Annotated in this window: 55 protein-coding genes, 2 tRNA genes and 2 pseudogenes (1 of these 59 running past the window's edge); 37 read left to right on the top strand and 22 right to left on the bottom strand. The window is 59.1% G+C overall.

The genetic code is table 11. The features are described 5' to 3' along the window. Nucleotides 1-1,407, bottom strand: partial view of a glycogen/starch/alpha-glucan phosphorylase gene (locus HU742_RS25570; protein WP_186638807.1) — the 5' portion only. Its footprint begins 1,044 nt before the window's first position; 1,407 of the gene's 2,451 nt are visible here — the first part of the coding sequence; its start codon is at nt 1,405-1,407; the stop codon falls past the left edge of the window. A 252-nt stretch (nt 1,408-1,659) separates the two neighbouring features. On the opposite strand from HU742_RS25570, the gene HU742_RS25565 reads away from it, so the two are divergent. Then, nucleotides 1,660-2,097 carry a YkgJ family cysteine cluster protein gene (locus HU742_RS25565; protein ID WP_186638809.1) on the top strand — a complete coding sequence of 146 codons (438 nt, stop codon included), beginning with the start codon at nt 1,660-1,662 and terminating at the stop codon, nt 2,095-2,097. A gap of 128 nt (nt 2,098-2,225) precedes the next feature. On the opposite strand, the gene typA is transcribed toward HU742_RS25565, so the two are convergent. Continuing rightward, on the bottom strand, nt 2,226-4,046 hold the full coding sequence (typA, locus tag HU742_RS25560; protein ID WP_186638811.1) for a translational GTPase TypA: 1,821 nt from the start codon (nt 4,044-4,046) through the stop codon (nt 2,226-2,228). Between the two features lie 134 nt (nt 4,047-4,180). Further along, on the bottom strand, nt 4,181-5,635 hold the full coding sequence (gene thiI / locus HU742_RS25555) for a tRNA uracil 4-sulfurtransferase ThiI (RefSeq protein WP_186644526.1): 1,455 nt from the start codon (nt 5,633-5,635) through the stop codon (nt 4,181-4,183). Nucleotides 5,636-5,962: 327 nt separating this feature from the next. On the opposite strand from thiI, the gene glnA reads away from it, so the two are divergent. The 6 genes from glnA (at nt 5,963) to ntrC (ending at nt 12,098) form a co-directional block, all read left to right on the top strand. Beyond that, the gene (gene glnA / locus HU742_RS25550; RefSeq protein ID WP_186638815.1) at nt 5,963-7,369 is read left to right on the top strand and encodes a type I glutamate--ammonia ligase; all 1,407 of its coding nucleotides are present in this window, start codon (nt 5,963-5,965) and stop codon (nt 7,367-7,369) included. 123 nt (nt 7,370-7,492) lie between these two features. Then, nucleotides 7,493-8,056 carry a chorismate mutase gene (locus tag HU742_RS25545; RefSeq protein WP_186638816.1) on the top strand — a complete coding sequence of 188 codons (564 nt, stop codon included), beginning with the start codon at nt 7,493-7,495 and terminating at the stop codon, nt 8,054-8,056. 127 nt (nt 8,057-8,183) lie between these two features. Next, complete coding sequence (locus tag HU742_RS25540) at nt 8,184-8,702, top strand: DUF4124 domain-containing protein (RefSeq protein WP_186638818.1); 519 nt, start codon at nt 8,184-8,186, stop codon at nt 8,700-8,702. Next, complete coding sequence (locus HU742_RS25535; RefSeq protein ID WP_186644524.1) at nt 8,699-9,325, top strand: DUF4124 domain-containing protein; 627 nt, start codon at nt 8,699-8,701, stop codon at nt 9,323-9,325. Before HU742_RS25540 ends, HU742_RS25535 begins: the two co-directional genes overlap by 4 nt. 254 nt (nt 9,326-9,579) lie before the next feature. After that, complete coding sequence (gene glnL / locus HU742_RS25530) at nt 9,580-10,665, top strand: nitrogen regulation protein NR(II) (protein ID WP_186613252.1); 1,086 nt, start codon at nt 9,580-9,582, stop codon at nt 10,663-10,665. Then, on the top strand, nt 10,662-12,098 hold the full coding sequence (ntrC, locus tag HU742_RS25525; protein WP_186613250.1) for a nitrogen regulation protein NR(I): 1,437 nt from the start codon (nt 10,662-10,664) through the stop codon (nt 12,096-12,098). Before glnL ends, ntrC begins: the two co-directional genes overlap by 4 nt. A gap of 419 nt (nt 12,099-12,517) precedes the next feature. Here the strand turns inward: ntrC and HU742_RS25520 are convergent, their stop codons facing one another. Next, the gene (locus HU742_RS25520) at nt 12,518-12,958 is read right to left on the bottom strand and encodes a hypothetical protein (RefSeq protein WP_186638822.1); all 441 of its coding nucleotides are present in this window, start codon (nt 12,956-12,958) and stop codon (nt 12,518-12,520) included. Between HU742_RS25520 and trmL the strand changes: the two genes are divergently transcribed. Further along, entirely contained in the window at nt 12,957-13,412 is a 456-nt protein-coding gene (gene trmL, locus HU742_RS25515) for a tRNA (uridine(34)/cytosine(34)/5-carboxymethylaminomethyluridine(34)-2'-O)-methyltransferase TrmL (protein WP_186644522.1), read from the top strand. The genes HU742_RS25520 and trmL overlap by 2 nt on opposite strands. A 66-nt stretch (nt 13,413-13,478) precedes the next feature. Here trmL and secB read toward each other — a convergent pair whose 3' ends face one another. Genes secB through HU742_RS25500 form a run of 3 tightly spaced genes read right to left on the bottom strand, consistent with a single transcriptional unit; the run spans nt 13,479 to nt 14,670 of the window. After that, entirely contained in the window at nt 13,479-13,961 is a 483-nt protein-coding gene (gene secB / locus HU742_RS25510; protein WP_186644520.1) for a protein-export chaperone SecB, read from the bottom strand. A 39-nt stretch (nt 13,962-14,000) separates the two neighbouring features. Beyond that, nucleotides 14,001-14,255: a glutaredoxin 3 gene (grxC, locus tag HU742_RS25505; RefSeq protein ID WP_186638824.1), complete on the bottom strand. Its 255-nt coding sequence runs from the start codon at nt 14,253-14,255 to the stop codon at nt 14,001-14,003. A 1-nt stretch (nt 14,256) separates the two neighbouring features. Then, nucleotides 14,257-14,670, bottom strand: coding sequence for a rhodanese-like domain-containing protein (locus HU742_RS25500; RefSeq protein WP_186638826.1), 414 nt, complete (start codon nt 14,668-14,670; stop codon nt 14,257-14,259). Nucleotides 14,671-14,822: 152 nt separating this feature from the next. Here HU742_RS25500 and gpmI point away from each other — a divergent pair, with 152 nt between their 5' ends. The 4 genes from gpmI to HU742_RS25480 all read left to right on the top strand — a co-directional run bounded on the left by gpmI (nt 14,823) and on the right by HU742_RS25480 (nt 19,922). After that, nucleotides 14,823-16,352 (top strand): 2,3-bisphosphoglycerate-independent phosphoglycerate mutase, encoded by a 1,530-nt coding sequence (gpmI, locus tag HU742_RS25495; RefSeq protein WP_186644518.1) that lies wholly within the window; start codon nt 14,823-14,825, stop codon nt 16,350-16,352. Nucleotides 16,353-16,499: 147 nt separating this feature from the next. Then, a complete protein-coding gene (locus tag HU742_RS25490) occupies nt 16,500-17,792 on the top strand; it encodes a murein hydrolase activator EnvC family protein (protein WP_186638829.1) in 1,293 nt (430 codons plus the stop codon). Between the two features lie 32 nt (nt 17,793-17,824). Further along, nucleotides 17,825-19,141, top strand: coding sequence for a S41 family peptidase (locus tag HU742_RS25485; RefSeq protein ID WP_186644516.1), 1,317 nt, complete (start codon nt 17,825-17,827; stop codon nt 19,139-19,141). Between the two features lies 1 nt (nt 19,142). Continuing rightward, on the top strand, nt 19,143-19,922 hold the full coding sequence (locus HU742_RS25480; protein WP_186638833.1) for a divergent polysaccharide deacetylase family protein: 780 nt from the start codon (nt 19,143-19,145) through the stop codon (nt 19,920-19,922). A 21-nt stretch (nt 19,923-19,943) separates the two neighbouring features. On the opposite strand, the gene HU742_RS25475 is transcribed toward HU742_RS25480, so the two are convergent. From HU742_RS25475 to HU742_RS25445, 7 genes are all read right to left on the bottom strand, one after another. After that, complete coding sequence (locus tag HU742_RS25475) at nt 19,944-20,690, bottom strand: substrate-binding periplasmic protein (RefSeq protein WP_186644514.1); 747 nt, start codon at nt 20,688-20,690, stop codon at nt 19,944-19,946. 63 nt (nt 20,691-20,753) lie between these two features. Next, nucleotides 20,754-21,524, bottom strand: coding sequence for an imidazole glycerol phosphate synthase subunit HisF (gene hisF / locus HU742_RS25470; RefSeq protein WP_003196830.1), 771 nt, complete (start codon nt 21,522-21,524; stop codon nt 20,754-20,756). A gap of 9 nt (nt 21,525-21,533) precedes the next feature. Then, nucleotides 21,534-22,271: a 1-(5-phosphoribosyl)-5-[(5-phosphoribosylamino)methylideneamino]imidazole-4-carboxamide isomerase gene (gene hisA / locus HU742_RS25465; RefSeq protein WP_014336098.1), complete on the bottom strand. Its 738-nt coding sequence runs from the start codon at nt 22,269-22,271 to the stop codon at nt 21,534-21,536. Nucleotides 22,272-22,313: 42 nt separating this feature from the next. Continuing rightward, entirely contained in the window at nt 22,314-22,568 is a 255-nt protein-coding gene (locus HU742_RS25460) for a DUF2164 domain-containing protein (RefSeq protein WP_030141479.1), read from the bottom strand. After that, nucleotides 22,568-23,206, bottom strand: a complete 639-nt coding sequence (gene hisH / locus HU742_RS25455; RefSeq protein ID WP_186638837.1) for an imidazole glycerol phosphate synthase subunit HisH — start codon at nt 23,204-23,206, stop codon at nt 22,568-22,570. The genes HU742_RS25460 and hisH overlap by 1 nt, the downstream gene beginning before the upstream one ends. Next, on the bottom strand, nt 23,206-23,799 hold the full coding sequence (gene hisB, locus HU742_RS25450; RefSeq protein WP_003186751.1) for an imidazoleglycerol-phosphate dehydratase HisB: 594 nt from the start codon (nt 23,797-23,799) through the stop codon (nt 23,206-23,208). Before hisB ends, hisH begins: the two co-directional genes overlap by 1 nt. Nucleotides 23,800-24,075: 276 nt before the next feature. Then, the gene (locus HU742_RS25445; protein WP_186638839.1) at nt 24,076-25,737 is read right to left on the bottom strand and encodes an OFA family MFS transporter; all 1,662 of its coding nucleotides are present in this window, start codon (nt 25,735-25,737) and stop codon (nt 24,076-24,078) included. A 261-nt stretch (nt 25,738-25,998) separates the two neighbouring features. Here HU742_RS25445 and panM point away from each other — a divergent pair. The 11 genes and pseudogenes from panM to HU742_RS25390 all read left to right on the top strand — a co-directional run. After that, a pseudogene (gene panM, locus HU742_RS25440) lies at nt 25,999-26,391 on the top strand (aspartate 1-decarboxylase autocleavage activator PanM); the annotation flags it as partial. Between the two features lie 116 nt (nt 26,392-26,507). Further along, nucleotides 26,508-28,733 carry an AsmA family protein gene (locus tag HU742_RS25435; RefSeq protein ID WP_186644507.1) on the top strand — a complete coding sequence of 742 codons (2,226 nt, stop codon included), beginning with the start codon at nt 26,508-26,510 and terminating at the stop codon, nt 28,731-28,733. Then, nucleotides 28,730-29,797, top strand: coding sequence for an A/G-specific adenine glycosylase (mutY, locus tag HU742_RS25430; protein ID WP_186638852.1), 1,068 nt, complete (start codon nt 28,730-28,732; stop codon nt 29,795-29,797). Before HU742_RS25435 ends, mutY begins: the two co-directional genes overlap by 4 nt. After that, the gene (locus tag HU742_RS25425; RefSeq protein WP_030141485.1) at nt 29,794-30,066 is read left to right on the top strand and encodes an oxidative damage protection protein; all 273 of its coding nucleotides are present in this window, start codon (nt 29,794-29,796) and stop codon (nt 30,064-30,066) included. Before mutY ends, HU742_RS25425 begins: the two co-directional genes overlap by 4 nt. A 102-nt stretch (nt 30,067-30,168) precedes the next feature. Continuing rightward, nucleotides 30,169-30,244, top strand: a tRNA-Phe gene (locus tag HU742_RS25420). A 116-nt stretch (nt 30,245-30,360) separates the two neighbouring features. Then, complete coding sequence (locus HU742_RS25415) at nt 30,361-30,690, top strand: DHCW motif cupin fold protein (RefSeq protein WP_186638854.1); 330 nt, start codon at nt 30,361-30,363, stop codon at nt 30,688-30,690. 64 nt (nt 30,691-30,754) lie between these two features. Next, the gene (locus tag HU742_RS25410) at nt 30,755-31,156 is read left to right on the top strand and encodes a hypothetical protein (RefSeq protein ID WP_186638856.1); all 402 of its coding nucleotides are present in this window, start codon (nt 30,755-30,757) and stop codon (nt 31,154-31,156) included. Between the two features lie 204 nt (nt 31,157-31,360). Beyond that, nucleotides 31,361-32,458, top strand: a complete 1,098-nt coding sequence (locus HU742_RS25405; RefSeq protein ID WP_186644549.1) for a PDDEXK nuclease domain-containing protein — start codon at nt 31,361-31,363, stop codon at nt 32,456-32,458. A gap of 51 nt (nt 32,459-32,509) precedes the next feature. Beyond that, nucleotides 32,510-33,118 carry a biliverdin-producing heme oxygenase gene (locus HU742_RS25400; RefSeq protein WP_186644506.1) on the top strand — a complete coding sequence of 203 codons (609 nt, stop codon included), beginning with the start codon at nt 32,510-32,512 and terminating at the stop codon, nt 33,116-33,118. Beyond that, a complete protein-coding gene (locus HU742_RS25395) occupies nt 33,115-35,349 on the top strand; it encodes an ATP-binding protein (protein WP_186644505.1) in 2,235 nt (744 codons plus the stop codon). Before HU742_RS25400 ends, HU742_RS25395 begins: the two co-directional genes overlap by 4 nt. 40 nt (nt 35,350-35,389) lie before the next feature. Further along, nucleotides 35,390-35,836, top strand: a complete 447-nt coding sequence (locus HU742_RS25390) for a hypothetical protein (protein ID WP_186638862.1) — start codon at nt 35,390-35,392, stop codon at nt 35,834-35,836. A 9-nt stretch (nt 35,837-35,845) separates the two neighbouring features. On the opposite strand, the gene HU742_RS25385 is transcribed toward HU742_RS25390, so the two are convergent. Beyond that, complete coding sequence (locus HU742_RS25385) at nt 35,846-36,283, bottom strand: carboxypeptidase regulatory-like domain-containing protein (RefSeq protein ID WP_186638864.1); 438 nt, start codon at nt 36,281-36,283, stop codon at nt 35,846-35,848. A gap of 371 nt (nt 36,284-36,654) precedes the next feature. Here HU742_RS25385 and HU742_RS25380 point away from each other — a divergent pair, with 371 nt between their 5' ends. From HU742_RS25380 to HU742_RS25355, 6 genes are all read left to right on the top strand, one after another. Beyond that, the gene (locus HU742_RS25380; protein ID WP_186644498.1) at nt 36,655-37,428 is read left to right on the top strand and encodes an ABC transporter ATP-binding protein; all 774 of its coding nucleotides are present in this window, start codon (nt 36,655-36,657) and stop codon (nt 37,426-37,428) included. A 13-nt stretch (nt 37,429-37,441) separates the two neighbouring features. Next, on the top strand, nt 37,442-38,194 hold the full coding sequence (locus HU742_RS25375; protein WP_186638868.1) for an ABC transporter substrate-binding protein: 753 nt from the start codon (nt 37,442-37,444) through the stop codon (nt 38,192-38,194). A gap of 78 nt (nt 38,195-38,272) precedes the next feature. Further along, nucleotides 38,273-38,968: an ABC transporter permease gene (locus HU742_RS25370; RefSeq protein ID WP_186644496.1), complete on the top strand. Its 696-nt coding sequence runs from the start codon at nt 38,273-38,275 to the stop codon at nt 38,966-38,968. Next, entirely contained in the window at nt 38,965-39,654 is a 690-nt protein-coding gene (locus HU742_RS25365) for an ABC transporter permease (protein ID WP_186644494.1), read from the top strand. The genes HU742_RS25370 and HU742_RS25365 overlap by 4 nt, the downstream gene beginning before the upstream one ends. Further along, entirely contained in the window at nt 39,635-40,888 is a 1,254-nt protein-coding gene (locus tag HU742_RS25360; protein ID WP_186644492.1) for a methyltransferase, read from the top strand. The genes HU742_RS25365 and HU742_RS25360 overlap by 20 nt, the downstream gene beginning before the upstream one ends. A 384-nt stretch (nt 40,889-41,272) precedes the next feature. Then, nucleotides 41,273-41,348, top strand: a tRNA-Thr gene (locus tag HU742_RS25355). A 172-nt stretch (nt 41,349-41,520) separates the two neighbouring features. Here HU742_RS25355 and HU742_RS25350 read toward each other — a convergent pair. Next, on the bottom strand, nt 41,521-42,162 hold the full coding sequence (locus HU742_RS25350; protein ID WP_186644490.1) for a BRCT domain-containing protein: 642 nt from the start codon (nt 42,160-42,162) through the stop codon (nt 41,521-41,523). Nucleotides 42,163-42,614: 452 nt separating this feature from the next. Between HU742_RS25350 and HU742_RS25345 the strand changes: the two genes are divergently transcribed. From HU742_RS25345 to HU742_RS25325, 5 genes and pseudogenes are all read left to right on the top strand, one after another. After that, a complete protein-coding gene (locus HU742_RS25345; RefSeq protein ID WP_186638878.1) occupies nt 42,615-43,397 on the top strand; it encodes a hypothetical protein in 783 nt (260 codons plus the stop codon). Between the two features lie 235 nt (nt 43,398-43,632). Beyond that, complete coding sequence (locus tag HU742_RS25340) at nt 43,633-43,779, top strand: hypothetical protein (protein WP_186638880.1); 147 nt, start codon at nt 43,633-43,635, stop codon at nt 43,777-43,779. Between the two features lie 411 nt (nt 43,780-44,190). Further along, nucleotides 44,191-44,470: pseudogene (locus HU742_RS25335) on the top strand (DUF3077 domain-containing protein). A 255-nt stretch (nt 44,471-44,725) separates the two neighbouring features. Next, nucleotides 44,726-46,333, top strand: a complete 1,608-nt coding sequence (locus HU742_RS25330) for a methyl-accepting chemotaxis protein (RefSeq protein ID WP_186638884.1) — start codon at nt 44,726-44,728, stop codon at nt 46,331-46,333. A gap of 171 nt (nt 46,334-46,504) precedes the next feature. Next, the gene (locus HU742_RS25325; protein WP_186644488.1) at nt 46,505-47,662 is read left to right on the top strand and encodes an AAA family ATPase; all 1,158 of its coding nucleotides are present in this window, start codon (nt 46,505-46,507) and stop codon (nt 47,660-47,662) included. A gap of 39 nt (nt 47,663-47,701) precedes the next feature. Here HU742_RS25325 and HU742_RS25320 read toward each other — a convergent pair whose 3' ends face one another. Next, nucleotides 47,702-48,379, bottom strand: coding sequence for an RES family NAD+ phosphorylase (locus tag HU742_RS25320; protein ID WP_186638888.1), 678 nt, complete (start codon nt 48,377-48,379; stop codon nt 47,702-47,704). After that, entirely contained in the window at nt 48,379-48,789 is a 411-nt protein-coding gene (locus HU742_RS25315) for an MbcA/ParS/Xre antitoxin family protein (RefSeq protein ID WP_186613172.1), read from the bottom strand. Before HU742_RS25315 ends, HU742_RS25320 begins: the two co-directional genes overlap by 1 nt. A 339-nt stretch (nt 48,790-49,128) precedes the next feature. Here HU742_RS25315 and HU742_RS25310 point away from each other — a divergent pair, with 339 nt between their 5' ends. Continuing rightward, a complete protein-coding gene (locus tag HU742_RS25310) occupies nt 49,129-50,052 on the top strand; it encodes a LysR family transcriptional regulator (protein WP_186638890.1) in 924 nt (307 codons plus the stop codon). Here HU742_RS25310 and HU742_RS25305 read toward each other — a convergent pair. Genes HU742_RS25305 through HU742_RS25290 form a run of 4 tightly spaced genes read right to left on the bottom strand, consistent with a single transcriptional unit; the run spans nt 49,969 to nt 52,172 of the window. After that, nucleotides 49,969-50,286 carry an AzlD domain-containing protein gene (locus tag HU742_RS25305; RefSeq protein ID WP_186613168.1) on the bottom strand — a complete coding sequence of 106 codons (318 nt, stop codon included), beginning with the start codon at nt 50,284-50,286 and terminating at the stop codon, nt 49,969-49,971. The genes HU742_RS25310 and HU742_RS25305 overlap by 84 nt on opposite strands. Then, nucleotides 50,265-50,978, bottom strand: coding sequence for an AzlC family ABC transporter permease (locus HU742_RS25300; RefSeq protein WP_186613166.1), 714 nt, complete (start codon nt 50,976-50,978; stop codon nt 50,265-50,267). The genes HU742_RS25305 and HU742_RS25300 overlap by 22 nt, the downstream gene beginning before the upstream one ends. Next, nucleotides 50,975-51,412, bottom strand: coding sequence for a GNAT family N-acetyltransferase (locus tag HU742_RS25295; RefSeq protein ID WP_186644548.1), 438 nt, complete (start codon nt 51,410-51,412; stop codon nt 50,975-50,977). The genes HU742_RS25300 and HU742_RS25295 overlap by 4 nt, the downstream gene beginning before the upstream one ends. A 13-nt stretch (nt 51,413-51,425) precedes the next feature. Next, nucleotides 51,426-52,172 carry a 2OG-Fe dioxygenase family protein gene (locus tag HU742_RS25290; protein ID WP_186613164.1) on the bottom strand — a complete coding sequence of 249 codons (747 nt, stop codon included), beginning with the start codon at nt 52,170-52,172 and terminating at the stop codon, nt 51,426-51,428. A 399-nt stretch (nt 52,173-52,571) separates the two neighbouring features. Between HU742_RS25290 and HU742_RS25285 the strand changes: the two genes are divergently transcribed. After that, a complete protein-coding gene (locus tag HU742_RS25285) occupies nt 52,572-53,318 on the top strand; it encodes a DUF4123 domain-containing protein (protein ID WP_186638894.1) in 747 nt (248 codons plus the stop codon). Beyond that, the coding region (locus tag HU742_RS25280; protein WP_225923660.1) for a DUF6531 domain-containing protein at nt 53,318-56,069 on the top strand (2,752 nt) is incomplete at its 3' end. The genes HU742_RS25285 and HU742_RS25280, both read left to right, overlap by 1 nt.

Below are 56,069 nucleotides of genomic sequence, written 5' to 3'. Positions count from 1 at the left end.
GTTGGTCTTGTTGTTGATCCGGTCCGGGTAAAGCTTGTGCATCTCGGAGAACACAGTGCTGCGCATCAATTGCGTGTGCAGTGCGGATACGCCGTTGACGCTGTGGGAACCCAGGAACGCGAGGTTACCCATGCGCACCCGACGGCCGTTGTCTTCCTCGATCAGCGACACCGAACGCAGCACGTCGAAGTCGTGCACGCCCTTGGCCCGCAGCGAATCGATGTGCTGGGCGTTAATCAGGTAGATGATCTGCATGTGCCGCGGCAACATGCGCTCCATCAGACCCACGGGCCAGGTTTCCAGGGCTTCAGGCAGCAGTGTGTGGTTGGTGTAGGACAGCGTGTCCTGGGTGACCTGCCAGGCAGCGTCCCATGCCACGTCGTAGACGTCTACCAACTGGCGCATCAACTCGGCCACGGCAATCGATGGGTGGGTGTCGTTGAGTTGGATGGCGGCGTGATCGCCCAGGGTCAGTACCGAGGTGTGCATGTTGCGATGACGGCGCAGCAAATCCTGCAACGAAGCGGCGACGAAAAAATACTCCTGACGCAGGCGCAACTCCTGGCCAGCCTCGGTGCTATCAGCCGGGTACAGCACGCGGGAAATACTCTCGGCCCGGGCCACTTCGGCCACTGCGCCGAGGTGGTCGCCAGCGTTGAAGCGCTCCAGGTGCAGGTCTTCCACAGCGCGGGCGCGCCACAGGCGCAGGGTATTGACGCTGGCACCGCGCCAGCCCACTACCGGTGTGTCGTAGGCGATGGCCCGTACGGTTTCTGCCGGGGACCAGACCTGGCGGGTCTTGCCGGCGTCGTCGGTGACGGTCTCGACGCTGCCGCCAAAGCCGATCGGGTAGGCCACCTCCGGCCGCTCGAACTCCCAGGGGTTGCCGAAATCCAGCCAGTGCTCGGTCTGCTCCTGCTGCCAGCCATCGACAATCGCCTGGCGGAACAGGCCGTGCTCATAGCGGATGCCATAGCCATGGCCAGCAATGCCCAAGGTCGACATGCTTTCCATGAAGCACGCCGCCAAGCGACCGAGGCCACCGTTGCCCAAGGCCGCGTCGGGCTCCAGCAGGCGGATGCGCTCCAGGTCCACGCCCAGCTCGGTCAACGCCTCGCGGGCGGTGTCCAGAAGGCCGAGGTTGCTGAGGCTGTCATAGAGCAGGCGACCGATGAGAAATTCCAGGGAGAGGTAATAGACCCGCTTCTGGCCCTTGCGGTAGATCTGCCGCGTGTGGTCCATCCAGTGTTCGACCATGTGATCGCGGGCGGCAAGGGCTATGGCTTCGAACCAATCGTGATCAAACGCATGATCGGGATCCTTGCCGACGGCATAAGTGAGTTTGGTCAACACGGCGTCGCGAAACGCGGCAACCTCCGCTTCGCGAACAAGTGGTTCTTGAGTCATTGATGAGACCTCGAACGAGCATGGAATTGTCTGAGCCTAGTCGGTCTGACAGACGGTACTGGCTCTGGTTCGGTGTTTTTCCAAGGCGTCGGAGATTCGTCGCCAAAGAAATGCCAATTAAGGGCATCAATGCAGGGGCCGTGCCGGTCTCGGGGAGTTTTGTCGGACCAGAAAAAAAACCGGCGGATGGTCGTTCAAAATTTCACCAGTCCCGGTATGATCGCGCGCCCTGATGCATGCTGGTAAACCTTGATGATGAAGCCCAACCTGATCGCCGCCGCGGAGATCGACCGACTCGATACCTGGGCCAAGTACTCCGCCCCGATGTGCGGTTCCTGCGTGTCGAGCTGCTGCACGCTGCCGGTAGAGGTCAAGATCAAGGACCTGATCCGCATCGGCATCGTCGATGAGTTCGAGCTGGGCGACCCGCCGAAAAACATCGCCAAGCGCCTGCAAAAGGAGGGGATCGTCGAGCGCTACAACCAGAAGTCGGAAATCTTCACGCTCCAGCGCATGAGTAACAACGATTGCCTGTATCTGGACCGCAAGAGCCGGCTGTGCACCATTTACGAGAAACGCCCGGACACCTGCCGCAATCACCCGCGGGTCGGACCACGGCCGGGTTTCTGCGCCTACAAGCCCAAGGAAGTGGAACGCGAGCGTAATCCACGGACGCTGGACAAATTTTGATCGGACGCTAGCTTTCCTGGCATCCACTCGCGATTGCCGCTTTGCTACACCGTTAAACCCAGACATAAAAAAACGCCCCCTGTCTCGCGACCGGGGGCGTTTTTTTCAGCCGTCAACTAAGTCGAAACTCAGTTACCGCTTTTCTTGGCAGCGCGGGTACGCTCGCTTTCGCCAAGGATTTTCTTACGCAGGCGAATCGACTTCGGCGTCACTTCACAGAGTTCGTCTTCTTGTACGAACTCCAGAGCTTGCTCCAGGGTGAACTTGACCGGCGGAACCAGTGCGATGGTTTCGTCTTTGCCCGAAGCACGCATGTTGTCGAGCTTCTTGCCCTTGGTCGGGTTCACGCCCAGGTCGTTGTCGCGGCTGTTGAGGCCGACGATTTGACCTTCGTAGATATCCTGGCCGTGCTCGACGAACAGCTTGCCGCGCGCTTGCAGGGTTTCCAACGAATAGGTCAGTGCCTTGCCGGTCGCAACCGATACCAGCACGCCGTTCTGACGGCCGGACATGTCGCCGGACTTCATCACGTCGTAACGATCGAAGATCGAAGTCAGGATGCCGCCGCCGGAGGTCAGGGTCAGGAATTCGTTACGGAAACCGATCAGGCCACGGGCCGGGATGTTGTACTCAAGGCGCACACGGCCCTTGCCATCCGGAACCATGTTGGTCAGGTCGCCTTTACGCAGGCCCATTTGCTCCATGATCGCGCCCTGGGATTCTTCCGGCAGGTCGATGGTCACGTTTTCGTACGGTTCGTGCTTGACGCCATCAACCATGCGGATGATCACTTCAGGACGACCTACACCCATTTCGAAGCCTTCGCGACGCATGGTTTCGATCAGTACCGAGAGGTGCAGCTCACCACGGCCAGACACTTTGAACTTGTCGGCCGAGTCGCCTTCTTCAACGCGCAGGGCAACGTTGTAGAGCAGTTCCTTGTCCAGGCGTTCCTTGATGTTACGGCTGGTCACGAACTTGCCTTCGCGGCCGCAGAACGGCGAGTCGTTAACCTGAAAGGTCATCGAAACGGTAGGTTCGTCAACGGTCAGCGGCTTCATCGCTTCGACGTTCAGTGGGTCGCACAGGGTGTCGGAGATGAACAGCTGGTCGAAGCCGCTGATGCAGACGATGTCGCCGGCCGCTGCTTCTTCAACGTCGATGCGGTGCAGGCCGTGGTGACCCATCAGCTTGAGGATACGACCGTTGCGGCGCTTGCCGTCGGCGTCGATGGCGACCACCGGGGTGTTCGGCTTGATGCGACCACGGGCGATACGGCCAACACCGATAACACCCAGGAAGCTGTTGTAGTCCAGTGCCGAGATCTGCATCTGGAACGGACCGTCACGGTCGACTTTCGGCGCAGGTACGTCGTCGACGATCGACTGGTACAGCGGGGTCATGTCTTCAGCCATGGCGGTGTGGTCCAGACCGGCAATGCCGTTCAGGGCCGAGGCGTAGACGACTTTGAAGTCCAGCTGTTCTTCGGTGGCACCGAGGTTGTCGAACAGGTCGAAGATCTGGTCCAGAACCCAATCCGGACGCGCGCCTGGACGGTCAACCTTGTTGATGACCACGATCGGACGCAGGCCGGCTTCGAAAGCCTTCTTGGTCACGAAACGGGTTTGCGGCATAGGGCCGTCCTGGGCGTCGACCAGCAGCAGCACGGAGTCGACCATCGACATCACGCGCTCTACTTCACCGCCGAAGTCGGCGTGGCCCGGGGTATCCACGATGTTGATGTGGTAGCCGTTCCAGTTGATGGCGGTGTTTTTCGCCAGGATGGTAATACCGCGCTCTTTTTCCTGGTCGTTGGAGTCCATCACGCGCTCGTCGTTGAGCTCGTTGCGCTCCAGGGTGCCGGATTGACGCAAGAGTTTGTCTACCAGGGTGGTCTTACCATGGTCAACGTGAGCAATGATGGCGATGTTGCGTAGATTTTCGATCACTTGTGTATCTCGATCAGAGGATTCGGTGTGCTGACAGGTCGTGGCAGCGATTTACAGTAGAGTCCGACAATTACAGCGTGTCGGCGGCGTCGGGGGGCCGGTGACGCAGGCCACAGGCAAACAGCCCCGGGCACTTAGCTCGGTCGATAAACGCGCACATTGGCATGCCCCTCACTGAGCAAATGGTGGGCATGCAGGCGACTCATCACGCCTTTGTCGCAATACAGCAGGTACTGGCGAGTAGAGTCCAGTTCCTTGAAACGCGCGTTCACTGCATAGAACGGCATCGTTTGTACCTCGATGCCGGCGACATCCAGCGGGTCGTCCTCAGCTTCATCCGGGTGACGGATGTCGATGATGATCTGACCGGCCAATGCTTCGCCGACTTCCTCAATCTGTATGTCCTGGCCCAACTCATCGATGACCCGATCAATTGGCACCAGCCTGGCGTTCTCGATCGCACGCTCGAGGACCGCCATGTCGAATGCTTTCTCTTCGTGCTCCACGCGTCCGCGCTTGGCCGCCGTCTTCGGATTGACCGAGATGACCCCGCAGTACTCAGGCATGTGCCGGGCAAAATCGGCGGTGCCGATTTCATTGGCCTGGTCGATGATGTCCTGCTTGTGGCTGGCAATCAGTGGGCGCAGCACGAGTTTTTCAGTGACGCAGTCAATGACCGACAGGTTCGGCAACGTCTGGCTCGACACCTGGGAAATCGCCTCGCCAGTCACCAGCGCGTCGATCTGCAGGCGGTCGGCGATGTTCGACGCGGCCCGCAACATCATACGCTTCAAAATGACGCCCATATGACTGTTATCGACTTTGCCGAGAATCTCCCCCAGGACTTCCTCGAACGGCACGCTCACAAATAACACGCGTTGGGAGCTGCCGTACTTCTTCCAGATGAAGTGCGCCACTTCCATCACGCCCAATTCGTGGGCGCGCCCGCCGAGGTTGAAGAAGCAGAAATGGCTCATCAGCCCGCGACGCATGATCTGGTAGGCGGCGACAGTGGAGTCGAAGCCACCGGACATCAGTACCAGTGTCTGTTCCAGCGACCCCAGCGGATAGCCGCCGATGCTGTCGTGCTGGCTGTGGATCACGAACAACCGTTGGTCGCGAATTTCAATGCGTACTTCAATCTGTGGCTCTTTCAGCGAGATACCCGCGGCACCGCACTGCCGGCGCAACTGGCTGCCGACATAACTTTCCACGTCCATCGAACTGAACGGGTGCTTGCCGGCACGCTTGCAGCGCACCGAAAAGATCTTCCCGGCCAGCGCGTCACCATAATGAAGCATGCATTTGGCCAGGATGTCGTCGAAATCCCCCAGCGGGTATTCGTCGACTTGCAGGAAATGCGCGATGCCCGGCATGCAGCTCAGGCGCTCGGTCATTTCCTTCAGGAGCTTGGGATCGCTGACGCGAGTTTCCAATTCGAGATTGTCCCACACACCGTTCACCACCACGGCCGGGTCCAGATCTCGGAGCACGGCGCGGATGTTCTTGGCCAACTGGCGGATGAAACGCATCCGTACCGGGCGGCTCTTGATGGTGATCTCGGGGAAGACTTTTACGATTAGTTTCATGAAAACAGCGCGCGATCGGCCAGCCGAAAAAGGGGGGCGCGGATTATAGCGGAAATTGCTCAAGGTTTGACCAGTTAATGTGCGAGCGGTTTTGCATGCACCAAAACGGTTCATTAATGACGAAAAGCGCCACATTGCAGTGCGCAATTGTTCGACAATCCGCATTCCCGGCGTTTAAAAGCGTGTATTTGGTGCAAAAAACCCATGCTGGGGCACTGGCATGCAAATTGCTCCCTTGTGAGGCAGGTTGCCTTGGCAGAGTATTCGCGCCGGCATCACCCATATCTAAGGGCACACCATTACCGCCCGAAGCCACCCGGAGGACATATGTCGAAGTCGGTTCAACTCATCAAAGATCATGACGTCAAGTGGATTGATCTGCGCTTCACTGACACCAAGGGCACTCAACATCACGTGACCATGCCGGCCCGTGATGCGCTGGACGACGAATTCTTCGAAATCGGCAAGATGTTCGACGGTTCCTCCATCTCCGGCTGGAAAGGCATCGAAGCCTCCGACATGATCCTGATGCCGGACGACGAAACTGCCGTCCTGGACCCGTTCACCGAAGAGCCGACCCTGATCCTGGTTTGCGACATCATCGAACCTTCGACCATGCAAGGCTATGACCGCGACCCACGCGCCATCGCCCACCGTGCCGAGGAATACCTGAAGTCCACCGGCATCGGCGACACTGCATTCTTCGGTCCTGAGCCTGAGTTCTTCATCTTCGACTCGGTCAAATTCAAGTCCGACATCTCCGGTTCCATGTTCAAGATCTTCTCCGAACAGGGTTCGTGGATGTCCGACCAGGACGTGGAAGGCGGCAACAAAGGCCACCGTCCTGGCGTCAAGGGCGGCTACTTCCCGGTTCCTCCGTTCGACTTCGACCACGAAATCCGTACCTCCATGTGCAACGCACTGGAAGAAATGGGCCAGACCGTCGAAGTTCACCACCACGAAGTGGCGACTGCCGGCCAGAACGAAATCGGCGTGAAATTCAACACGCTGGTCAAGAAGGCTGACGAAGTCCAGACCCTGAAGTACTGCGTGCACAACGTTGCCGACGCCTACGGCCGCACCGCGACCTTCATGCCGAAGCCGCTGTACGGCGACAACGGTTCGGGCATGCACGTCCACATGTCGATCTCCAAGGACGGCAAGAACACTTTCGCAGGCGAAGGTTATGCCGGCCTGTCGGACACTGCCCTGTACTTCATCGGCGGTATCATCAAGCACGGTAAGGCCCTGAACGGCTTCACCAACCCGTCGACCAACTCCTACAAGCGTTTGGTGCCAGGCTTCGAAGCTCCGGTCATGCTGGCCTACTCGGCTCGCAACCGCTCCGCCTCGATCCGTATTCCTTACGTCAACAGCCCTAAGGCTCGTCGTATCGAAGCACGCTTCCCGGATCCGGCCGCCAACCCTTACCTGGCCTTCGCTGCTCTGATGATGGCTGGCCTGGACGGTATCCAGAACAAGATCCACCCTGGCGATGCCGCCGACAAGAACCTGTATGACCTGCCGCCTGAAGAGGCCAAGGAAATCCCACAGGTTTGTGGCAGCCTGAAAGAAGCCCTGGAAGAGCTGGACAAGGGCCGCGCGTTCCTGACCAAGGGCGGCGTGTTCTCCGACGACTTCATCGATGCCTACATCGCATTGAAGAGCGAAGAAGAAATCAAGGTTCGCACCTTCGTACACCCACTGGAATATGAGCTGTACTACAGCTGCTGATCCGGTAAGCGCCGCCCCGCACGGCGTGAAATAAAAAGAGGCCTCCTTTCGGGAGGCCTTTTTCATGGGCGCAGGTTAAGCGCATGATGCCTCGTCGCTCCCCCATAGAAGACGAGACTGCCCATGACTTTGCGCTTCAAGCTCTGCCTCGCCCTGTCTGCCGCGTTGCTGGCCTCTACCGCCCAAGCCACCTCAACCCCCGCCCCTGAGGCCCTTACGCCACTGCTAAACGCCATCGGCGAACGCCTGGCGCTTGCAGACCAAGTGGCGCTGAGCAAATGGGACAGCCATAAACCCGTGGAAGACCGTCAGCGCGAGCGTGAAGTCATCGCCGCTGCCGTCGCCCAGGCACCGGCCTACAAACTGACTGGCGAAACCGTGGAAGCGTTTTTCGCCGCCCAGATTGAAGCCAACAAACTGGTGCAATACATCAACCTGTCCGACTGGGCCCTGGATGGCAAAGCTCCGGACCTCCCACGTCCGGACCTGGTGGGACAGATTCGTCCACAACTCGACCGGCTGCAAAAACGCCTGTTGCAACAACTGGCCGACTTCGCCCCCTATCGCACCGATCCGCAATGCCCACAATGGCTGGCCCGAGCCACCCACCACAACAAGCAACACCCGGTACACCGACTGGCGTTGATCCGAGCAACGGCGGAACTGTGTATCTACCCGAAAACCTGAATCAAAATGGCCGACGAACCGCCGTCGCAAGCAAGCTCGCTCGCAGGTGACCGGGGGAACAAATTGGGCCAACCGCCTCCCCTGGCCTATGCTGGAACCCATCACTTTCGTTTTCGGTCGTTTTTCCATGGGTCGTTGTTTTTCAATCATCCTGCTGTTGCTGTTGGCGCTGCCCGCCGCCGCGCAGATCTACAAATACACCGATGCCGACGGCAACACCGCCTACAGCAACCAGCCGCCCGATGGCGTGCCGGCCCAGACCGTGGAATTGCCGCCGCTCAACAGCATTGAACGCCAATCTCCGGCCAGCCCCGAGACGACCCCCCATTCAGAAAGCAGCGACGAGCCACGCAATGCCTACGACATACTGGAGCTAACCGACATCCCCACCGAAGAAGCCCTGCGCGCCAATAACGGCACGTTCACCGTTGGCGTCCGGACCCAGCCGCGCCTGCGCAGCCCACATCTGTTCAGACTGTTGCTGGACGGCCAGCCCTACGGTCAGCCGACCAATGTGCCACGCTTGCAATTGGTGAACATCGACCGCGGTGAGCACAGCCTGGCGGTCCAGGTCATTGACGGAGAAAACCTGGTGCAGCAGAGCGAAACCGTGACCTTTACCGTCCAGCGAGTCCACCTTCCATGATCCGCTGGCTGGTCGCGCTGGGCCTGACGCTGGCAGCCTTGCCTGGGGCGGCACAGGTCTATACGTACATCGACGCCCAGGGCAACCGGGTCTTTACCGACCAGCCGCGCCCGGGCAATGCAACGAAGGTTGAAGTACCGCCCGGCAACCGGATGGCGACACCACCGTCCGCCACCACCTCGACGGCGACGTCCGAAAAACCGCCCGCCGAGCCCTTGTTCCGTTATGAGATGCTCCGGCTGTTGATTCCCGAACCGGACGCGACGATACGCAGTACCGCAGGGGAGATGATCGTCACCGCGACCAGCGAACCCGGCCTGCAGAAAGGCCACCGCTATCGCTTGCTGCTGGACGGCAAATCCACCGGCGAACCGAGGCCCAGCCCGGTGTTTGCCCTGGAGAACATTGATCGAGGCACCCACCATCTGGCGGTGGAGATCCTTGATGAGCAGGATCGCATCGTCGAACGCACCGCCAACCAGCCATTCCACATGCAACGCGTGTCCCTGGCACAGAAGCGCCGCGTCAAACCGTGCGCCAAGGCTGACTATGGCCAACGCCCGGAGTGCCCGCTTTCCGACAAGCCCAAGGAAGAAGAAAGCAGCATCCTCCCCTTCTTTTAATGCTCATCCGGATGACGCACCATATCAGTGCAAAAATCAGCACCTCACCCCAAACCCCAACCCATTCTGGTTCGAAACTACCCGATCAAGCTGGCGGAACGCCACGGAAACGGGCGTAAAAAGGCTATTTGAGGCTTTAAACGCTTCTTTTCGGAGCCTTGGTTTGGTTTTTGCATTTTCCTGGTATCAGCGCATTAATCGCGCGCGCAATTTGAGGGCTTGCCCCCGATTGCTACGCTTTAAAAGAGGTCCTGATGACCATTAGCGACGCACTACACCGCTTGCTGCTCGACAACCTCACCACCGCGACCATCCTGCTCGACGCCGAATTGCGTCTGGAGTACATGAACCCGGCGGCCGAAATGCTCTTGGCCGTCAGTGGCCAGCGCAGTCACGGGCAATTCATCAGCGAACTGTTCACCGAGTCCGCCGAGGCGCTCAACTCCCTGCGCCAGGCCGTTGAACAGGCCCACCCGTTCACCAAGCGCGAAGCGATGCTCACCGCCCTCGCCGGCCAGACCCTTACGGTTGATTACGCAGTTACGCCAATCCTGAACAACGGCACCACGCTCCTGTTGCTGGAGGTTCATCCTCGCGATCGCCTGCTGCGCATCACCAAGGAAGAAGCCCAACTATCCAAGCAGGAAACCAGCAAGATGCTGGTGCGCGGCCTGGCCCATGAGATCAAGAATCCACTCGGCGGTATTCGCGGCGCGGCGCAATTGCTTGCCCGGGAACTGCCGGAAGAGAGCCTCAAGGACTACACCAACGTCATCATCGAGGAAGCCGACCGCCTGCGAAACCTGGTGGACCGCATGCTCGGCTCGAACAAGCTGCCGTCCCTGGCGCTGTGCAACGTCCATGAAGTGCTGGAGCGGGTCAGCAGCCTGGTGGAAGCCGAGAGCCAAGGGTGCATCACTTTGGTGCGTGACTATGACCCAAGCATTCCCGACGTCCTGATCGACCGCGAGCAGATGATCCAGGCGGTGCTGAACATCGTGCGCAACGCCATGCAAGCCATCAGCAGCCAGAACGAGCTTCGCCTGGGCCGCATCAGCCTGCGCACCCGCGCCATGCGCCAGTTCACCATCGGCCATGTACGCCATCGCCTGGTGACCAAGATCGAAATCATCGACAACGGGCCGGGCATCCCTTCGGAATTGCAGGAAACCATTTTCTTTCCCATGGTCAGCGGCCGTCCGGACGGTACCGGGCTGGGCCTGTCCATCACCCAGAACATCATCAGTCAGCACCAGGGCTTGATCGAATGTGAAAGCCACCCCGGCCACACCACTTTCTCGATCTTCCTGCCACTGGAACAAGGAGCCACATCGACATGAGCCGTAGTGAAACCGTGTGGATCGTCGATGACGACCGTTCTATCCGCTGGGTCCTGGAAAAAGCCTTGCAGCAGGAAGGCATGACCACCCAGAGCTTCGACAGCGCCGACGGGGTGATGAGCCGCCTGGCCCGTCAGCAGCCGGACGTCATCATTTCCGACATTCGCATGCCCGGCGCCAGTGGCCTGGATTTGCTGGCGCGGATTCGCGAGCAGCACCCGCGTTTGCCGGTGATCATCATGACCGCTCATTCCGACCTGGACAGCGCCGTGGCGTCCTACCAGGGCGGTGCGTTCGAATACCTGCCCAAGCCGTTCGATGTCGACGAAGCCGTGTCGCTGGTCAAGCGCGCCAACCAACACGCCCAGGAACAACAAGGCCTGGAAGAAGTGCCCGCCCTGGCCCGCACGCCGGAAATCATCGGCGAAGCGCCGGCGATGCAGGAAGTGTTTCGCGCCATCGGGCGCCTGAGCCATTCCAACATCACCGTGCTGATCAACGGCGAATCTGGCACCGGTAAAGAGTTGGTGGCCCATGCCCTGCACCGCCACAGCCCACGGGCGGCGTCGCCGTTCATTGCGCTGAACATGGCGGCGATTCCCAAGGACTTGATGGAATCGGAGTTGTTCGGCCATGAAAAAGGCGCCTTCACCGGCGCGGCCAACCTGCGCCGCGGACGCTTCGAACAAGCCGATGGCGGTACGCTGTTCCTCGATGAAATCGGCGACATGCCGGCCGATACCCAGACTCGCTTGCTCCGTGTCTTGGCCGACGGCGAGTTCTACCGAGTCGGTGGACATACGCCGGTCAAGGTCGATGTTCGCATCATCGCCGCCACCCATCAGAACTTGGAAACACTGGTTCACGCCGGCAAATTCCGCGAAGACTTGTTCCACCGCCTGAACGTGATCCGCATCCACATCCCGCGCCTGGCGGACCGGCGTGAAGACATCCCGACCCTGGCGCGCCACTTCCTCGGCCGTGCAGCCCAGGAACTTGCGGTGGAGCCGAAGCTGCTCAAGAGTGAAACCGAGGAATACCTCAAGAACTTGCCGTGGCCGGGCAACGTGCGCCAACTGGAGAACACCTGCCGCTGGATCACCGTAATGGCGTCCGGTCGCGAAGTGCATATCAGCGACCTGCCGCCGGAACTGTTGAGCCTGCCACAAGATTCGGCACCGGTGACCAACTGGGAGCAGGCCCTGCGCCAATGGGCCGACCAGGCCCTGGCACGCGGCCAATCGAGCCTGCTCGACAGTGCCGTCCCGGCCTTCGAGCGCATCATGATCGAAACCGCCCTCAAGCACACCGCCGGTCGCCGTCGCGACGCCGCCGTGCTGCTGGGCTGGGGCCGCAACACCTTGACCCGCAAGATCAAGGAATTGGGCATGAAGGTCGACGGTGGCGATGATGATGAAGGGGATGAGGGCTGACAGTCCTTGGCTTTGCGCCAGCCCCCACCCGGGGGCGATGCACCGCATCAATGCACCATGAACTGCAATTGCGCATGTAATGCGAGCGCTGAACCCAGCGCTCCGTCTCGGAAAACCAAACCCGCACAACGCAAAAGCCCCGTTTTACGGGGCTTTTCGCTTCACGACCATCTTTTTGTGACAAATTATTCGAAACTGGCACGCCCTCTGCAATAACCCAGTCACTACCCAGTTTTGGGGACCTTGGTACAGGCAGGCCGGGGATTCCCCTCTTTTATACCGGGCTCATCGAGCCCACTGTTTTGGGGGCCTTGATACAGGCAGGTCAAGGTTTCCCTTCTTTACACCAGGGCTGGACCTTCGCGGCGAGCCCTCCCGTTTTGGGGACCTTGGTACAGGCAGGCCGGGGATTCCCTCTTTTATTGCTCCTGGAGACGGACCTCCAGCCGCCAGCGGTCATCGACTTCGCTGCCGGCCCACTCTCCCCGCAACGGACGCGCCGCCACCAGCGTCAGCAACAAGCCCTTGTCACTCAAGCGAACCCGCCAGTTCACATCCCTGCCGTTGAGCTTGAGCTGGCCCTTCTGCGCCTTGCCCTTTGCCTGGAACAACAACGCGACCGAGCCGTCGATGATTTCCCCGTGCAGCTTCGGCTCATTGTTGAACCACGCCACCAGCGCCCCGTCGAGGACTTCGACCTGCTGCAGCTCGCTCGGCTCGGGCGTGGTGATGCGACCGATCATCAGCCCGACCATCATCCCGAAAAGCGCCAAGGACCCCATCACCCGAGGTATTAGCTTCGAACGTCGATCGGTTTGCGGCGTAGAATGCCGCTCATCTTTATCTGCGGAGCCGTGCATGTTTCACGTCATCCTTTTTCAACCGGAAATACCGCCCAATACCGGCAACGTCATCAGACTGTGCGCCAACAGCGGCTGCCACCTGCATTTGATCGAACCGCTGGGCTTCGAGATGGACGACAAGCGCCTGCGCCGCGCCGGCCTCGACTACCACGAGTATGCCACCTTGCAGCGACACGCCGACTTGGCGAGTTGTCTTGAAAGCCTGGGGCAACCGCGTCTGTTTGCCTTCACCACGAAAGGCTCTCGGCCGTTTCATGACGCCAGCTTCGTCGCCGGTGATGCATTCCTGTTCGGACCGGAAAGCCGTGGCCTGCCGGCAGACGTGCTGGACGCACTACCGGCGGAGCAACGCTTGCGCTTGCCGATGCGCGAAGGCTGCCGGAGCCTGAACCTGTCCAACACCGTGGCGGTGGCGGTCTACGAGGCCTGGCGGCAGAACGGCTTCAGATAACCCGATTCGAATCAGCCTAAGAAAAAAAGCGCCTATCAGGGCGCTTTTCAACGTTTCATCGACCGCTTACTGAACGGTCGCTTCACCCGCTTCCTGCATGCGCTGCAGCTCTTGGGCGTACAAGGCATCGAAGTTCACCGGGGCCAGCATCAGGGCCGGGAACGAACCACGAGTCACCAGGCTGTCCAGGGTTTCGCGGGCGTAGGGGAACAGGATGTTCGGGCAGAACGCGCCCAGGGTGTGGCTCATCGAAGCGGCATCCAGATTCTTGATCAGGAAGATGCCGGCCTGCTGAACCTCGGCGATGAACGCCACTTCGTCACCGTTCTTCACGGTCACCGACAGGGTCAACACCACTTCGTGGAAGTCTTCTTCCAAGGCCTTCTGGCGGGTGTTCAGGTCCAAGGCCACGCTCGGCTCCCATTGCTGGCGAAAGATCGCCGGGCTTTTCGGGGCTTCGAAGGACAGGTCGCGAACATAAATGCGCTGCAAGGAGAATTGCGGTGCGGCTTTTTCTTCGCTGGCAGCTGTGTTCTGTTGGTCAGTCATCGCAGATCCTTCTTACTTTCAGGTTCTATTAATAGGAATTCAGGCCTTGAGCAGCGCGTCGAGCTTGCCGGCGCGCTCCAGGGCGAACAGATCATCGCAACCGCCCACGTGGGTGTCGCCGATCCAGATTTGCGGCACGGAGGTACGTCCGGCCTTCTTGGTCATTTCGGCGCGCAGTTGCGGCTTGCCGTCGACCTTGATCTCTTCGAACCCTACGCCTTTGTTCTTGAGCAGCATCTTGGCTCTGGAGCAATAGGGGCAGTAATCGCTGGAATAGACAACAACGTGGGGCATCTCACTTCACCAGGGGCAGATTGTCGGCTTTCCAGCTCGCAACGCCACCGGACAGCTTGGCGGCGGTGAAGCCGGACTTCATCAGTTCGCGGGCAAGGGTGCCGGCCTGCTGGCCTTGGGCGTCGACCAGGATCAGCGTCTTGGCCTTGTGCTTTTCCAGTTCGCCCACGCGTGCGATCAGTTTGTCCTGGGGAATGTTCAGCGCGCCGACAATGTGACCAGCGGCGAAATCCTTGCTCGGGCGGATATCGACCACCACGCCGGCATCCTTGTTGACCAGCGCGGTCAGCTCGCCTGTGCTCAGGCTGCGTCCGCCGCCCTGCATCGTATGGGCAACCAGCAACGCCAGCAGTACGACGAAGATACCGACGAGAATGTAGTGGTTAGTGGCAAATTCAATCAGGTGAGCAACCATCGAAGGAGGTTCCAGGGCGTTAAAATGTCGGCCAGTATACACAGCACGCAAGGCCGGCCAAACCCCGCCCGGCGGTGACGGCACCGGAACTTACCTTTAAACTGCCCGTCCCTTTTCCATCGTCTTCTTTTAATCAGCCACGAGTGGATTCCATGACTACCACGCCTAAACCTTTGGTCCTGATGATTCTGGACGGCTTCGGTCACAGTGACAGCCACGAATCCAACGCCGTGTACGCGGCGAAGAAGCCTGTCCTGGACCGCTTGTGGGCCAGCGTGCCGAACGGCCTGATCTCCGGCAGCGGCATGGACGTCGGCCTGCCAGACGGGCAGATGGGCAACTCCGAGGTCGGCCACATGAACCTCGGCGCGGGTCGCGTGGTGTATCAGGATTTCACCCGCGTGACCAAATCGATCCGCGACGGCGAGTTCTTCGAAAACTCGACCATCTGCGCAGCCGTGGACAAAGCCGTGGCTGCCGGCAAGGCCGTGCACTTCATGGGTCTGCTCTCGGACGGTGGCGTGCATAGCCATCAGGATCACCTGATCGCCATGGCCGAGCTCGCCGCCAAACGCGGCGCCACGCATATTTATCTGCACGCCTTTCTCGACGGCCGCGACACGCCGCCCAAGAGCGCCGAGTCGTCGATCAAGCTGCTGGACGAAACGTTCAAGGCGCTGGGCAAGGGCCGGATCGCCAGCCTGATCGGCCGCTACTTTGCCATGGACCGCGATAACCGCTGGGACCGCGTCGCCCAGGCCTACAACCTGATCGTCGACGGCAACGCCGAATTCAACGCCGCCTCCGCCCAGGAAGGCCTGCAAGCCGCCTACGAGCGCGGCGAAAGCGATGAATTCGTCAAGGCCACCACCATTGGCGAGCCGGTGAAGGTTGAAGACGGCGACGCCGTGGTGTTCATGAACTTCCGCGCCGACCGCGCCCGCGAGCTGACCCGCGTGTTTGTCGAGGACGACTTCAAGGAATTCGAGCGCGCCCGCCAGCCGAAACTGGCCGGCTTCGTGATGCTGACCCAATACGCCGCCAGCATCCCCGCGCCATCGGCCTTCGCCGCCGGCAGCCTGGAAAACGTGTTGGGCGATTACCTGGCAAAAAACGGCAAGACCCAGCTACGCATCGCCGAAACCGAAAAATACGCCCACGTGACCTTCTTTTTCTCCGGTGGTCGTGAAGAGCCCTTCCCGGGCGAAGAGCGCATCCTGATCCCATCGCCGAAAGTCGCCACCTACGACTTGCAACCGGAAATGAGTGCGCCGGAAGTGACCGACCGCATCGTCGACGCCATTGAACACCAGCGTTACGACGTGATTGTGGTCAACTATGCCAACGGCGACATGGTCGGCCACAGCGGCGTGTTCGACGCGGCAGTCAAGGCCGTGGAATGCCTCGACGTCTGCGTCGGCCGCATCGTTGACGCGCTGGCAAAAGTCGGCGGCGAAGCCCTGATCACCGCCGACCACGGTAACGTCGAGCAGATGTCCGACGCGTCCACCGGTCAGGCCCATACTGCCCACACCACCGAGCCGGTGCCGTTCATCTATGTCGGCAAGCGTGACTTCAAGGTCCGCGACGGCGGCGTGCTGGCTGACGTCGCCCCAACGATGCTGATGCTGCTGGGCATGGAAAAACCGGCGGAGATGACCGGCACTTCGATCCTGGTCTGACCAGCGCCCCAATGCGGGAGCAAGGTTGCTCCCGCATTGGTCCAGGTGTTTTTTCGGCCAGTTATCACACAGCCCCAAATGGGCGTTTTTTTTGCAGCGTGGGGCGGGCATACTAGGCCGTCCCTTTCCCTGGTGTCGCCCGCCTCTATGCTTCGCGTCCTGATAGCCCTTGCTCTGACCTGCCTGCTCCAACCGGCCTTCGCTGACGAGCGCGCGCAAACCCAACAACAGTTGGACGCCACGCGTCAGGACATTGCCGAGCTGAAAAAACTGCTGAACAAGCTGCAGGAAGAGAAATCCAGCGTACAGAAAGACCTGCGCGGCACCGAGACCGAGATGGGCAAGCTGGAGAAGCAGGTCGACGCCTTGCAGAAAGAGCTGAAGAAAAGCGAATCCGAGCTGCAACGGCTCGATGGAGAGAAAAAAAAACTCCAGAGCGCGCGCACTGAACAGCAAAAGCTGATCGCCATCCAGGCCCGGGCCGCCTACCAGAACGGTCGCCAGGAATATCTCAAGCTGCTGCTCAACCAGCAGAACCCCGAAAAATTCGCCCGTACCCTGACTTATTACGATTATCTGAGCCAGGCACGCCTGGAACAACTCAAGAGCTTCAACGAAACCCTGCGCCAACTGGCCAATGTCGAAAAAGACATCGAGTTGCAGCAAGCCCAGTTGTTGGTTCAGAAAAGCAGCCTCGACACCCAGCGTGAAGAACTCGAGAAGGTCCGCAAGGAGCGCCAGGTCGCCCTGGCCAAGCTCAACGACGACGTGAAGGCTCGCGACAGCAAGCTCAAGGCCCGCGAGCAGGACCAGGCCGAACTGGCAAAAGTCTTGAAGACCATTGAGGAAACCCTGGCCCGCCAGGCTCGTGAGGCGGAAGAGGCGCGCCAGAAAGCGCTGATCGCCCAGCAGGAAGCCGAAAAAAAGCGTTTACGTGAAGCCCAGGCCGACGCTGATGCCGGCGAAGCACCGCGCAAACCGGCAAAATCCAGCCCCGGCGCACTGGTTTCCAGTGATGGCGAAACCTTCGGCGGCGCTTTTGGTTCGGCTCGAGGCAAACTTCCATGGCCAGTCAATGGTCGATTACTTGCGCGCTTCGGTGAAACCCGCGGCGACGACACTCGCACCAAATGGGACGGCGTGATGATCAGCGCCTCCGCCGGTAGCCAGGTGCACGCCGTACATGGCGGGCGCGTGGTGTTTGCCGACTGGCTGCGCGGTGCCGGCCTGCTGGTGATCCTGGATCACGGCAACGGATACCTGAGCCTTTATGGCCATAATCAGACGCTGCTCAAGTCGGCGGGGGATGTGGTCAAGGCCGGCGAGTCCATCTCCACGGTCGGCAACAGTGGCGGGCAGGACACGCCAGCACTGTATTTTGCTATTCGCCAGCAGGGTCGCCCCAGTGATCCGGCCCAATGGTGTCGTGCGCAAGGATAAGCGCGCCCATCCAACTCAGGAGTTCGTTCGACATGCTGCATTTGTCCCGCCTCACCTCGCTGGCCCTGACGATCGCCCTCGTGATCGGTGCGCCCCTGGCTTTCGCCGCGCAACCCGCGCCGTCGCCAACAACCGCCACGACCGTTACCACCAAGGCGCCGCTGCCATTGGATGAGCTGCGCACCTTCGCCGAAGTCATGGATCGGATCAAAGCCGCGTATGTGGAACCGGTGGACGACAAGATGCTGCTGGAGAACGCCATCAAAGGCATGCTCAGCAACCTCGACCCGCACTCCGCCTACCTGGGGCCGGAAGATTTCGCCGAGCTGCAAGAAAGCACCAGCGGCGAGTTCGGCGGCCTTGGGATCGAAGTCGGCAGCGAAGACGGTTTCGTCAAGGTGGTCTCGCCAATCGACGACACGCCTGCCTCCAAGGCCGGCATCCAGGCTGGCGACTTCATCGTCAAGATCAACGGCCAGCCGACTCGCGGCCAGAGCATGACCGAAGCCGTGGACAAGATGCGCGGCAAGATCGGCGAAAAGATCACCCTGACCCTGGTGCGCGACGGTGGTACGCCATTCGACGTGACGTTGACCCGCGCCGTCATCCAGGTCAAAAGTGTAAAAAGCCAGTTGCTGGAATCGGGCTACGGCTACATCCGTATCACCCAGTTCCAGGTCAAGACCGGCGAAGAAGTCGCCAAGTCCCTGGCCAAGCTGCGCAAGGACAACGGCAAGAAACTCAACGGCCTGGTCCTGGACCTGCGCAACAACCCCGGCGGCGTCCTGCAATCGGCCGTGGAAGTGGTTGACCATTTCATCACCAAGGGCCTGATCGTCTACACCAAGGGTCGCATCGCCAATTCCGAGCTGCGCTTCTCGGCCACCGGCAACGACCTGAGCGAAGCCGTGCCACTGGTGGTGCTGATCAACGGCGGCAGCGCCTCGGCATCGGAAATCGTCGCCGGCGCCCTGCAGGACCAGAAACGCGGTGTCGTCATGGGTACCACCAGTTTCGGCAAGGGCTCGGTGCAGACCGTGTTGCCGCTGAACAACGACCGCGCCTTGAAGATCACCACCGCGCTGTACTTCACGCCTAACGGCCGCTCCATCCAGGCCCAGGGCATCGTCCCGGACATCGAAGTGCGCAAGGCCAAGATCACCAGCGAGGCGGACGGCGAATACTTCAAGGAAGCCGACCTGCAAGGTCACCTGGGCAATGGCAACGGCGGTGCGGACAGGCCGACCGGCTCCGGCGCCAAGGCCAAGCCAATGCCGCAGGATGACGATTACCAGTTGGCCCAGGCCTTGAGCTTGCTCAAGGGGTTGAACATCACGTCCGGCCGCTGAGATGGTCCTGCGATTTACCTTCGTCCTGCTGTGCCTGCTGGCGGGGGCCGTTAATGCGGCGCCCGCCACGCCTTCTTCGCCGCACAAGGCGTACCTGAGCCTGATCATCGACGACCTGGGGCAAAACCTGCCCCGGGATCGCCAGGTACTTGCCCTCCCCGGTCCGGTCACCGCCGCGATCATGCCCGACACGCCCCACGCCGCCGAAGTCGCCCGCGAAGCCCATCGCGCCGGCAAGCTGGTCATGTTGCACATGCCCATGGACCCGGCCACCGGGCCGTTCGCCTGGCATCCGGAATTGCCCATCGAAGAACTGGGCAGGCGCCTCGACGCCGCGTTCGCTGCCGTGCCCTACACCAGCGGCATCAACAACCACATGGGTAGCCGCATGACCGCCCAGCCCCAAGCCATGGCGTGGCTGATGGCGAACTTGCAGCAACGACACAAGTTCTTTGTCGACAGCCGCACCAGCGCCCGGACAGTCGCCGCCGCCGAAGCGCAAAAGATCGGCCTCGCCAGCGTGTCACGGGATGTATTCCTGGATGACGAGCGTACCGAAGCGGCCATTGCCGGCCAGCTTCAAGTCGCCATCGAATTGGCTCGGCGGCAGGGCTCGGCAGTGATGATCGGGCATCCCTATCCGCAGACCCTCGCCGTGCTCGAACGCGAACTGCCTCGGCTCAAGGCCCAGGGCATCGAGTGGATCGACATAAGGTCGATGATCAGCCTGCGCAGCAATCAGGCGATGGCCGGGCATGGGAAGGATGGGGTTTATCGGTAGCCAGCGGGGCTGGCGCGACCCTCAGAGATACCGCGCCATGATCGCATCCACTGCACCTTCCTTGCGCAATTCATCCAAGGCGTTCTGCAACCGGGCAACCACCTCGTCCGGTACGTCCTTGTTCAACGCCAAATACAGCTCGGCGCTGTTGAATCGCAATACAGTCCGCAGGTCGCTGACGCCTTCCTGGCGCGCCAGGTAACGGCCGGCAGGGTCGCCGGTAGCCCATAGGTCGATCTGGCCATTCATCAGCTTTCTGGCGTTGTCCTGGTCGCGTAACACAACGATCGGATTCAAACCCTGCTTGGCCAACGTCTCGGCAATCGCATCGCCCTTGTAGGCACCGATCTTGTATTGGCGCGCTTGATCCAGCGAGTCGAGGGTGATCTTGCTGTCAGTCTTGGCAAGCATGACCCAGTCGTCCGGGCCGATGGGACCGACCCATTTGAAGAGTTTCTCGCGCTCCGGCAACCGCGCCATGACGAACACTCCGTAGCCGGGGTTCTCCAAGGCAAGCTTGTAGATTCGCTCCCAGGGAAAGCGCAGCGTGAGGCTATAGGTGATGTCGGCGCGCTTGAAGATTTCGCGAACGATGTCCACGGCAATGCCATGGATATTCTCGTCCTGGGCGAAGTTCTTGCCGTTCTTTGCCATGTTGTATGGCGGAAAGTTTTCCGTCAGCAGCACCAGCGAGGTGTCTGTGGCGCGTGCGGTGCCGACGAGCAGCAACGTGGCACCGGCAAAGGCAAGAACAAGGCGTTTGAGCATGTCGGGCTACCGCAATCCATGGTGTGCCCAAGAGTGCCTTGGGCTCGCCATGGTGTCCAGCGGTCAGCGAATGCAGATACCGCGATGGGCCATATAGGCCTTGGCTTCCGGCACGGTGTATTCGCCAAAGTGGAAAATGCTCGCCGCCAGCACCGCACTGGCATGGCCTTCCAGGATGCCGTCGGCCAGGTGTTGCAGGTTGCCGACGCCGCCGGAAGCGATCACCGGGATGCCCAAGGCATCGCTGATGGCGCGGGTGACGCCAAGGTCGAAGCCGTTTTTCATGCCGTCCTGGTCCATGCTGGTCAGCAGGATTTCACCGGCACCCAGGCCTTCCATTTTCTTCGCCCACTCGACAGCATCCAGGCCTGTGGGTTTGCGCCCGCCGTGGGTGAAGATTTCCCAGCGCGGGGTTTCGCCCGGGCCGGAGACCTTCTTTGCATCAATGGCCACGACGATGCACTGCGAGCCGAAGTGCTGGGCCGCTTCGCCAACGAATTCCGGGTTGAACACCGCCGCCGTGTTGATCGACACCTTGTCCGCGCCGGCATTGAGCAGGTTGCGGATGTCCTGCACGGTGCGCACGCCACCGCCCACGGTCAGCGGGATGAATACCTGGCTGGCCATGCGCTCGACGGTATGCAGCGTGGTGTCGCGGCCATCGACGCTGGCCGTGATGTCCAGGAAGGTAATCTCGTCGGCACCCTGCTCGTCGTAGCGACGGGCGATTTCCACCGGGTCGCCGGCATCACGGATGTTCTCGAACTTGACGCCCTTGACCACCCGGCCGTTGTCCACGTCCAGGCAAGGGATGATGCGTTTGGCCAGCGCCATGGTCAGTCCTCAGCCTTTGTACGAATCGCAGAAAGCTTGCGCTTCAGCGACGTCGAGGGTGCCTTCATAAATCGCGCGACCGGTGATTGCGCCGATGATGCCCGGCGCCTTGGCGTCGAGCAGCGACTTGATGTCACCCAGGTTATGAATGCCACCGGAAGCGATCACCGGGATCTTGGTGGCAGCGGCCAACGCAGCGGTGAACGGCACGTTGCAGCCCTGCATCATGCCGTCTTTGGCGATGTCGGTATAAACGATCGAGGACACGCCGTCGGCTTCAAACTGCTTGGCCAGATCGATGACTTGCACGGTGCTGATTTCAGCCCAGCCATCGGTTGCGACGAAACCGTCTTTGGCATCCAGGCCGACGATGATTTTGCCAGGGAACGCGCGGCAGGCTTCGGCGACGAAAGCCGGGTCTTTCACGGCCTTGGTGCCAATGATCACGTAACTGACGCCGGCCTTGACGTAGTGCTCGATGGTTTCCAGCGAGCGAATGCCGCCGCCGATCTGGATCGGCAGGTTCGGGTAGCGCTTGGCAATGGCCGTGACCACTTCGCCATTGACCGGCTGGCCTTCGAAGGCGCCGTTCAGGTCGACCAGATGCAGGCGACGGCAGCCGCCCTCTACCCACTTGGCGGCCATGCTCACCGGGTCATCGGAAAACACCGTGGAGTCTTCCATGCGGCCCTGGCGCAGACGTACGCAAGCTCCGTCCTTGAGATCGATAGCGGGGATAATCAACATCTGGCAAACCCTTAAATACGAGTATTCAGCTTGGCTCGGGAATCAGTTTTTCTCGAGCGCCCACAAGTCGCTTTCAATGCTTTCGAACCTTTCTTTAAGGTGCGCCTGCACATCGAAAATCGCCCTGTTGTAATAGTGCGGAGCAATTTCGCGGGTAAACAGGTCAAGAATTTCCGCCGCTTCGAACGACCCCAGGTCCAGCTCGAAACGCTCCTCCATGAACCGCTGGATCTTGCGGTTCGCTTCACTCTCCTGCTCGGGCGTGAGGGTGAGGATCGGCGGTTTCTTGCGCGCCATTACCAGCGCCCGTCCCATGCCGCGAAGTTCTGCAACAGTTGCAGGCCATGGGTATGGCTCTTCTCCGGGTGGAACTGCACGGCGAAGCGCGAGCCGTCGGCCAGGGCCGCGGCGAAATCGACGCCATAGTGGCCACCACCCACCACCTGCCGGGCATTGCCGGCGGCGATGTAATAGCTGTGCACGAAGTAGAAGCGCGCCAGGTCCGGGATGTCGTGCCACAGCGGGTGATTCACCGTCTGCTTCACTTCGTTCCAGCCCATGTGCGGGACTTTCAAGTGCTCGCCGTCTTCATGCAGCCCCTTGCCAAAGAACTTTACCTGGCCTGGGAACAGGGAGATGCAATCGACACCGTCGTTCTCTTCGCTGCGCTCGAGCAAGGCTTGCATGCCGACACAGATGCCGAGGAACGGGCGGTCCTGACTGACTTCGTGCACCAGTTTGTCGAAACCCAAGCGACGAATCTCGGCCATGCAATCGCGAATCGCGCCGACGCCGGGGAACACCACCCGGTCGGCTTCACGAATCACGTCGGCATCGCTGGTGATCAGCACCTTGCCGGCGCCCACGTGCTCGAGGGCCTTGGCCACCGAGTGCAGGTTGCCCATGCCGTAGTCGATAACCGCGACCGTCTGCATTACAGGACGCCCTTGGTGGAAGGCATCTGGCCGGCCATGCGGTCATCGAGCTCGACGGCCATGCGCAGCGCGCGGCCGAACGCCTTGAACACGGTTTCGATCTGGTGGTGGGTGTTGTGCCCGCGCAGGTTGTCGATGTGCAGGGTCACGTTGGCGTGGTTGACGAAGCCCTGGAAGAATTCCTGGAACAGGTCAACGTCGAAGCCGCCAACGGTGGCACGGGTGTACGGCACGTGCATCTGCAGGCCAGGACGGCCGGAGAAGTCGATGACCACGCGCGACAGCGCCTCATCGAGCGGCACGTAGGCATGGCCATAGCGACGGATGCCCTTCTTGTCGCCGATGGCCTTGGTAAAGGCCTGGCCCAAAGTGATACCGACATCTTCCACCGTGTGGTGGTCGTCGATATGCAGGTCGCCCTTGCTGACGATGTCCAGGTCGATCAGCCCGTGACGGGCGATCTGGTCAAGCATGTGCTCAAGAAAAGGCACGCCGATATCAAATCGGGCCTTTCCGGTGCCATCCAGGTTGATCGAGGCTTTGATCTGGGTTTCCAGAGTGTCGCGCTCGACAGACGCCTTACGTTCGGCCATCACCAGCTCCGCAAAATCATTGGGCGAAAAAGGCAGCCATTATAGGGGCGCGAGCGGCAAACAGAAACAAAGAGGTGACATCGATGACGGGTTGAATTCGGTGCCGTCGGCGTTAGACATGTCCATACAACTCTTTGCCATCGCCCAAAACGACTGTGGGAGCGGAGCTCGCTCCCGATAGCGGAGGCCAGCAGACTGATGTCGACTGAACGCCATTATCGCGAGCAAGCCCGCCCCCACAAGGGTCGCCCTGACGCAATGGTCAGGGCAACTGTCTTAGCGGAACAACACCGCCGTCTTCTGCAAGGTTACCCACACACCCCACGCCAACGGAATGCCCACCACCAGCCAGGCGGCGATCGCCAGGGGCTTGGTGCCCGGTGCGGCTTTCCATTCCAGCGAAGTGGTGCTGTCGGCGCCCTTGTCATGGCCCAGCGCCTGTTCGGCGGCCAGTTCGGCGTCGGTCATGAAGTACTTGTCGGCGACCGGGCGAACCATCAGGTTGCACAGGAAGCCCAGTACCAGCAGGCCGGCGAGGATATACAGGGTGATGTCATAGGCCGCGGCACGTTCAACGCCGATGCTCAACTGATATTCACGCAGGTAGTTCACCAGTACCGGACCCAGCACGCCCGCCGCAGCCCACGCGGTCAGCAGGCGACCGTGGATCGCGCCGACCATTTGCGTACCGAACAGGTCCGCCAGGTAGGCCGGCACAGTGGCGAAACCGCCGCCGTACATCGACAGGATGATGCAGAACGCCGCCACGAACAGCGCGACGCTGCCCAGGTGACCGAGGTTCGGGATCAGCGCGTACAGGGCAAAGCCCAGGGCGAAGAACACGAAATAGGTGTTTTTACGGCCCAGGTAATCCGAGCAGGATGCCCAGAAGAACCGGCCGCCGATGTTGAACAGGCTCAGCAGGCCAGTGAAACCGGCCGCGATGGCCGCGATCTGGCCCAGTTGCGCAGCGTCCAGCTGACCGAAAGGTAGGTCATTGCCGAGCAATTTGCCGCCGAACACTTCCTGCAACAGTGGCGATGCCATGCCGATGATGCCGATACCGGCAGATACGTTCAGGCACAGCACCAGCCATACCAGACGGAACTGCGGGGTTTTCCAGGCAGTGTTCACGTGAACGTGGCGATGGGTGATCATTGCGTTCGCGGCTTTTTTCGGCGCCGGCGCCCAGCCTTCAGGCTTCCAGCCGGTCGGCGGAACGCGGTACGACAGGGCGCCACCGATCATGAACACGAAGTAGATCGCGGCCATGACCAGGAAGCTCTGCCATACGCCCACTTCAGTTGGCGAAGCGAAATGGCTCATCAGCGCCGCAGCCAGTGGAGCACCCACCATCGCGCCACCGCCAAAACCCATGATCGCCATGCCGGTCGCCATGCCGCGCTTGTCCGGGAACCACTTGATCAGGGTCGAGACCGGGGAAATGTAGCCCAGGCCCAGGCCGATACCGCCGATGACACCAGAGCCGACCCACATCAGCCAGATCTGGTGGGTATAGATACCCAACGCGGAAATCAGCAAGCCACCGCACCAGCACAAGGCCGATACAACGCCAGCCTTGCGTGGCCCGGCGTGTTCAAGCCAGCCACCCCAGATGGCTGCCGAGCAACCCAGGAAGATGAAGAACAGCGTGTAGATCCAGCCGAGCATCGAGATCGGCCAGTCGCATTGGGACGAGAAGATTTGCGCGATGAAGCTCATGTCCGGTGCACAGGCCACGGGCTTGGTGACACCCAAGGCCTTGGACAGTGGCAACCAGAACACCGAAAAGCCGTAGGCCATGCCGATGCAGAGGTGAATGGCCAATGCGGCCGGTGGAACCAGCCACCGGTTGAACCCGGGCTTGGCGATGATGCGTTCCTTGGAGAGGAACGCTGGCTGGTCGGCAATGCCGCCTGCCGTGATGCTCGTGCTCATTGTGTATCCCCCAGTTATTGGAATGGTTCGCCAGCCATGCATCACCCTCAGCCTCCATTGCACGCAGGCACGGCTGTATTTTGTGGTGAAGCTCCATTTTAGTGCGACATCACGTCACAGAAGGACGGGCGAACTGACAAAGGTTAACATTTGCTCGTGACAGAAAAACCAAAGTGATATCACCTTTTTCCTGTCACTCGTCTTATCGCGCCTCCGCCCGCTTTCTGTAGGGGTTAATTAGTTTATTTTTCAGGATTTTCCATGCCTATCGTTGTCGAGCACCTGAATGACGCCACTGGTCAGGATCAGCAGGACCTGCAGAAAATCTACCAGGACGCGCCAACCTGGCTGTTGGAGCCGTTCTGCGATGCAGCGCAATTGATCAGCGTTTGCCTGGCAGAAGGCTCGCTGATCACGGCCCGTTTCAATGATCGGCTGCTCGGTGCGGCACGCCTTCAACGGCACCAGGACGCCTGGCACTTGTCACAGATGTGCGTGCGAAAGATCACACGCCGCCGTGGCGTGGCCGAGCGGCTGGTGAGCGAAGCGCTGAGGATGGCCCGGCACGATCATGTCGAGCTTCGACTCTCTGCACCGGCCGGGCACCTGGAGGCCCAGGCATTGGCGGCGAAGCTCAAGTTGCCCTTGGATGTTGGCCAGCCAGGTCTATGCCCGGCAAGTCTGCGGCAAGACAGATCACCCAACGCTCCATCGACCCGGGACGTTATACTCCCGGGCAAAATTTGAACTCAACCTACAAGGATTCGCCCATGAAAGCGTTCGGCAAAATCCTGGGTCTGGTACTTCTCGGGCTGTTGCTGATCATTGTGGCCCTGGGCTTTGCCCTGACCCACCTCTTCGATCCCAACGACTATAAGGAAGAGATCCGCCAGATAGCCCGCGACAAGGCCCACATCGAGCTGACCCTCAATGGGGACATTGGCTGGAGCCTGTTTCCGTGGCTGGGTCTTGAACTGCACGAAGCCAGCGTCGCCACCCTGGCCAACCCCACGCAACCTTTCGCCGACCTGCAGATGCTTGGACTGTCAGTCCGGGTCATGCCGCTGCTGCGCCGCGAAGTGCAGATGAGCGATGTCCGCGTCGAAGGCTTGAATCTGCGGCTCAACCGCGACAAGAGCGGCCACGGCAATTGGGAAGACATCGGCAAGGCTCCAGCGGTCGCATCGACCACGGACACGCTGGCTCCCGTCGAGCAACCTTCCCCGCCTGCCAGCACACCGGCGGAAAAACCGGCCCAGCCAACTCGCCTGGACATCGACAGCCTGACCGTGAACAACGCGCGGGTGGAATACACCGACGAGCAGACCGGCAAGCAGTTCACCGCCGAAAGCATCCAGCTGAGCACCGGCCCGATCCACGACTCCACCAACATCCCGGTTACCCTCACGGCGTTCCTGTCCAGCAACCAGCCTGCCGTTCGCGTGCGCACCGAGGCCACTGGCGAGCTGCGCTTCGAACGTGCCTTGCAGCGCTATAGATTCGAAGACCTGAAGCTTTCCGGCGAAGCCACTGGCGATCCACTGCAGGGCAAGACCGTGAGCTTCGCGGCACAAGGGCAACTCTTCCTGGATAAAGCTGCAAACGTCGCCGAATGGACCGGCATCAAGCTGTCCGTCAATCAATTGCGTGCCTTGGGCGAGTTGAAAGTCAACGACCTCGACAAAACACCGCAACTGAACGGTGGAATTTCGATCGCCCAGTTCGACTTGGCGAAGTTCGTCGACAGCATCGGCCAGACACTTCCGGCCATGGCGGAAGGCAGCCTGAGCAAAGTCGAACTGGCAAGCCGCATTGCAGCCACGCCAGCAACCATCGAGCTCAACGACATCAACTTCAAAATCGACGACAGCAATTTCAGCGGTCGCGTTGCCGTAGAGGATATCGCCAAGCAATCCCTGCGTGTCCAGCTCAAGGCCGACACGTTCAATGTCGATCGCTACCTGCCGCCAAAATCCGCCGAAGCCGACAGCTCCAGGGCCGCCCGCGAGGCCGAGGTCAGCAACACCGAGGCCAGCGCCATGGCCGGCGCCGGCAGCACACCGTTGCCAAGCGCCCCGACCCAAGGCGCCTGGAGCAACGACCGGCTCTTTCCGGTGGAGCGCCTGAGCAAGCTGGACGTCGATGCCGACCTGACTTTCGGCCAGCTGACCCTCGACAAGCTGCCCATCCAGAATGCCTCCCTCAAGGCCAACGGCCAAGGCGGCCTGCTGACCTTGGAGAACCTGCGTGGCGATCTGTACAACGGCAACTTCGAAGCCAAGGGCACCCTGGATGTACGCCAGCCCACGCCGCAGCTGAGCCTGCAAACCCGCATCAATCGCGTGCCGGTAGAAAAAATCATCGAAAGCCAGGGTAAGAATCCTCCCGTCAAGGGCCTGGTGACGCTCAACAGCGCCGTGACCGCCAGCGGCAACAGCCAGAAAGCCCTGATCGACAGCCTGAATGGCAACGCCGGGTTCGTCATCAACGATGGCATGCTGCTCAACGCCAACCTTGAACAGCAATTGTGCAAAGGCATCGCCACGCTGAACCGCAAGTCCCTCAGTGGCGAACCGCGAGGCAAGGACACGCCATTCCAGCAGCTCAACGGCAATCTCACTTTCAACAACGGCGTTGCCAGCAACCCCGACCTGAAAGTGCGCATTCCCGGGATGACGGTCAATGGCAACGGCGACATCGACTTGCGCGTACTGGGTATGGATTACCGCGTCGGCGTCATCGTCGAAGGCGACAAGAGCGACATGCCCGATCCGGCCTGCCAGGTCAACGAACGCTACGTCGATGTCGAATGGCCGTTGCGCTGCCGAGGTCCGCTGGAATTGGGCGCGAAAGCCTGCCGCCTGGACAACGATGGCCTGGGCAAGGTCGCGGCGAAACTGGCCGGCGACCGCCTCGGCGACAAAATTGACGAGAAGCTGGGCGACAAGGTCAGCCCCGAGCTGAAAGACGCGCTCAAGGGGCTGTTCAAGCGATGACATCCGAGCAATTCTCCACCGCGGTACTGGACTGGTTCGACCGCCACGGACGCCACGACTTGCCCTGGCAACAGGGCATCAACCCTTATCGGGTGTGGGTTTCGGAAATCATGTTGCAACAGACCCAAGTGAGCACCGTGCTCAATTATTTCGACCGGTTCATGGCGTCCCTGCCCACCGTCCAGGCTCTCGCGGCCGCGCCGGAGGATGAAGTACTGCACCTGTGGACGGGACTGGGTTACTACACCCGCGCGCGCAATCTGCAGAAAACCGCGAAAATCGTCGTCGAGCAATATGGCGGCGAATTTCCCCGGGACGTTGAGAAGCTTACCGAACTGCCCGGGATCGGTCTTTCGACCGCAGGTGCAATTGCTAGCATCAGCATGGGCCTGCGGGCGCCGATCCTCGACGGCAATGTCAAACGGGTGCTGGCGCGCTTTACCGCTCAAGAGGGCTACCCGGGCGAACCCAAGGTGGCGAAACAGCTTTGGGCCACTGCCGAGCGCTTCACCCCCCAGGATAGAGTCAACGCCTACACCCAGGCGATGATGGACCTGGGCGCCACGCTCTGTACCCGCAGCAAACCCAGTTGCCTGGTCTGCCCGCTGGAAAAAGGCTGCGAGGCCCACATGCTGGGCCTGGAGACACGTTATCCGATTCCCAAGCCACGCAAGGAAGTGCCGAAGAAGCGCACCTTGATGCCCATGCTGGCCAATCGCGAAGGCGCCATCTTGCTTTACCGCCGCCCTTCCATCGGTTTGTGGGGCGGCTTGTGGAGCCTGCCGGAACTCGATGACCTCGATGATCTGCAACACCTGGCCCTGCAACATTCACTGGAGCTAGGCCAGCAACAGCAAATGCCAAGCCTGATACACACCTTCAGCCACTTCCAGTTGGCAATCGAACCCTGGCTGGTCCGGGTCCGGGATACCGGCCATCACGTGGCCGAGGCCGACTGGCTCTGGTATAACCTCGCCACCCCGCCGCGCCTGGGCCTTGCCGCCCCGGTTAAAACCTTGCTCGCACGCGCGGCCGCCGTATTGAACGCAGGAGAGTTGCAATGACCCGCACCATCATGTGCCGCAAGTACAAAGAACAACTGGAAGGCCTGGAACGTGCCCCATTTCCCGGCGCCAAAGGCCAGGACATCTACGACAATGTATCGGCCAAGGCCTGGGGCGACTGGCAAAAACACCAGACGCTGCTGATCAATGAAAAACGCTTGAACATGATGAACGCCGAGGACCGAAAGTATCTCCAGGGCGAAATGGAAAAGTTCTTTTCGGGCGAAGAATACGCCAAGGCCGAAGGCTACGTGCCGCCGTCCGAATAAGCTGTCCGGAGCGGGAGCGGATCGTAAGCGACGGTAATAGTTAAATATTTTTTGATAACTTGCTTGACGCCCCCCTGAAAAACCCGTTTAATGCGCCCCGTTGCCCAGATAGCTCAGTCGGTAGAGCAGGGGATTGAAAATCCCCGTGTCGGCGGTTCGATTCCGTCTCTGGGCACCAAATACCGAAAAACCCGATCAAGAAATTGATCGGGTTTTTTATTGCCTGGGATTTTCTTCCCGGGCCTCGTCGACTCAGCTACATTCGTTCGCTCCCTCTCCTGCAAGCGAGTCGCCATGGATATCACCGGCATCCCCTTCGGCACCACCGATTGGTCAAGCATCGAGCCCACCGAACACAAAGGCGTCACCGGAACCGCTTATTGGCGCACCCAGCGATTCGGCAACATTCGGGTGCGGATGGTGGAATATACGGCGGGTTATCTGGCTGACCATTGGTGCACCAAGGGCCACATCCTGTTTTGCCTCAAGGGTGAATTGAACACCGAACTCGAAGACGGCCGACAATTCTTGCTCAAGCCAGGCATGAGCTATCAGGTGGCTGACAAGGCCGAGCCCCATCGTTCTTCAACCTCTCTTGGCGCCACCTTGTTCGTGGTGGATTGAGATCGAAGCGATCACCTTGAAGCTGTAGGATAGATGGCCTTATTTTCCAGCAAGGAACCGACCCATGGCATCGGTCAACAAACAACAGAAGCGAAACCAGCGTGCCAAGGCGAAAGCCAAGCAGAACAGGATTCAACGCGCCGCTACGCCTGAGCACTTCCTCGACCCGAACGATGACCGCATCGATCTGGAAACCGTGGATTTATCGGACCTGTTCCAACTCATGAGCGCTGCGGAAAAAATCAGCCAGCAGGCCATGTGCACGGCCTTCCTGGGGCATCCGCTGCTGGAGTTGGTGCTGGAACAGGAAGGCGAGGAAGCCGCCACTGACTTCATCATTACGGCCCTGATCGAGTATCGCCAGATGACCAAGGGTGTCGACGAGCAGACCGCACTGGACTGGGTCGAGAGCAAGCAGTTCCAGGCTGACTATGTGGCTGCATCCCAGGCGCTGGCGCAAGGATAAGCCTGACGTCACGTCGGGCTTGCGATGGCTGACAGCTTGGGGGGAGAGTTCCTACAAGCCAAGGTCAACCAACATGCAACGGCGTCATACCCATCCTGCATAAACCAGGTATTTTTCCCTCCAACCTATCAGCGCCGTCCGGCATCATCGAAACTTCCTTTGCAGCATGCTCTGGTCCGCTCCCTTCCACGACCGGACATTTCGATGACGCCAACGCTGCCCCAAGATGATCCACAGCTCGCCCCCTTGATCAATGACCTGGGCGAGTTGATCCGCCAGGCACGCCAGAAAGTTCTGCGTGCCGTTGATACGCTCCAGGTACAAACCTGTTGGCAGATCGGTCGACACATCGTCGAATTCGAGCAAGGCGGTGCCGAGCGGGCGGCTTACGGAGCACGGCTGCTACCGTCTTTGGCGAAGGTGCTGACGGCGCGGTTTGGGAAAGGCTTTGACGCTTCGAATTTGCGCTACATGCGTCTGTTTTATCAGGCATTTCCGATCTGTGACGCACTGCGTCACGAATTGAGCTGGACTCACTATCGAACGCTGCTTCGCGTCGAAAATGCGAATGCACGCCGCTGGTACATGAACGAAGCCGTCGCCCAAAACTGGTCGACCCGCGCCCTGGAACGCCAGATTGGCACCTTCTATTACGAACGCCTCCTGGCAAGCCGCGACCGGCCTGCCGTGGAGCAGGAGGCTTTTACCAATATTGAAAAACTTGATCTTGGTCCTAGAGACATAGTCAGGGACCCGGTGGTCCTTGAGTTTCTAGGGCTGCCAAACGCCGGCATATTGCAGGAAACCGACCTTGAACAAGCCCTGATCAATCAACTGCAGGGCTTCCTCCTTGAGTTGGGGAAAGGCTTCGCTTTCATAGCCCGCCAGCAGCGTATCAGCACCGAAAGCAAGGACTTCTACCTCGACCTGGTTTTCTATAACTATGTGCTCAAGTGCTTTGTCATTGTCGACCTAAAGCGCGGTGAGCTGAGTCACCAGGACATCGGCCAGATGGACATGTACGTGCGCCTCTACGATGACCTCAAGCGCGGCCCCGACGACAAACCCACCGTGGGCATCATTCTCTGCGCCCAGAAGGATGAGTCAGTGGTACGTTATTCGGTGTTGCAGGGCAATGAACAACTGTTCGCCAGCCAGTACAAACTAGTACTTCCCACCGAAGAAGAGCTGCGCAATGAGCTTGATCGCGAGCGCGCACGGCTTGAAGAGCGGCAACCAAGCCAGACAACTGACGCGACAAAGCCATCAATTGGCGACCGTCCGCCCAAGAAATCTGTGTAAGATTGATGCGCTTTTTTTCTGCAATGCTTCATTCGAAGAGCTCTATCCTGCATGTTTTCATCGGCCGCTCGCCCTTCCTCGCTTATCCAGGCCCTGCGGACCGAAACCGCGGAGCTGCACGTTGCCTTGGAGAAACGCCTGCCATTTTTTTCCGAGCGCCTGGATCTTGAGTGGTACCGACGGTTGATGGCGGCCTATCACGGCTTTTATAAGCCGTTGGAACAGCTGCTTCACGTTCTGGCGCACACGCCGACCGGGCTGGATCAATCCCTACGCATCAAGCTGCCGGTGTTGCGGGCAGATCTCATGGCGTTAGGCCTGGACGAAGCGACGGTCGATACATTGCCCACCTGCGAACTCCTGCCGCAGATCAACTCACCGGCGGCGGCACTCGGCGTTTCCTACGTTCTGGAAGGCGCAACGCTGGGTGGGCAGATTCTGCGGCGCAGAGTGGCCGAGCAGCTTGACCTGGACGCATCCAGCGGCGCAGCGTTCCTAAACGTTTATGGCGACCTCACCGGCCGGCGTTGGAAAGATTTCCTTCAATACCTGGCCGACCGGAACCTCGGCGACAGCCAGATGCTCGAAGCCACACACGCCGCCAAGGCGACTTTTATCTGCTTTGAACGCTGGCTGGACAGTCAGGAGGTCCTGTTATGAACCCGGAAAACCAAGAAGCCTTCGAAGAGTTGCTGGCCAATTGTGCAGACGAGCCGATTCGCTTCCCCGGCGCCATTCAGCCTCATGGTGTGTTGCTGATGCTGTCCGAACCTGACTTCGTGATCCGACAGGTCAGTGCCAACGCAGAGCTATTGATGGGGCACGCGCCCCACGGGTTACTGGGACAGACATTGGACGCACTGTTTGGGCAAGAACAGGCTGCAATCCTTCTGGACGCTTGTCGCACCGACGCCGAAACGGACAATGTCCCCCTTGAAGTCGTCGTAAACCAGCAGCGCTTCGACGCGCTGATCCACCGTCATCAAGGCGCCTTGATCGTTGAATTGGAACAACACCTGAGCGATTACCGTCCCGAAGGCGTCAGCGGCGAGGCCAACCTGGGCCGTATGCTGCAGCGCCTGCAAAGCGCGGAGACACTTCAAGCCCTGTACGAAATCAGCGTGCGGGAAATCCAGGCCATGACCGGCTACGACCGTGTCCTGATCTATCGCTTCGAGGACGAAGGTCACGGGCAGGTCATTGCCGAGGCCAGCGCGCCATCGATGGAACTCTATAAGGGTCTGTTCTTTCCCGCGTCGGACATTCCCGAGCAGGCGCGTGAGCTCTATCGCACCAACTGGCTGCGCATCATTCCTAACGCCGACTATGCGCCGATACCGCTAGTGCCCGAGTTGCGCCCCGACACACAGGCGCCGCTGGACCTGAGTTTTTCCACGCTGCGCAGCGTCTCGCCGATCCATCGCCAATACATGAAGAACATGGGCGTATTGTCGTCCATGAGCATTTCGCTGATGGAAGGTGAACGACTGTGGGGGCTGATCAGTTGCGGCAATCGCCAGCCGCTGCATGTGCCGCACGAAATGCGCATGGCCTGCCAGAACATCGGCCAGATCTTGTCACTGCAGATCAGCGCGATGGAAGCCCTTGAGCTGTCCCGCCAACGGGACGCCAAGTTGGAAGATCTCCAGGCCCTTGCTGCTGTCATGGCCGAATCCAGCGACAACGTCTTCGACGGTTTGTCTCGCGAGCCGCAACGACTGATAGGTCTCACCGGCGCCCACGGCGTCGCGATCTTCGAAAACAATAAACTGCATCGCCACGGCCAATGCCCGGAACCTGAACAGATCCGTGAATTGCACAAGTGGATAATGGAGACAGGCCAACCGGTATTTTCTCACCACAACCTGGGCAACGTTTACGCCCCGGCCAAGGCTTATCAAGACGTCGCGAGCGGTGTGCTGGCGATCCACCTGCCCAAACCTGTGGACAACGGCGTGCTGTGGTTTCGTCCCGAAGTGAAGCAGACCATACATTGGAGCGGCGACCCACAAAAACCCCTCGACCTGGAAAACAGCGAGACCGGGCTACGCCTGCAACCACGCACATCGTTCGAAATCTGGAAAGTCGAGATGGCCGGCATCAGCGCCAAATGGAGCCATGGCGACCTGTTCGCCGCCAATGACCTGCGTCGCTCAGCCTTGGAAAATGATCTCGCCCGGCAAGTAAGCAAGGAACGCCAGGCGGTGCAGGCGCGCGATGAACTGGTGGCGGTCGTATCCCATGACTTGCGCAATCCGATGACGGTCATTTCCATGCTTTGCGGCATGATGCAAAAGGCCTTCAGCTCCGACGGCTCCCACAGTTCAAAGCGAATTGCCTCAGCCATCGACACCATGCAACAGGCCGCCAGCCGGATGAACGCGCTATTGGAAGACCTGCTGGATACTTCGCGCATCGACGCTGGGCGCTACACCATCCATCCCCAGCCGATGGACGTCAGCCAGATATTCGAGGACGCGTGCTCGCTGCTGACGCCGCTGGCCTCTGCCAAGACTATCGATATCTCTTTCCACGCCGAACCCAACCTGAGAATCAACGCCGATCCCGAGCGGATATTCCAGGTGCTGTCCAATTTGATCGGCAATGCCATCAAATTCACGCCGCATCAAGGGTTCGTGGGCATCAGCGCAATGTCCGTGGGCGATGAAATTGTATTTTGCGTCCGGGACACCGGCGAAGGTATCGCACCAGAGCAATTGCCCCATGTGTTCGATCGATACTGGACCAACAAGGAAGGCAACCCGAACGGTACCGGCCTTGGGTTGTACATTTCCAAGGGGATTGTGCAGGCCCATGGCGGTAAACTGCTCGCCGAAAGCCAACCAGGCAAGGGCAGCGAATTCCGCTTCACCGTGCCAAAAATCAATTGAGCCGGGCACCGTCCCCTAACGAACTGGAAACCGAAGCCCAATGGCCTCCCTGAACAAACAGCAAAAACGCGCCAAGCGCGCCAAAGACAAAGCCAAGCAGCTGCGCATGACCGGACGTAAATCCACCCCCATGTACGGCGATCCGGCGCATGCCACCGCCCAGCCGCCGGTCTACGTGCTGGAGCTGTTCGCCAAACTGCGCGAAGCCGAGGCCATAAGCCGCAGCGAGATGCTCGACACGCTGCTGGCGAACGTCAGCGAAATGATCATCGAGCGCCCGGGCCTGTTGGACCTGAAGAGCGCAGAAAACGAAAGCATGGCCGCCACCAACCTGGCGGCCGATATGCTGGTGGACTACCGCATGTGGGCCGACGACATGGACCGCGAGGCGGCGCAGCGCTGGCTCAGCACCCCGGAGTTCATCAAGGACTTCAGCGAAGCACTGGACCGTTACCGCCAATCGATGGAAGAAGCCGCGGGCGAGTGAGTCAACTCGCTACTCGCTATTGTTCCAGTGAAAAACCAGCTTGCGTGCGGCCCCGCTGCCTACCTCGGCGGTGTCGCGTCGCTCCTCGCCGTTGCGAATTGCCACCACTGTGTATTTGCCCGGTGGCAGTTGCACATAAACCAGCGGCCCGGCGTCACTGAGCGTCAGCAATGTCTGTCCTGAAGTCTTCTGAACGGTCACGTCTACATCCGGGACGTATTTGTTCTCCGGACCGATCGCGAAGGTCATATGCAGGTTGTAACCCTGAGCCTGACCGATGGCCCGGGCTTCGTCCTCGCCGATACCGCCGGACAGATAAGTGACGCCGTTCTGCTGCGTTGGCTGGACCTGGACGCCTGTATTGTCTATGGGCGCGAGGTTGGTGGCGTTGAGCATGGAGGGGATTAACAGCGCGCCTAAAACGATGAGGCGGTATAACGAGTTCATGGCAACCACTCCTAATTCCGGGATGCCCTCATTTGATGGGTCCACGGACGCGGGGTTTAGATCGATTGGAAGTTGAGTTGACTGCGGATCGGAATACGCTCATCCGATTAACCCTTCCAACCCCCGCCCAAAGCTGGCACCATCGCGCCTTTTTTTACGCGACCCCCCGGACTTTTCACCGGCAAACCAGGTTCAAACGGCCGTTAGGTTGTTGATGGCGCGACAGTCTGCTGCGCCGATGCGACAACCTGCCACACAACGCCGGCTTACCGTCTGAAGCGCTGTTGGCTGCCATTGGGGCGCATGCTAGCTTGGCCGCCTCGCCAGGAAGGCTGCCAACAGCAAGGGAGCACATATCATGAGGACCGCACATGGCCCAGGCCACGCCCGCGCTTGAAATCCGCAACTTGCACAAACGCTACGGACAGCTGGAGGTGCTCAAAGGCGTCTCGCTGACCGCTCGCGACGGCGACGTGATCTCGATCCTGGGCTCCTCCGGCTCCGGCAAGTCCACTTTCCTGCGCTGCATAAACCTGCTGGAAAACCCCAATCAGGGCCAGATCCTGGTGGCAGGTGAAGAGCTCAAACTCAAGGCCGCGAAAAATGGTGAGCTGATAGCCGCCGACGGCAAGCAGATCAACCGCATTCGCAGCGAGATTGGTTTTGTATTTCAAAACTTTAATCTTTGGCCGCACATGAGCGTGTTGGACAACATCATCGAAGCCCCGCGCCGGGTGCTCGGCCAGAGCAAGGCCGAAGCCATCGAAGTCGCCGAAGCCCTGCTGGCCAAGGTCGGTATCGCCGACAAGCGCCACGCCTACCCTGCCGAATTGTCCGGCGGCCAGCAGCAACGCGCTGCCATTGCCCGTACATTGGCGATGCAGCCCAAGGTGATTCTGTTTGACGAGCCCACTTCCGCCCTTGACCCGGAAATGGTCCAGGAAGTACTTAGTGTGATCCGCGCCCTGGCCGAAGAAGGCCGCACCATGCTGCTGGTCACCCACGAGATGGGTTTTGCTCGTCAGGTATCCAGCGAAGTCGTGTTTCTTCATCAGGGCTTGGTCGAGGAGCAAGGATCGCCACAGCAGGTCTTCGAAAACCCGCTTTCGGCGCGCTGCAAACAATTCATGTCCAGCAACCGCTAACGGAGCAGTACATATGCAGACATACAGGAAAGTTCTCTTGGCCGCTGCTGCCAGCCTGGTTTTCTCGGCCAGCGCCATGGCCGCCGACAAACTGAAAATGGGCATCGAAGCAGCCTACCCACCGTTCAACAACAAGGACGCCAGTGGCCAAGTCGTGGGTTTCGACAAAGACATCGGCGACGCCCTGTGCGCCAAGATGAAAGTCGAGTGCGAAGTGGTCACTTCCGACTGGGACGGCATCATTCCGGCCCTGATGGCCAAGAAGTTCGATTTCCTGATCTCTTCGTTGTCGATCAACGAAGAGCGCAAGCAAGCTGTGGACTTCACCGACCCGTACTACTCAAACAAACTGCAATTCATTGCGCCGAAAAACGTTGATTTCAAAGTCGATAAAGAGTCTCTCCAGGGTAAGGTCATCGGGGTACAGCGCTCCACGCTCGCCGGCACCTGGATGGAAGACAACATGGAGGGCGTCGAACTGAAACTCTACGACACCCAGGAAAACGCCTACCTGGACCTGACCTCCGGCCGTCTCGATGGGATCCTGGCAGACAAATACGCGAACTACGACTGGCTGAAAACCGAAGCTGGCCGTACTTACGAATTCAAGGGTGATCCGGTGGTTGAGGGCGACAAGATCGCCATCGCAGTGCACAAGGGTAACGATGAACTGCGCAACAAGCTGAACGCCGCGCTCAAGGAAATCATTGCCGACGGCACTTATAAAAAGATCAACGACAAGTACTTCCCGTTCAGCATCTATTGATCCTGACGTGCCTGGCCGGCGCAGCCATCTGGCAGCGCCGACCCTTAGCAAAGCCTGCCGCGATATGAATTCTTACCCATGATGATCGATCTCTACGGATTCGGCCCGGCGCTCGCCGCTGGCGCGCTGATGACCGTCAAACTGGCGCTCACGGCCCTCTGCCTGGGGCTGGTGCTCGGCCTGCTCGGCGCCTTGGCCAAGACCTCACCGTACAAGCCGCTGCAATGGCTGGGCGGCACTTATTCAACACTGGTTCGCGGCATCCCGGAATTGCTCTGGGTGCTGTTGATCTATTTCGGCACCGTCAACCTGATGCGTGCCTTGGGTGAGTACTTCGGCAATCCCGACCTTGCCCTCAACGCCTTCGCCGCTGGCGTCATTGCCCTGGGCCTATGCTTCGGCGCCTATGCCACGGAGGTGTTTCGTGGCGCGATCCTGGCGATTCCCAAGGGCCATCGCGAGGCCGGCGTCGCTTTGGGCCTGTCGAAATGGCGGATCTTCACCAAGCTGATCCTGCCGCAGATGTGGCGCATCGCCTTGCCCGGCCTGGGCAACCTGTTCATGATCCTGATGAAGGACACCGCGCTGGTCTCGGTGATCGGCCTGGAAGAAATCATGCGTCATGCGCAAATCGGCGTGACCATCTCCAAGCAGCCCTTCACCTTCTACATGGTCGCCGCGCTCATGTACCTGGGCCTGACCGTGCTCGCCATGATCGGCATGCACTTGCTGGAACGACGCGCCGCCCGTGGATTTACCAGGAGCGCCCAATGAACTGGGACGTCATCATCAAGTGGCTGCCGAAACTGGCCCAAGGCGCCACATTGACCCTTGAACTGGTAGCGATCGCCGTGATCGCCGGCCTGTTACTGGCGATTCCGCTGGGCATCGCCCGCTCATCGCGCTTGTGGTACGTGCGGGCATTGCCCTATGCCTACATCTTCTTTTTCCGCGGTACTCCGTTGCTGGTTCAGCTGTTCCTGGTCTACTACGGCCTGGCGCAGTTCGATGCCGTACGCAGCAGCGCGTTGTGGCCATACCTGCGGGACCCGTTCTGGTGCGCCACGGCCACCATGACCCTGCACACCGCCGCCTACATTGCCGAGATCCTGCGCGGCGCGATCCAGGCCATCCCCCGGGGCGAGATCGAAGCCGCGCGGGCCTTGGGCATGTCGCGTCCCAAGGCATTGCTCTACATCATCCTACCGCGCGCCGCGCGCATCGGCCTGCCGGCGTACAGCAACGAAGTGATCCTGATGCTCAAGGCCAGCGCCCTGGCCAGCACCGTGACCCTGCTGGAACTCACCGGCATGGCGCGCACCATCATTGCCCGGACCTACATGCCGATAGAGATTTTTTTCGCGGCCGGCATGTTCTATCTGCTAATGGCCTTCATCCTGGTGCAAGGCTTCAAGCAGTTGGAACGCTGGTTACGCGTCGATGCTTGCCAGGGACGCTGACGCGGGTGTGCTGACGGGCGAGGCGTTGCTCGCCCGTTTCATGGCCCTGGATGCTTTTCTTACCGCGCACCAAGCCCTTTGGAAACCGCGCCCATTCACCCATCTGCAATTGCCTTGGGAAACGTCTCACCCCGAATTGGCCCGATGGCTACGCCAGCGTTCGCTGGAGAATGCAGAAGCAGACCATCACCAACCTTGGCTGATCGAAGATGCACCAGCCCCCTTCCCTGAGCTGGCGGCCATTTCCTGCACCTTGAGCGCCGTTCCGGAGTTGCCGACCAAGAAGCTGCAAGCGTCAATCCACCGTCTCAACGTCGATGTACCTGGCCGCAAATGGCAACAGATTGAAGCCTTCGCCAGTCGCCTGCACTTCGCCGCGCAACCGACTCACTGGCTGGACTGGTGCGCCGGTAAAGGTCACCTGGGTCGACGCCTGCTGCAGGGCGACCAGCAACTGACCTGCCTGGAATACGATCCAGCCCTGGTCGCCAGCGGCCAGCAACTGAGCCAACGCCACCACTTGCCCGCCACGCATCGGCAGCAAGACGTGCTGGCGGCGGATGCAGCCCAAGCGATTCAGCCCGAATACACACCCGTAGCGCTGCACGCCTGCGGTGACTTGCACGTGCGACTCATGCAATTGGCGAGCACCAGCGGTTGCGTAAACATGGCGATCGCCCCGTGCTGCTACAACCGTATCAGCGCTTCGGAGTATCAGCCGCTGTCCGACGCAGCCAAAGGCTCTGCCCTACAACTATCGCTCGATGATCTCAGCCTGCCGCAGACCGAAACCGTCACCGCGGGCGAGCGCGTCCGACGTCAACGAGACACATCCATGGCCCGGCGCCTGGCTTTCGACCAGCTGCAACGGCAGATCACGGGGCGCGACGAGTACTTACCCACGCCCTCGCTCCCCAGCGCCTGGCTGGAAAAAACCTTCGCCCAATACTGCATCGATCTCGCGGCCCTCAAGCATTTATCCACAGCCGGCTCGCCTGATTGGCAAGCACTGGAGGCCGCGGGTTACCAGCGTTTGGCGCAGGTGCGCAACCTTGAACTGGTGCGAAGCCTTTTCCGACGGCCGCTGGAGCTTTGGCTGGCGCTGGATCGGGCGCTCTTCCTCGTGCAAAAGGGTTATGAAGTTCGCCTGGGCACCTTCTGCGACACACCCCTCACCCCGAGAAATATAATGCTGCTGGCGGAGCGGCACCCACACCAAACCGCCTGTGGATAACTCTGTTGATGAAATAGCCCTGGATCCAACGAAACCGTAATTTCCTGACCGTTTCCAAGCTGTTCATTTTTTGTTCACATGGATAAAAAACCATGAAAACAGGTATTTGCGGCTGGACGAGAAGGCTGTCACAAAATTGAAAATTGCGGCCGGCGGGGTTGTGTCGATTGTGCATAAGCGCCGGGACAAACCGATATAAAGGCGCGTTTTATTGGAACGGAACGTGAGTTTTCCGCTTTATCGCTAGCACCGAGCAGCCGTACTTTTCGCACCCCGCAAACACCGCCCATCCGCAATTGCATCCAGGATCAGCGGCTTACTTAAAAATAGTCAGAATTCAGGGGTTTACAGAAACCACCCAATCGCTATAATCGTCGCCCACACGCCGGTATAGCTCAGTTGGTAGAGCAACTGACTTGTAATCAGTAGGTCCCGGGTTCGACTCCTGGTGCCGGCACCATACAAAACAAAGCCCTCGCAGAGATGCGAGGGCTTTGTTGTTTCTGGACCGTCCACTTTTACCCCATGCTGAAACCTGCGGGAACAAGCTTGCTCGCGATGAGGCCGTCAACCCACCGAAAATCTTTCGGCCAAGATGGGCAATCTTTTAGAACACCACGACGGAAGCAATCTCAACCAAACAGCATCTTTTGCCAGTGGTCCTCACCCACAATCGCAATCGAAGCCCCCGCCTCCCGCAGCTCCACTGCCTTCATAATCTTCGTTCCGTAAGTACTGTGGCGCCACTGCTCATTACCAACGCTGCCGACCACCAGGTAATGCACCTTCTTGCTCACACCACCACCAATCAAACCGCCACGCTCCTCGACCAATGCCTGACAATCTTTGCGCGGGCCAAAAGCCATTACGCCTGTAAATACAAACAACCGGCCGTCCCACATCAAGCCAGGAGCCGGTGAATTGAATGGAAGGTCCGTAGGAGCAACAGCCATAGCTCCGCCGACCTGCGACTTCTCAATGCCTACTCCAGAAAAACTACGCAGGATGTTAAGCAGCTCAAGAGCTTCGTCAGGGTCCAGAGCATCGTCCTGAAGCATGGAGGCCAAACGCGAATAGAGCAGATTGATCACCGGGTCATTCAGATGTGCGAGATTGTTTTCCAACCATTGCTTTAGAAAAACCGCTTCGTTGACGTTCACGACACCGTCGGCCGTAATCCCAGCGGCCAGCCCGACCAAGGCATCGGCAGCACGTCGATCAATACGAGCGTTGTGAAAGAATTTGCTGTTTTCGAACTCGTTGTGTAGGTCCATTACGGGGCTCCTTCGGGTGTGTTGGCCCGGCATTGAAGCGGTGCTGCCTGAGGAATGGTGTGTTCAAACCTAGCATTCCTGCGCGCAGAACCCCGTTTTTTGATAAGAAAATAAATCCGTCCCCTTTTTTCGCTTTTTTCCGGTCCCCTTTTTTCCGCGCAGGTGCGGCAGTCGTTTAATGTGCGCTTAGCACATAGGCGGGCTCCGACATCGTCCATATTGGGGCTCTTAAGGTTCCTTCGCCTTGCGCCTACGGGCCTTTAGTTTGCCGGCGACGTCAACTACCAGCCCCTCAAAAATCCGCAGACTCCCCTCGCGATCAGGACCCGCAAGCAGCGAAAGGTCAAAAGCCACGCCGATAGAAATAAGAGCACAAAATCTAGCACTCCTAGTTCTTGCGCAACCAAGGCCGCTCAATTACCATCCAGCCATCACTAGAGGAGGCTCAGGTCATGCCTAAGCAAATTGATTACCCTAGGGCGTCTCTGAAAAGCTGTTTGGCAGTCGCCCAAGCCGTAAACGACCTTGGGGGCGAATGCAGTTCAGCTTTGGCGGGAGACAAGCTTAACAAGCAGCATACAAGTGGAGCGTTCAAAGGCTTAATTGGAGCCGCAGTTAAGTATTCACTGATTACCAACAAATTGGGGCAACTGAAGGTTACGCAACTTTTTCGTGATATAGCGCTTGCATATGACGAGGACGAGGGTAAGCAGGCCCGAATGAAGGCCTTTCTCTCGCCTCCACTCTTCAGAGCTATTCACGATCGATTCCAGAGCAAAACGCTCCCCGTGGCCCATTTCGAGAAGCTCTTGATCAGAGAGTTTGGGGTACCTGACCAGTTCGCCTCTCGAGTTGAAGGCTACTTTCTCGAAGGTGCGAAACAATGCGGCCTACTGGGAGAGGACAATGTCCTGTCCAGTTCCCATCCAAACGCAGCAAATGAAGTGATCGAAAATGGAAAAAATGGTGATGACAGCGAACAGTCAGCGCCCATCGAAAAAACAGTAGCGCTGCCAAGCGCCACATCGGCCACCCGCTCCGCTCCAGCAGTCAATAACCAGCCGATCCTCGAACATAATCGGCACAGTGAGCCGGAGCTCGAGGGGAAATTCACAGTACGGATAAAGGGTCCAGGGATGGACTCGCTCATCGTCATCAACGAAGAGGAAGACCTTCTCATCGTGAAAGCGATGCTCAGAAAAGTCGAAAAGCGGCTTGCAGTTGAAGATGAATAGAGGGGATGACTAAGCCCGAGGGGTAACCCCGAATGAAAAAGGCCACTGAAGTTGGCGCTTCAGTGGCCTTACACAAAAACAAAAGCGATGGTTGGCGCCATTGCTCTGCTCTGCAGATTTCAGGTTAGCGCTCGAAATCTATCAGCTGTGTCAGCCTGTGGCAAGGAAGCTTGTCGTAGCCGGCCAGCCAAGAGCAGTTCTCCAGCCACCACACAGCTACAGGAGATCTGCCACTATGGCATCCAGACAATACCGCCGTTCGCCGGCAAATCGCGTCAAATCGGTCTACGTCCGTCGCTATCCGCGCTTCCGCTTCGGCCGCTGGGAAGACGTTACCGATCACTTCCGTAGCCCGCCGGGACAGTTGTCCTTTGACTTCTGAGAGGTAGAGGGAAAAGGGGGGAGGCCGCTTCGGCCTCCTTCTCGATTTTTGGTGCGCTATAAGGCCACCCGGTTTAGATACTTCCCGATTCGATTCCACCAAACGCCATAACTAGCTGATTTATTTATGCGACCCTTTGAGGTACGCCCGAAAATCCATCAAATTCCAGCCCCGCGAATCCCATACCCTTGCAGCAAGAAACCGTCTGTCTGGTGCCGGCACCATACAAAACAAAGCCCTCGCAGAAATGCGAGGGCTTTGTTGTTTCTGGGGCAATGGGACTCCCAATGCCTAGATGCCTGGCTTTGATTTTCCGGGATCTGAAAGGACGCTGCCAGCATCGCGCCACGATTGCTGACCCAATCCCGTAGGAAAGGACGGTTGCGGCTCTTACAGTCAAGGAGCCAGACAATGCCAAATCCGCAAGACCTAAAAACCCCAGGCCTAACCCCCTTCTCCTACCATTCCGACCGCCCGCTATTCCGCGTCAACAGCGGCATCCCCCCTTGGCGAAGCCCTATCCCACGCTTCCGACCTGCTCCACATTGCCAAGCTGTTAGCCGAGGACGCGGCGATGATTCGCGGTGCGGATCGGTATGCCTGGGCGTCGTGTTATTTGCAGGATATGAGCAAGGCCGTCATTGATGACGTGGTTAAGGTGCTGGAAGCTCCGGGGAATAATCCGGCTTAAGCGGCTGGCGCAATGCTGCCTTGCTGAGCGCGGCAGCATTGAGTTTCGTCTGCAGGGACGGAAGGACACCCCGTGGCGACGTTTCGCTAAGCCCCTCGCCACGGGCTGACCATGTTTCATGGTCCACCGAGCTTGTGGATATTCATCTAATTTTTTCCCCCGCCGATACCCTCAAATAAGAGCATGGCCTGTCCAAAGGCTCCGCTGGCGCTCAACTACACTTGCCCAGAATCCCCGCTCCAGGAGCAGCAAACGATGAAAATCCGCACCAAGATTGTAGGTTCGGGGTTGGTCAGTCTGTTTTTTGCCCTGTTGCTGGGCGGTATCGGGCTGTGGGGTTATAACGCCATGATCGACGCCTTGGCACAGAACGAGACCAGTATCTCAGCCATGCGCAAGCACATGGAGGCGGACATGATGCATGACGCCATTCGTGGCGATGTGTTGGCTGCTTTGCTGGTTGCGCCAGGCGATGCCGCCGGCGCGAAGGAAGTGACCGAGGCATTCGATGAGCATTCGGAGCGGATGCGCAAGGTGATCGCCGAGAACGCCGAGGCTCGTTTGCCGGGGACGATTTCCCAGACGATTGCCGAGTTGAAGCCTCAGGCCGACGCTTATATCGCTTCAGCCAAGCAGGTGATTGGCAAGGCGCTGAGCGGCGCTCAGGATGGCCGGGCGTTGCGGGCCGAGTTCGACAAGGCCTTTGAGGCCCTGGAGGAGCGCAACGAGGCGGTCAGCGAGCTGATCGAAGACCAGGCGAAGTCGTCTCGCGAGCATCAGGACCACAGCATTCATACTTCTGAACGCTGGCTGATCGTCACGTTGCTGGCGACCTGCGTGGCGCTGGCGCTGTTGTCGTGGAGCCTGCTTAAAGCCGTGCTCACGCCGCTGAATAAAATCATCCTCAACACCCAGGCGATTTCCCAAGGCGATTTGCAGCATTCAATGGGCGCTCATGGCGATGATGAGCTGGGGCAACTGCAAAGTGTGATCGAGCAGATGCAATCCAACTTGCGGCAGATGATCGCGACGATCCGCAGTCAGAGCGATGGCTTGCATGGCACCTCTCGCACGTTGGGCGATACCGCGCGGCAAATTGTGTCCAGCGCCGACCAGCAAGCCCACAGCGCCACCAGCATGGCGGCGAGCATGGAGCAGATGATCGCCAACATCAGCCAGATCAATCAGCATGCCGACAGCGCCCGGACGATTTCGGCGCAGTCCGAGCAACTGGCGAGCAGCGGCGGCCAGGTGATTCTCGGCGTGGTGGAAGGCATGAACCGGATCGCTGAGGTGGTCAACCAGTCCTCCGGCAAAATCACCGCACTGGATGCGTCTTCCGAGGACATTCACTCGATCATCCAAGTGATCAAGAGCATCGCCGAGCAAACCAACCTGCTGGCGCTGAACGCCGCCATTGAAGCGGCCCGCGCCGGTGAGGCCGGGCGCGGCTTTGCGGTGGTGGCCGATGAAGTACGCAACCTGGCGGCCCGCACCACGCAATCCACCCAGGAAATCACTACGATGATCGGACGCATCCAGACCAGCGCCCGGGATGCAGTGGCGAACATGCAAGCATGCGTCAGCCGCGTGGACGAAGGCGTGAACCTGGCCCAGCAGGCCGGAGTGTCCATCAGCGAAATCCGTACCGGTGCGCGGCATGCTGCGGAAGTGGTCGAGGAAATTTCCCACACCATCGCCGAGCAATCCAAGGCCAGTGATGAAATGGCTCAGCGGGTGGAAGCGATTGCAGCGCAATCCAGGGACAACACTTTGTCCATTCACAACCTGCAACACACGGCAGACGAGTTGAATGACGCCGCGGGGTCAATGCAATCTTCGGTGCAGCAGTTCAAGATTTGATCAGTTGCGCCTGCGCCCATTGGTACGGGAGTTCGCCTCTGTCGGCTGCGTTGCAGCCCTTCCAATCGTCCTGGTCAACATGCAAACGTTTCGCCTCCTATCTGAGATGAACCTTATGCTAGATTATGGCTCAGCAATAATTATGGCTAATCCATAAAACAGGATAATTGCATGAGTAGCATTTTCCAGCGTCCGGAACTGGCTGAAAGCATGGCCAATCAGCTTCTCAATCCGGGGGTTCTTGACGAAGGCTTGCGTTCCGGGTTGTTTCTGTCCGGGTTGCGCAGAACCGGTAAAACCACGTTTTTGCGAAGTGACCTGATTCCGGCGCTGGAAAAGGAAGGTGCGCTCGTCATTTACGTCGACCTTTGGAGCGATACCCTCGCCAATCCGGCCACCTTACTGCACGACGCCGTTCGCAAGACATTAAAGGAATTACAAACGCCTACGTCTGGCCTGCTTAAAACATTCAAGCGGGTCGGCGGCGTCGACATCGGTGCGGCAGGGTTCAAGTTCGGGTTCAAACTTGAAGGAGTCGGTGACGTCGGGGGCACGACGCTTGCGCAAGCATTCACCGAAGTGGTTGATCAAACCAAGACTGATTTGGTGCTTATCGTCGATGAGGTTCAACACGCGATCGCCTCTGAAGACGGCAATCAAATGTTGCTCGCGCTGAAAGCCGCTCGTGACGCCATCAATCCCCGCCCCGATACCCCGGGCTACTTTCTGTTCATCGGCACCGGCTCTCACCGAGCGCAGGTCAGCGAACTCACAGCGAAACGTAACCAGGCTTTCTCCGGAGCTACTTCTACGGCGTATCCAGTCTTGAAGGGCGATTATGTCGAGTACCTGCTAAACCGCCTGGCGATGACTGTCAGTCAGCAAAAATTGCCGTCCCTTGATATCGCTACCCAGGCATTCGCTACACTTGGCAACCGCCCGGAAGAGATGCTTAAAGCCCTTAGGCAGATATTGCAGCAAGAGGGCGATCCGGATTTGTTCTTGCCCGTCATCGCCAGTACCTTGCGTTCCGCCGCGGCAAATATTGAACTTGAGAAGGTAGAGCAACTGGGCAGTTTGGCTCAGGCTATCTTCAACAAAATTGCCTCGACGACAGGGGATGCACGCGGGATTTTTTCCGTTGACGCTGCAGCAGAATATTCTCAAGCCGTAGGTCGGGATGTGCGTATTGAAGAAATCCAACCCGTAGTGATTGCCTTGGTGGCCGAAAATATCATCATGCGTCGGGGGCATGGAATCTACGCGATTACTGATCCGTTCGTTCAGGAATTATGGCTGGAAGAACAAGCGCTGATCGCGGCAACTTGATTCATAAGCCGTGAACAACAAGACTTTCTGCGTTCAGCCTCACACTCGATTCACCTCGAACACAAACGAAATCTCCCGCTTCTGGGCACTCCAGACGTAGCGGATATGTTTGCCTTGCACCGGAATCGATACCGCTGGCGGTCGAAAAGCGGCGACGCACTCATGACCGGGCAACCGAACGCTGTTGTACAAAAGCCCCCACGACAATGTCGCGCGCAGTTCCCGGGCGAACACCTGGGACGGGCCGTAGGCCGTGGGGTCTGGATTGTGCAGGTGTGGATAATCGTGGCGGATGTCGTGCAAGGGTTTGACGACGCGGTTGACGTAGGTGCGCATGGTCAATTCCAGGTCAGGCTCGTTGGTCGCATTCAAGAACCGAGCCTGGTGGTAACACGTCTCGGCAATGGCCGCTTCCTGGCTGCTGGCGGCGTAATAGACACCGAACGTGCCATCGCTGAAGCGACTGCTTTTACCGATGTGGGTAAACGCCGCCATCACAGGCGAGGAACCTGGACCGGAGACCCGATCTTCAGAGCGTACCCGGGACAGCACGCCGGCTTCTTCCATGAGCCGGTCATTGGTCAGGGCTTCCAGGGCGTAGGCGGTGGCCAGGTCATCCGGGTCAAGCACATCTTCGAACAGCGTGATTGGCGGAAAGCTGCTGTTGACGATCCTATAGGCCCGCTTCCATTTCGGGTCCGCCAGCGGTGGCGTCATCAACCGCGCACTCCGTCGAGGTATCGCCGCACATCGGCAATGTCTACCACCCGCCCCACCAGCATGTACGACAGCGCCGACTGGCCGTTGAAAGGTGCCGCCGTGTTCGGGCTGCTGACCCATTGATATACGCGGTCTCGGCTGTTACTGAAGATGATGCTCAGCGCCTTGTGAATACCCATGAGGTAGGAAATACGCTCGAGGGTGTCCCGCGGCAGCCTGACGTTTTCAGGCAATTGTTTGTATTTGTAGAAGGTCGTATTTCCGACTTTGCCCAACAACGTGCGCTGCTGCTCGACACTGCAGCCCCACAGCTCCATGAGATTGAAGAAAAACTTCAACGCGACTCGACCCGCATCCGGGGAATCCAGTTGTTGCTGGGCGCTGAGGTTGATGGAGGAAGTCGCCATGAGCTTTGGGCTCCTTTGTTACTGGGTGATGCGTAGAGAGTAGTACATATATGTATAAAATTTAAGTTTTAATTCGCAAGCGAACAGCTGCAACCATAATTTTCCGACCGGTTCGCTGCAACGGAACATCTTGTCGTTGTATTAACGGTATCAACAGACAAGCCGAACCAGCAGAAACCGAAAATCCCACTTAAGCTCCAATCATCGCCTGCCGGCGCTTTTCGCTACAAAACCGCGACAACCGTGGCAAGGTGCTTGATGATAGCGACCATCGCCCCGCCAGGCCGGGGCCGGGTGCATAAATAACAGCGAGCCCACTTAAGCAGAGGGCATTACCTCATGGATAGCAGAACCTTACGCAACCTCATGCGCATCATGCAGACCGGCTCGTTGTCGGCCGCAGCGGAACAGTCGTGCCTCACGGTGCAGGCACTGGCGGCGCAATTGAACAAGGTCGAGGAGCAGTTCGGGTTTCGGTTGTTCCGACGCTCGAACAAAGGCCTGACGTTGACGAGCCAAGGCTCTGAACTGACGCCGTTCATGGATCAGGTTCTGGCGGCCACGCGACAGCTGGAAGAAAAAGTCGCGGCGCTCAAGACGCCCAGGCAGCGCAGCCTGAAGGTGGCGCTCAATACCACGCTGACGGCGGATTTCAACCGGCGGATAATTGATCGCCTGATCGCGGTTTTTCCCCAGTACCAACTGGAGTTCAGTTACGCCGAGTCGATGGAGAACCTGAGCAAGCTCAAGAACGAGCATTTTGACCTGGCGATCCTGATCGGGCAGCAAAATGGCTTTACCAGCATCCCCATGCCGGGCGTGCAGGTGCAGGTCGTCGGCGCCCATTGTGGTGACAAGGACGATTCCCTTGGCCTGCTTGGCGACAAATTCCAGGTACGTCCGGCAGAAGAATGTCCGTATTCCCACAGTTTCCTGCGCTTCCTCGATGCGGGCCTCGGCGAGTACGGACCGAGCCAGCGAATGATCTACTCCTGCAGCGAAACGCTGACGTTGTCTTTGATCACTCAGCTCGACGGCTTGGGGCTTGTCTCCCGGGACGCGGCGATGCGCAACGGACTGGCGATATTCCCGGACTTCGAGGACTTCCTGGAAGTACGCCTGGCGGTGAACAATCCCGAGCTGTCCGACCAGGCGCTGCACGATGTCGTCGACCTGACCCTACAGGAACGAACCGAGCGCGATGTACGCCGCCGTGCCCACCGCCACACTGAGAAACAGGTTGCGGCTGAAATACGCACATAACAGCGTCGGAATCGCGGCATAGAACTCCGGACGGTCGAGCTGTATCTGCTGGTCCTTGATCAGTAGCGGAGTCAGGCTGATGGCGGCGACGATCGCCACCGGCAGGTATTCCAGCGCACGGGCGACAAACGGCGGCCAGTTGTCCGTATTGACCTGCAGCGGCAAGGCGCGGGGCAGGAAGGTCACGGCCATCATCAAGGCAACGACGAGGATCAGGAACGTTTGGTCAGGCATACGCCCACCCCGCAGCCAACGAACGTGGCGATGAATACGTTGAATGGCGAGCTGCCTATCAGGCTCAGCGCGCCCATGCAGATAACTGCCGCCAGCGCCGCGATAAGCTTGTTGCGTGTGTTGCACAACGAAACCAGCACGTAGAGCATCATGGCAGTCAAGGCGTAGTCGAGCTGATACTTGATCAGGTGTGCCGCGTATTGCGCACAAACGGCCCCCAACAAGCCGCCCAGCACCCAGGACGTGTGGCAAAAAAGGTTGAAACCGATCAGGTAGCGCACACTGACCGGTGCCCCGGTGCCCAGCTTGACGCTGTGGAAGGCGAACGACTCATCCGTGAGCCCCGCCGCGTAGCACCAGCGCTCGAAACGACTGAGTCCCAACGCCCGCAAGGCCTTGGCCATGTAGACCGACATGAGCATGTGGCGCGCATTGATCAGGAACGTGGTGAGCACAATAGTAGTCAACGACGCCCCGCTGGAGATCAATGCCAACGCCGCGAATTGTGAGGCGCCTGCATAAACGAACAGGCACATCGCCACCGGGAGCCACAATGGCAACCCGGCGTTGACCGCCATCAGACCGAACACAAACGAAACCGTGAAATAACCCGCTACTACCGGACTGGCTTCAGCAAAGGTTCGCGAGGCTTGTGGTTCGACCGCCAGCGGCTGGCTGGAAGTCTTGTTCATAGATCCCTCTCGAAAGTGATTTCGCCCCGAGGTTCACAGAACCCTTGGGCAGCCCAGAAGCGCTTGCCGGCCAGATTGGTATCGTCGACAAACAGGAACATGCGCAGCACGCCGACCCGTTTCATGTCAGCGGATGCCGCTTCCACCAGGCGCTGGCCCAGGCCTTGGGTGCGATGCCTCGAGCTGACTGCCAAGTGATTGATTGTCCCGCGAGTGCCCAGCATACCGCCGATGACCGCGCCTACGACGTCACCCGTCGCATCGAAAGCCATGTAGGCGGTGGTGGTTTCCTGCAACAGCACGCCACGCAAGAACCGCGCATCCTGCCATTCACAGAACGACACCTCGGCAAAACCGCGAAAAAATTGCTCCAATCGTTCGGCGTCCCTGACCATGGCTCGGCGCAACAGGATCTGCGGCACCGAGTCCTCCATGGGTTCGAGCTGTTCAGCGAACAATGTCAAAAGCGGTCCCGGGCCGCGAAAACGAAATCGCCAGGATTTGCCTGAACGCCATTTCATGGCTGTGGGTGTTGCGGGCGGGGGTCACATAGTGGCGCATGTCCCGATCAAGGAAAAAGGTCGTATCGAGGATGTCCTCGTAAGTGGTCGCCGCCAATTGTTCTTCCTGGGCGCTGTAGAGACGGCTTTCCGCGCCAGCGACGTTATTGCGACCCCAGAAATGCACACCACTGAAAGGGTACCCATCGCAATGGATGCCTTCGGGAGTGATCTCCAATTGCTTGCCCGGCTTGATCTCGATACGGATCTGATGGATCTGGCACTGCCAGATTTCATCATGCAGTTCCTGCGGCAGAACGTTTTTGTATACGTCGAAGTCCGTGTCGATCAGGCTGCGCATCACGGGCGAATTGATCACTTCGTTGGAGAAATCCTCGAAGTGTCGCTCCAGCCCGCCGACGTAGCTGTTATTGGCTTTGGACTGGACATAGGCGCGGTGTTCAAGCTGCTTGAGTTCGCGGGTCGTGGGGTTGTATTCGAAATCGCTGTAGCGGCGGAAACGCATGCCTGACTCGGCCTGGCCGTAATAGCTGTCGGGCTCCATGTTTTCCCAGCTTTTGGTCAGCCGGACAAAGTCGCCGAAATGACCGTAGAGGTTGAAGTCTCCACCGCGGACGTTGACGTATTTGTCACGCCTTAGCGCTTCGCCCACTTCCCTGTTCAGAACGATCATTTTTCATAGGTCTCCACTGCATTGAGCGGACTAATCTATTAGGTGCAGGATTTGCGTCCATGAAAAAGTATTTGAGGCATTTAAAGCCCAGATTGAAACGGGGCAAAAAGTTTCACTAGTACGACTTTTCGCCAGCAGAACAGTCTGTGCAACGCCGATATTCAAGGCAAACCGCCGCAAGAAACCTCCTCATACCAAGATGCGCAAGATCTGACGCAGTACTACGCAAGTTGTCAGGCAATTTTTTGCCCGAATCCCCTGCCGCCCCGCCTTCAACTGTCTGAAACCGCACGGAAACGCCGGTTCACGGGCCCTCGCAGAACCTGGCTTGATCCTTGATTGAGTGTCGTCTTCGCCGGGTGAAAGCCCGGACCTCCCCCCCTTCGAAGGAAAGCCTCAATGGCAACACAGGCATTCATGTCCCTCGATCCTGTGGCATGGCTGGCCCAACAGCCGCTGCAGGAAAACGAGCACCTTTATCTGGTGATCAGCGCGGCGAGCGAATCAGATGCGATGAAAGCCTTTCGCCTGTCCGGCCCCGCTCATCCATTGCTTCCCATCTGGGGCGACACACCTTATGCCACTTGGCAACCAGTGATGCCCTATGTCGCCCAGCTCGAACCCGACTCGGCGCTCTTGCCATGGATCGCACAAACCGAGGCCCTCGATTGGGGCTGGCTGGCGGTATCCCGCTGTGAGCCGGAAACGGTGCTGGCGCACCTGCGCAGCCTTACGCAAGTAAAGATGCCGGACGGCAATGAAGTGTTCTTCCGGTTTTGGGATGGGCGATACCTCCAGCAAATCCTTGAAGGCCTGGGCGCCGAAGCCGGAAACCTGCTGCCGGTCTTTGAGCGGTATCTGATCAATGGCAAACCCTTGGAGACATCGCCCAGGAAAGTGCCGGCGGCGAGGGATTGGCCATGGTGGGAGATGCCGAGGGACTTGTCTGACGCATTGGCGAAGCAGAACCCATCAGTGTCACTGGACGGCCTGATGCAGTGGCTGGAAGAGGAACACCTGTATCTGTTTACCGCTTGGCCCAAAAGCAATCTCCGACTGAAAGTCAGCCGCTACGTACGGCAAGCGGGTGCTCGGGACAATCTTCGGGAAGCGCTGCTGAATGATTTGATTCAGGAGCAAGGTTGATGTCAGCAAAGGCTCACATTGCTTTCGTCGACGAGGAACTGGCGACATTCAAGGACAGTTTGAAGCGTTATCAAGAGCAGACCCAAGCCTGGTATGCACAACGCGCCGATGACTTCAGCCGACTCAGGGACCTGCCTTCCCTCACGGGCATGGAGCGCGTCATCAAGATCGGTGACAGCCAGAAATCGGTGGGCATGACTGACGGCGATTTCAACTCGAACGTAGCGCGGTGCCCTATGAAAGGGCCCTTGTTGATCGAAAGCAAGTTCGAGTCGGTCTACGACATCCCGATTGGCGATATCGATGTAGATATCGTCGATGTCGACACTGGGGCAACCAGCACCGTCAAGCTGGACGCTCAAGGAAAGGCCCGCTGGGCTGACGGTGTTCCCGGCAAGTACTACCAGATACGCGTGCACAGCAAGGTCACCCCGGCTCAGATCGATGCGCTGTTCAGTAGTTATGACGGGCTGACAGGCGAGCTGGAAAAATTCCTGCGCAACAAATGGGAAGGCCCAGCGGGATACCGGCAGCAGTGGTCAAGCCTGTCTTTGTCCGGTACCGCCCTGGCGGTGGGCAGCGGCATTCTCGAGGGTGGCTGGGAAGCTATCAAAGGCGTGTGGGATGGCATCAGCCTGGTCTTTGAAATCCTGAATAACCCGGCGAAATTCGGAGATGAATTGGGCGAAGGGGCCCTTCGTCTCATCGAGGTGGCCAAACAAACACCCGAGGTCATGAAGAAGGCCATGCTGTTGGCCAGCGACGAGGCCGCGCTTTTCCTGATGATGCGCTGCGCGCTGATCTGGCTGGCGAGCCTGCCGCCGATGCAAACGGCCGAAGATTACGCAAGGATGACCACCGCCGCAGCCATGGGCGTCGTAATCGATATTGTGGTGGCGATTGTCCTGACACTGGTTGCCGAGGGATCCGGGGTCATCTATCTCGCGGCGCGAGTAAAGAAATACGGGGAAATCATCTTCAAGGCGGTAATAGGCTTCGTAGAGTCCGTATTCGCCATCATCAATGGCTTCATGGGCTATGTCGCCAAGTACATTCCGGTGGCGGTGCGGGGCATGGCCGCGCCGATGAAAAAAGGCGCGGTCGAGCTACGCATCGATGCCAAGAAAAACGCCAGGTTAGTCGCTGGCAAAACGGGCGACGATGCCTCCAAGCAGGCAACGACACCGACCGGCAACAGCGCCGAGCCCGCCGCCCGTACCTGCACCGACAAATGCCCGGTCTCGATGGTGACCGGCGAAGAGTTATTGACGCTCAACGATGGCCAACTCGACGGTCTGCTGCCTTTCGAGTGGACACGCCTGTACCGAACCAGCGCGGTGGAAGTCGACTGCGGCCTAGGCTACGGCTGGAGCCATGCGCTGGCCCATCGGCTCGAAATCAAGGGTAACGAGGTCATCTGGACCGATCACGAAAATCGGTCGACGCCCTTCCCCCGTCCTAGCAAGCAGCGTCCTACGATTACCAACAGCCTCTCCCGTGCAGCTATTTACCTCGGTAGCGATCCCAACGAACTGATCGTTGCTCAAGCAGGTCAGCGCCCCTCCTTTTACCATTTCCAGCTTCGCAACGATGGAGCGCCCCTGGTTGCCATCAGCGACAGCTACGGCAATCGGTTGCACATTACCCGCGATGGTCGCGGGCAGATCAGACGCCTGGAAAACGGCGCAAGCCGCTGCCTGCTCTTGCGTTACGACGACCGTCGCATCATCGCGCTCGACTACCAACGGTTCCAGCCGGCGGACACCCTGGAACAGTGCTGGACGACTGTCCAGACGTTGGTTTCATACAAGTATGACGCCCAGCACCGTCTGGTCGAGGCGACCAATGCCGCTGGGGAAACCGAGCGTTACCGCTACAACGAGCAACACGTCATCGTTGAGCGACAACTGGCCGGCGGTGCGAGTTTTTTCTGGGACTGGGAGAACGAAGGCAAGCTGGCCCGCTGCACTCGTCACTGGGCCAGTTTTTCCCAGATGCAAGCGCGTTATGCCTGGGACGATAAAGGTAGCGTCACCGTAACCAATGCGGACGGCAGCAAGGAGACCTATACACACGACGACAAGGCGCGGCTGACCAGCAAGACCGATCCGGACGGTGCGCAGCATCGCAAGGCCTATAACGAAAAGGGTCAGTTGATCGCGGAGCAAGACCCGCTGGGCGCCGTGACCGAATATCGCTACGACGAAGACGGCTTGCTGATAGCGGTCATTCCGCCAGAAGAAGAGGCGGTGATTTACGAGCACATCAATGGATTCGTAAGTGACGTCCACCGTGGCGAAGCCAGCTGGAAATATCGCCGCAATCAACAAGGTGACATCACCCAGCAGACCGATCCAGATGGAAACATCACTGACTACCATTACAGCGACCAAGGTCGCCTGATCCACATTGCCCACCCCGACGGTAGCCTCCATTCATTGGCCTGGAACAAGCTCGGCCAATTGGTTGAGGAATGCCTGCCCGACGACAGCCTGCTTCAATACACCTACGATGAGCTCGGCCGACAGGTCAGTCGTCAAGACGAACACGGCGCCATCACCCATTACCAATGGGACGCCGTCGGCCGCTTGCTGCAAACCACCTTGCCCACCGGCGCGACCCGCGCCTGGAGCTACAACGCCTACGGCAAGGTCACCGCTGAACGCGACGAACTGGGGCGCATCACCCGCTACGAATACGCCGACGACCTGCACCTGATCAGCCGCCGCCTCAACCCCGACGGCAGCGAAC

Origin of the sequence: Pseudomonas marvdashtae, from assembly GCF_014268655.2 — a bacterium.
Taxonomy (GTDB): Bacteria; Pseudomonadota; Gammaproteobacteria; order Pseudomonadales; family Pseudomonadaceae; genus Aquipseudomonas; species Aquipseudomonas marvdashtae.
This window is presented reverse-complemented; position numbering and strand designations above follow the sequence as displayed.

Coding starts and splice junctions, on each gene's coding strand:
- HU742_RS25395 (WP_186644505.1), top strand. CDS start 33,115: ATGAACCCGGAAAACCAAGAAGCCTTCGAAGAGTTGCTGGCCAATTGT.
- HU742_RS25380 (WP_186644498.1), top strand. CDS start 36,655: ATGGCCCAGGCCACGCCCGCGCTTGAAATCCGCAACTTGCACAAACGC.
- glnL (WP_186613252.1), top strand. CDS start 9,580: ATGACCATTAGCGACGCACTACACCGCTTGCTGCTCGACAACCTCACC.
- HU742_RS25365 (WP_186644494.1), top strand. CDS start 38,965: ATGAACTGGGACGTCATCATCAAGTGGCTGCCGAAACTGGCCCAAGGC.
- HU742_RS25305 (WP_186613168.1), bottom strand. CDS start 50,286: ATGCCTGACCAAACGTTCCTGATCCTCGTCGTTGCCTTGATGATGGCC.
- hisH (WP_186638837.1), bottom strand. CDS start 23,206: ATGCAGACGGTCGCGGTTATCGACTACGGCATGGGCAACCTGCACTCG.
- glnA (WP_186638815.1), top strand. CDS start 5,963: ATGTCGAAGTCGGTTCAACTCATCAAAGATCATGACGTCAAGTGGATT.
- HU742_RS25325 (WP_186644488.1), top strand. CDS start 46,505: ATGAGTAGCATTTTCCAGCGTCCGGAACTGGCTGAAAGCATGGCCAAT.
- hisB (WP_003186751.1), bottom strand. CDS start 23,799: ATGGCCGAACGTAAGGCGTCTGTCGAGCGCGACACTCTGGAAACCCAG.
- HU742_RS25285 (WP_186638894.1), top strand. CDS start 52,572: ATGGCAACACAGGCATTCATGTCCCTCGATCCTGTGGCATGGCTGGCC.
- secB (WP_186644520.1), bottom strand. CDS start 13,961: ATGACTGACCAACAGAACACAGCTGCCAGCGAAGAAAAAGCCGCACCG.
- HU742_RS25370 (WP_186644496.1), top strand. CDS start 38,273: ATGATGATCGATCTCTACGGATTCGGCCCGGCGCTCGCCGCTGGCGCG.
- HU742_RS25290 (WP_186613164.1), bottom strand. CDS start 52,172: ATGATCGTTCTGAACAGGGAAGTGGGCGAAGCGCTAAGGCGTGACAAA.
- HU742_RS25535 (WP_186644524.1), top strand. CDS start 8,699: ATGATCCGCTGGCTGGTCGCGCTGGGCCTGACGCTGGCAGCCTTGCCT.
- HU742_RS25385 (WP_186638864.1), bottom strand. CDS start 36,283: ATGAACTCGTTATACCGCCTCATCGTTTTAGGCGCGCTGTTAATCCCC.
- HU742_RS25345 (WP_186638878.1), top strand. CDS start 42,615: ATGCCTAAGCAAATTGATTACCCTAGGGCGTCTCTGAAAAGCTGTTTG.
- HU742_RS25520 (WP_186638822.1), bottom strand. CDS start 12,958: ATGCACGGCTCCGCAGATAAAGATGAGCGGCATTCTACGCCGCAAACC.
- HU742_RS25545 (WP_186638816.1), top strand. CDS start 7,493: ATGACTTTGCGCTTCAAGCTCTGCCTCGCCCTGTCTGCCGCGTTGCTG.
- HU742_RS25500 (WP_186638826.1), bottom strand. CDS start 14,670: ATGGTTGCTCACCTGATTGAATTTGCCACTAACCACTACATTCTCGTC.
- HU742_RS25405 (WP_186644549.1), top strand. CDS start 31,361: ATGACGCCAACGCTGCCCCAAGATGATCCACAGCTCGCCCCCTTGATC.
- thiI (WP_186644526.1), bottom strand. CDS start 5,635: ATGAAACTAATCGTAAAAGTCTTCCCCGAGATCACCATCAAGAGCCGC.
- HU742_RS25485 (WP_186644516.1), top strand. CDS start 17,825: ATGCTGCATTTGTCCCGCCTCACCTCGCTGGCCCTGACGATCGCCCTC.
- trmL (WP_186644522.1), top strand. CDS start 12,957: ATGTTTCACGTCATCCTTTTTCAACCGGAAATACCGCCCAATACCGGC.
- HU742_RS25390 (WP_186638862.1), top strand. CDS start 35,390: ATGGCCTCCCTGAACAAACAGCAAAAACGCGCCAAGCGCGCCAAAGAC.
- HU742_RS25340 (WP_186638880.1), top strand. CDS start 43,633: ATGGCATCCAGACAATACCGCCGTTCGCCGGCAAATCGCGTCAAATCG.
- HU742_RS25300 (WP_186613166.1), bottom strand. CDS start 50,978: ATGAACAAGACTTCCAGCCAGCCGCTGGCGGTCGAACCACAAGCCTCG.
- HU742_RS25330 (WP_186638884.1), top strand. CDS start 44,726: ATGAAAATCCGCACCAAGATTGTAGGTTCGGGGTTGGTCAGTCTGTTT.
- HU742_RS25480 (WP_186638833.1), top strand. CDS start 19,143: ATGGTCCTGCGATTTACCTTCGTCCTGCTGTGCCTGCTGGCGGGGGCC.
- HU742_RS25310 (WP_186638890.1), top strand. CDS start 49,129: ATGGATAGCAGAACCTTACGCAACCTCATGCGCATCATGCAGACCGGC.
- HU742_RS25315 (WP_186613172.1), bottom strand. CDS start 48,789: ATGGCGACTTCCTCCATCAACCTCAGCGCCCAGCAACAACTGGATTCC.
- HU742_RS25475 (WP_186644514.1), bottom strand. CDS start 20,690: ATGCTCAAACGCCTTGTTCTTGCCTTTGCCGGTGCCACGTTGCTGCTC.
- HU742_RS25565 (WP_186638809.1), top strand. CDS start 1,660: ATGATGAAGCCCAACCTGATCGCCGCCGCGGAGATCGACCGACTCGAT.
- HU742_RS25295 (WP_186644548.1), bottom strand. CDS start 51,412: ATGGAGGACTCGGTGCCGCAGATCCTGTTGCGCCGAGCCATGGTCAGG.
- HU742_RS25320 (WP_186638888.1), bottom strand. CDS start 48,379: ATGACGCCACCGCTGGCGGACCCGAAATGGAAGCGGGCCTATAGGATC.
- HU742_RS25375 (WP_186638868.1), top strand. CDS start 37,442: ATGCAGACATACAGGAAAGTTCTCTTGGCCGCTGCTGCCAGCCTGGTT.
- HU742_RS25400 (WP_186644506.1), top strand. CDS start 32,510: ATGTTTTCATCGGCCGCTCGCCCTTCCTCGCTTATCCAGGCCCTGCGG.
- grxC (WP_186638824.1), bottom strand. CDS start 14,255: ATGCCCCACGTTGTTGTCTATTCCAGCGATTACTGCCCCTATTGCTCC.
- HU742_RS25435 (WP_186644507.1), top strand. CDS start 26,508: ATGAAAGCGTTCGGCAAAATCCTGGGTCTGGTACTTCTCGGGCTGTTG.
- HU742_RS25415 (WP_186638854.1), top strand. CDS start 30,361: ATGGATATCACCGGCATCCCCTTCGGCACCACCGATTGGTCAAGCATC.
- HU742_RS25360 (WP_186644492.1), top strand. CDS start 39,635: ATGCTTGCCAGGGACGCTGACGCGGGTGTGCTGACGGGCGAGGCGTTG.
- HU742_RS25350 (WP_186644490.1), bottom strand. CDS start 42,162: ATGGACCTACACAACGAGTTCGAAAACAGCAAATTCTTTCACAACGCT.
- HU742_RS25425 (WP_030141485.1), top strand. CDS start 29,794: ATGACCCGCACCATCATGTGCCGCAAGTACAAAGAACAACTGGAAGGC.
- hisF (WP_003196830.1), bottom strand. CDS start 21,524: ATGGCGCTGGCCAAACGCATCATCCCTTGCCTGGACGTGGACAACGGC.
- HU742_RS25490 (WP_186638829.1), top strand. CDS start 16,500: ATGCTTCGCGTCCTGATAGCCCTTGCTCTGACCTGCCTGCTCCAACCG.
- HU742_RS25460 (WP_030141479.1), bottom strand. CDS start 22,568: ATGGCGCGCAAGAAACCGCCGATCCTCACCCTCACGCCCGAGCAGGAG.
- HU742_RS25410 (WP_186638856.1), top strand. CDS start 30,755: ATGGCATCGGTCAACAAACAACAGAAGCGAAACCAGCGTGCCAAGGCG.
- HU742_RS25445 (WP_186638839.1), bottom strand. CDS start 25,737: ATGAGCACGAGCATCACGGCAGGCGGCATTGCCGACCAGCCAGCGTTC.
- ntrC (WP_186613250.1), top strand. CDS start 10,662: ATGAGCCGTAGTGAAACCGTGTGGATCGTCGATGACGACCGTTCTATC.
- hisA (WP_014336098.1), bottom strand. CDS start 22,271: ATGTTGATTATCCCCGCTATCGATCTCAAGGACGGAGCTTGCGTACGT.
- mutY (WP_186638852.1), top strand. CDS start 28,730: ATGACATCCGAGCAATTCTCCACCGCGGTACTGGACTGGTTCGACCGC.
- HU742_RS25540 (WP_186638818.1), top strand. CDS start 8,184: ATGGGTCGTTGTTTTTCAATCATCCTGCTGTTGCTGTTGGCGCTGCCC.
- gpmI (WP_186644518.1), top strand. CDS start 14,823: ATGACTACCACGCCTAAACCTTTGGTCCTGATGATTCTGGACGGCTTC.